The following is a 55,664-nucleotide window of genomic DNA, read 5'->3' as shown; positions in this document are numbered from 1 at the left end:
CGGGGCCCTCGACGACGACGGCGCCACCGGCGCCACCGCAGCCCCTACGCTCATCATCACCGCCCCACACCCTGAGGAGACCAGTGCCCGCTGACGAGAGATCCCGCCACCTGGCCGTCGTGGCCGCCCGCGCCGCCGCCGAGAAGAAGGCCGAGGAGATCGTGGCCCTCGACGTGAGCGAGCGGCTGGTGCTCACCGACGCCTTCGTCGTCGCGTCCGGCGGCACCGACCGGCAGGTCCGGGCCATCGTCGACGCCGTCGACGAGGCGCTGCACCGCGAGGGCGCCAAGGCGGTACGCAAGGAGGGCGTCTCGGAGGCGCACTGGGTGCTGCTCGACTACGGCGACATCATCGTCCACGTGCAGCAGACCGAGGACCGCGAGTTCTACGCCCTCGAGCGGCTGTGGGGGGACTGCCCCGTCATCGAGCTCCCGGCCGACGTGCATGCGCCGGCGGACGGTGACGCCGGCACCTCGGCATGACCGCCGGCACCATCGTTCTCTGGCGGCACGGACAGACCGACTTCAACGCGAGCGGGCGCCTCCAGGGCCAGTCGGACATCGAGCTCAACGCGACGGGCGTGCGCCAGGCCGAGGCGGCCGCCGCGCGGATCGCCGAGCTCGGCCCCACCCGGATCATCAGCTCCGACCTGGTCCGCGCCATGCGGACCGCCCAGGCGCTCGGTGAGCTCGCGGGCGTGCGCGTCGACGCGGAGCCACGGCTGCGGGAGCGGTCCTTCGGCCGGTGGGAGGGACTGACCCAGCGGGAGATCCAGGACGGGTGGCCCGACGCCTACCGGGCGTGGCGCCAGGGGGAGGAGCCGGAGGGGATCGGCGCCGACGGCCGGCAGGAGGTCGGCCGGCGCGTGGCCGCGGCCGTCCTCGAGGCCGTGGCGGACGTGGACGACGACGGCGTGCTCGTGGTCGTCGCGCACGGTGCGGCCATCACCCTGGGCCTCACGCACCTCCTCGACCTCGACGCCGCGGCGTGGTTCGGGATCGGCGGGCTCGACAACTGCGCGTGGGCGCTCGTCGGACCCAACCCGGGCCGCCGCCCGGGCTGGCGGCTGACCGCCCACAACCTCACCGCCTGAGCGGGAGAGACACGGTGTGGTGCGCGCCACCGTCGCGGGATTGGTCAGCACGGTCCGCCGTCGTCTAGACTTATCGACGGATCAAGGGGCTATGGCGCAGTTGGTAGCGCGCTTCCATGGCATGGAAGAGGTCGGGGGTTCGAATCCCCCTAGCTCCACATTTTCTCCCCGCGAGTGACGAGCCCGGACCCCGGCGGTCCGGGCTTCGTCGTTCCCGGCCGACGACCGGCACGGCTCACCGCCCGGCGGGGCACCCAGCGGCCGTGGGAGCACCGGCGAACCGGTCCCGTGTCCAGCCGAGCAGCTCGGGGACGAGCGGTGAGTCCGGCTCGACGAGCGCGAGGTGGTCACGGCCGGGGTACTGCCGGTAGTCGACCGTGACACCAGCCGCGCAGAGTCGGTCGACGAATCCGCGCTGGACGCCGGGCGTGATGAGCCGGTCCGCTCCACCCTGACCGATGAGCAGCGGCACCGGGACGGTGGTGGGTGGCTCGTTCTGTGCCAGGCGGTCGCCGAAGCCTCCCGTCGAGGGGTCCGCCGCGAGGATCGTCGGCTCCCGCGACAGTGCCAGTGCGGTGAGCACCGAGACGAGGACGCCCGGCGGTGCGAGGCACCGCTCGGCCATCTCCCGGACGACCACCTCCGCCCCGGGGCGGACGTACCGGCGGTAGGTGACGTCGTCGTACTCGGCGGTGTAGGCGGACGCCACGAACGAGGCGAGGACGCTGCCGCCCGGGACGTCGTCGAGGCCGCTGACGAGGCCCCGGAGGTCACTGGCCGGTGCCAGCGCGGCGACCCCGGCGACCGCGAGATCGGGGGCGTACTCGTCGAGCAGGGCACCCGTCCACAGCGCCGCCCCACCGCCCTGCGAGTGGCCCCACACGACAGTCTCCTCCGCGAGGTCGGCTCCCTCGAGGGCCTGAGCCGCCCGGACGGCGTCGAGTGAGGCGTGCGCGCTGTCGGGGCCGATGAGGTACGGGTGGGGCCCCTGGGTCCCCAGGCCGATGTAGTCGGTCGCGACGAGCGCCCAGCCCTCGGCGAGGACCTCGGGGAGGATCATGAGCGCACCCGACTCGAACGGCTCGTCGGCGAGGGACGGCGCGCAGTGCTGCGCGACGCCGGTCGTGCCGTGGTTCCAGTCGACGACCGGCCAGGGCCCCTCTCCGGCGGCCGGGACGACGACGAGCCCGCTCGCGACCGCCGGGCTCCCGTCCCCACGCGTCGTCGTGTAGAGGATCCGCCACCCCTGGGCGCCGACCGGCACCCCGCGGGTGGTCCGCTCGGCGCGGACGAGCTCGCCCGGGGAGTCGGGGACGTCGCGGGGAGGGGCGTAGAAGGCGTCCGTCACGGTGGACCCGTCGTTGAGGGCGACGCTCACCGCCGCTGAGGCGGCCGCGAGAGCGACGGAGGCGACCGCGGCGACCGTCCGGGTCCAGCGACGGCGACGGCGCCGGGCCGGTTCTCGTGGACGGCGCAGCGTCATCCACCCGAGGACGAGGCCGGCGGCGACCAGGCGGGCACCGAAGACCACGGCCACGACGAGCGCCGTGATGTCGGGCCAGCCGAGCGCGAGGACCCCGAAGACCACGCTGGCGGCGCCGAAGGCGCCGTCGGCGCCCCTCTCGTCGGCAGGGGCACCTCGGCGCAGCGCCCCCACGAGAAGGCTGCCGCCGTGCACGAGGAGCCCCACCCCGACGACGACCGTCAGCAGGCGCACGGTGAGCCCCGGGAGGAGGAGGACGACCAGCCCCGCGCCGACCCACAGCACCGCCACGAGCCGCCGCCACCGCGCGGCCGCACCACCGACGCGTCCGCCGACGAGATCGACGACGCCGTGGAGCACGAGGCCGGCGCCGATGAGCAGGGCGAGCACCCCGAGCGAGGTCGTCGGACGCACGAGCAGCACGGCTCCGAGCACCACCGTGGGGGCGGCGAGGACCAGCCGCAGCCAGCGCGGTGACCGACCGAGCCACCGCTCCACCCGCGTCGGCGCTCTCATGCGCTCACGGTACCGAGCGTGGCGGACGGCAGGACGTCGCGCGCGCGTGGGGCAGGTGGTGGCAGGGGACCGCCCGGGGCAGGACGTCGGTGGGTCGGTTGCCGGAGTGATCTCGACCACCACTGCCCGTACCGGGCCGACCTAGACGATAGTCTAGGTCGGCCCGCGAAGGAGTCCTTCCTGCGGTGGAGTCGTCGCCCCGGCTCCACCGCGGTCTGGTGCCGTGCACCGGCGGGCAGGGCCGACGCACTCCCCCCGGCGCGTCGCCCGCCTGGCTGTGGGGTCGGCGTCCACCGGCCCCACAGCGGACCTCACAGCGGGGTGTCGCCGGCCAGCGCGGCGACGACCTCCTGGGCCACCGCCGGCGTGTCCTCGAGTCCCACCGCACCCAGGGTGAGGAGGAGGAACCGGCGTCTGCGGTGCCTGCGGTCGGGTGCGGGCATCCGCAGGCTGACGTAGGCCGTGCCCAGGTTCGTCGCGAAGATGTACTCCGCGATCTCGGCCGCGCTCACCGAACGGTCGAGGGCACCGGCGTCCTGGGCCTGGACGATGAGCTCCTCCAGCCGGGCGAGGAAGGTCGCGGCCGCACGGCCCAGGTCGTCGTCGGGCGCGGCTCGGTCGGTGAAGAGATAGGTGGCCGCAGCCACCTGCGGATCGCGCGCCGTCCAGTCCGCCAGGCCCAGCAGGAAGGCAAGAAGCGCGTGCCCGCTCCGGTCGGGGAACAGCCTGCGCGCGAGCTCGGCAGAGGCGTTGACGGCCTCCTCGAGGGCGGCGGCAAGGCTCGCGATGAAGTCACGCTTGGCCGGGAAGTGGTGGGCGAGGGCCCCCTTGGTCTGGCCGAGGCGCGCCGCGATCGACGACATGGACGCCGCGGCATAACCCTGCTGGATCATCTCCGCAGCAGCCGCATCGAGGATCGCGCTGCGCGTGTCCATCCTCGCCTCCCGTGCTCCGTCCTCGGCGCCCGTGCGTGCAAGCCTAGGGCGGCGCGGGCCGGCGCGTACCGCATAATGCGTCCCGTGCGCGTCGTCGTCCTCACCGGTGCCGGCATCTCCGCGGAGTCGGGGGTGCGGACCTTCCGTGACTCCGGTGGCCTGTGGGAGGGGCACGACGTCGAGGCGGTCGCCACGCCCGAGGGCTTCGCGCGGGACCCGGAGCTCGTCCAGCGCTTCTACGACGCCCGCCGCCGCGCCGTCGCGCAGGCGACGCCCAACGCCGCCCACCGGGCCCTGGTGCACCTCGAGGAGGCGCTCGGGGAGGACCTGCTCGTCGTCACCCAGAACGTCGACGACCTCCACGAGCGGGCCGGCTCGCGGCGCGTCGTCCACATGCACGGTGAGCTGCTCCGGGCGTGGTGCCAGGAGTGCGGCCGGCGGCACCGCTGGGACGGTGACCTCGTCGACGTGCCGCCCTGCCCCGCGTGCGGTGAGCGGGCCCTGCGACCGGACGTCGTCTGGTTCGGGGAGGTGCCCTACGAGCTCGAGCGGATCGACCGCGCGGTCACGGCGTGTGACCTGTTCGTCTCCGTGGGCACCTCCGGGTCGGTCTACCCGGCCGCGGGCTACGTCGCGCTGGCCGCGAGCAGCGGTGCGCGGACCCTGGAGCTGAACCTCGAGCCGAGCGAGGTGTCCCGCTTCTTCGACGAGGTCCGCACCGGGCCTGCGGCGCAGCTGGTGCCGCAGTGGGTCGAGCAGCTCGTCCCGGGGTTGCGCGCCTGAGCCCGCCGGCGCCCACCCGGCGCCGTCACCCGAGGACGGCGAGCACCACCGGCATCGTCACCATCCCGACGATGATCGTGACCGACGTCATGAACGTCGAGAGCTCGACGTCGCCGCGCGCCTCGGCCGTGTACCCGGGCGCCATCGCGGCGATCGGCGCGAAGAACACCATGCAGAGCACCACCTTGACCTCCGTGTCGACGGGCAGCAGCAGCCACGTGCCGAGCGCGAAGACGACGGCGTAGCCGTACCTCACGACGAGGTAGGTGAGTGCCTGACGGTACTTGGCCCTGGAGAGCCGCAGCTCCAGGCCGACACCGATCATGAACATGGCGAGGAACGTGTTCGCCGCGCCGATCGTCGCGGTGAGCTCGACGACCGGCCCGGGGAGGCTGAGGTCGAGCAGCCGCAGGGGCACCATGACGAGGTAGGTGACGAAGATCGTCGACCGCAGCATCGTCCTCAGGAAGGTCCCGAACCCCACCCGGCCCTCGCCCGTGACGAGGCCCAGCGCCCACGCGTACCCGATGCCCGCGGCGGCCACCGCGTTACCGACGTCGAACAGGGCGGCGAGCACGAGCGCCTGCGGCCCCATGAAGCCCGCGAGGTAGGGCATCGCGAAGGCGCCCATGTTGTAGCTGCCGATGTTGAGCACCCCGAAGGCCTGGGCCTCACGCCCCCTGCGGCGGCCCATGACCATGCCGGTGCCCTGCTGGACGACGTTCGCGACGAGCCCGACGACGGCCAGGGACAGCAGCGCCCACGTGAGGTCGAAGTCGTTGAAGCCGGTGATGATGGCGGCGGGCAGCGTGATGCGCAGGACGATCGTCGCGAGCACGGGGAAGTGGGCCACGGAGACCCAGCCGATGCGCTTGACCGTGAAGCCCAGCCCGATGATCGCCACCAGCGACACCGCCTGGACGAGGACGTCACCCACCCGACCCTCCTGCCCGGACGGCCCCGCGCCGCCCGCGCCACCCTACGCGGTGGCTGCGGGCACCGTAGGCTCTGCCCGTGCTTCATCAGCCCTCGTCGTTCGCGGACGCCGACACGCCGCGCCGCTTCGCCGTCCTGGGGAAGCAGCTGCCGTTCGCGGCGGTCTTCGGGGCGCTCATCATGGCCCTCGTGCTGTGGGAGGAAGGCTCCGGCGGGCTGCCCGACGCCGCCGTCATCGCGTTCGGCGTCAACTTCCTCGCGACGATGCTCGCCGCCGTCGTCCCGTGGCAGCTGCTGCCCCGCTGGACCGAGGCCGTGGTGCCGCTGCTCGACATGGTCGCCGTGGTGTGGGTGCTGACCATCGGTGCACGCGCCACCGTCCTCATCGTCCTGCCGGTGCTGTGGCTGGCCAGGATGGGTCGCGTGGGAGCCGTGACGGCGATCGTCACCGGGATCTGCGCCTCGGCGGGCGTGGACGTCGCCCGGGCGGTGGACGCGGGGGTGCTGGTGATCACCCCGGACAACGCCGCGCGGCTCTTCATCATCCCCGCGGTCATCATCGCCGTGGCACTCGTCCTGCACGTGTCGGAGCGCAGGTCGGGGGCCCGGCGCGACCTGCTCGCCGGCCAGAGCGCGCTCGTCGAGGAGCTGCTCGAGGAGACGTCCCTCGACCGCGCCCGGCTCGAGGGGGTGCTCAACACGATCGACGCCGGGGTCATCGTGCTCGACCCCGCCGGGACCGTGGCCATCATCAACCGGGCGATGAGGGACGCCACGTCCGGGGACATCGCCGCCGGCACACCGCTCACCGACCTCTCGGCACGGCTCTACGCCCCGGACGGGTCGACGCCCGTGTCCGCGGACCGGCTGGAGCGGGTGGCCAGGGGTGGGCGCGTCGAGCGCGAGGTCGTCTGGTGGGAGCACGGCCCGCAGGACCGCTCCGCCTACCGGGTGTCCGCCGGTCCGCTCCCGGGCCGGGACGGCGCCGGTGAGGGGTCGGTGGTCGCGCTCCACGACATCACCGACGAGCTGCTGGCCCTCGCCCAGCGGGAGGACTTCGTCTCCTCCGTGTCCCACGAGCTGCGCACACCGCTCACCTCCGTCACGGGCTACCTCGACCTCGCGCTGGACGACCCCGAGCTGCCCGAGCGGGTGGCCGGCTACCTCTCGGTCGCCGAGCGCAACGCGGCCCGGCTGCAGATCCTCATCGACAACCTCCTCACGGCGGCCCGCACCCGGGCGGACTCCGGGTCGTGGGAGCCCGTCGACCTGCGCGAGGTGGTCGACGACGTCGTCGAGTCCCAGACGCCCCGCGCCGAGGACCGCCGCATCACCATCGAGGTGACCGGTGGCGGGTCCTGCGTGATCCGCGGTGACGTGGGGCGCGCCACCCAGGTGGTGGACAACGTCGTGTCGAACGCCGTGAAGTACTCCCACGCCGGCGGTCACGTCCACGTCGACGTCAGCGGGCCCGGGCACGGCCCCGGGCAGCGGGCCGACCGCGTGTGCCTCACGGTCACCGACGACGGTCCCGGCATCAGCTCCGAGGCGCAGCAGCAGCTCTTCAGCCGCTTCTACCGCGCGCCCGAGGTCCGGGGCACGGTCGTCCAGGGCACGGGGCTCGGTCTGCACATCAGCCGCCAGATCGTCGAGGCCCTCGGGGGCACCATCACGCTGAGCTCCGAGCCCGGGAAGGGGACCACGGTCGCCGTCCACCTGCCCGTGGGGGAGCCGACGTGAACCTGGACGTCCCCACGCTCTACGTCGCGGCTCTCACGGTCATCACGATCATCACCGGAGCCTTCGTACTCGAGGTCGCCAGCCGCGGCCGCTCCCCGGTCGACCTCATCTGGACCCTTGCCTTCAGCGCGGCGGTGGGCACCGCCGTGTTCTACCTCTGGGGCGAGTCGGTGTGGTGGTTCAACGCCGTCGGCAACGCCGCGTCCGTCGTCACGACCTTCGCCATGTGGAACGGCGTGCGGGCCGACGACGGGCGACGCCCCCTCCTGGGCGTGACCGCAGCGGTGGCGTCGGCCGCTGCCCTCGCCGCGCTCGTGCCGGGCGCCGAGGGCGGGGCATGGGCCGGAGGCTGGGCGGTGCTCGTCGGGACCGCGGCCGGAGCCGGGCTCGGCGGGGTGGCAGGACTCCGCGGACGACTGCGTCACCACCGCCTCGGCAGGGCACTCAGCGGGGTGCTGCTCGCCGTCGCGGTCTACTACGGCATCCGCACCGTCGTCTACCTCACCGCAGGTCCCGAGTCCGCCGAGTTCGTCCGCTACGTCGGCACCGGGCCCACCGCCCTCGCCGTCCTCGTGCTGGTGACGGTCGCGGGGTTCTGCATGGTCGCGATCCGGACCGACGAGGTCCACCTCCGGAGGGCCGAACGGTTCGGGTTCGACCCGAGCACCGGGCTCCGCACCTCACTGACCTTCGAGCCGCGCGCCGAGCAGCTGCTCCGTACCGCGCAGACCGCCGGGGAGCCGGTCGCTCTCATCGTGGTGGAGGTCGAGGGGGCACGTGACCTGACGACCGGTTTCGGGCCCCAGGCAGCCCATGACGCACTGACCCTGGCCGTCGACTCCGCCCGGCTGCTGGCTCCGCCGGTGTCGCTGGCGGGCCGGGAGGGTGCCGACGCCTTCGTCGTCCTGCTCCGGGGGCTCACCGGTGCGCAGGCGCACGTGTGGGCCGACTCCCTGCGCCGCCACGTCATCGCGACGCCGCTCCCGGTCGACGGCACCCGCGTCCGCGTGCGGCTGAGCCTCGGCGCAGCCGGTGACGCCGACTGCGGGTACGACCTCCGCGCCCTGCGCGCGACCGCCCGGCAGCGCCTCGACCGGGCCCTCGCGGAGGGCGGGAACCAGGTGCAGAGCTCGTACTGAGGAATCTTGAGCAAGTCCTGAGGTGACGTCGAGGCAGCCGAGAGATCGCGCTGAGGTCGCGGTTCCAGGATCGGGTCAGCGCCGGAGAGACCGGCCCTGACACCGGAAGGCACGACCATGGCACGCACGACCACCACCGCTTCCCGCTTCACCGCCTGGAAGGCCGTCGCGGCCGTCGGCGCGGGCGTCGTCCTCCTGGGCGCGGGCGGGGCCACCTTCGCCGAGTGGTCCGACGCGGAGCAGTCCGCGACGGCCACCCCGATCGCCGCCGGCGTCCTGGACCTGGCGGCCGGCGAGGGCAGCTGGACGAACGTGGCGGGCACCGACGTGACGGCGGCCGTGGAGAACGGCAGCTACCTCATCGTCCCGGGCGACGCGCTCACCTACCGCGAGACCCTGACGATCGACGCGAAGGGCGACCTCCTCACCGGCGTCGTCTCCCACAACCTCACGGGCCTCACCGGCGACGCCGAGCTCCGCGACCAGCTCACGGCCGGCGCCGAGATGACGCTCAACGGCACGCCCGTCGTCGGGACCTCCGCGCCCGTCACCGCCGCCGACGACCTCCAGCGCCTCGACGTCGCCGTCACGGTCGCCTTCGACGAGAGCACCGCCGGCCTCGTCGGCCAGGGCCAGCACGTCACGCTCGGTGGCCTCGACATCTCGCTCACCCAGGCACCGGTCGTCTCCGCCGGCTGACCGGGCACCAGCACCCACCACCGGAGAGGAGGACCACCGTGCCGAACCGCCTGACCCGCGCCGCCATCGCCGCAGTCGTGGCGGCGGTCCTCCTCTCCGGCAGCGGCACCACCCTCGCCGGGTGGGCCGACGCGGAGCACCGCGACCAGGCCGTGCTCAGCGCCGGCCGGCTCGCGGTCGAGCCCGTCGCGGCCAGCACCGCCGTCCTGCGGCCCGGCACCTCCCAGCCGCTCCCCGCGGACACCGCAATCGTTCCCGGGGACGTCGTGCGGGTGACGTCGACGGTGAGCGTCTCCGCCCGCGGCACGCTCCTCACCGGCACGCTGTCCCTCGACCTCGGTGCACTCGGCGGCCTGGGCGGCCCGACCGTCTCGGCGACCACGGCACTCCCCGCGGCCGGGGCCAACCGGTGGACCGTCACGCCCGATGACGACGGCGCGCAGGTCACCGCCGTCATCGACCTCGCCGTCCCCGCCACCACCGACGGCCGCCCCCCGGCCGCCGACCGCTCGAACTGGTGGGGGGAGCAGCTGCAGCACACGACCCTCGACGCCGGCGCCGTCCGCTGGACCCTCACCCAGGAGATGCCATGACCACCACCAAGCGGCTGACCGCCGTCGTGCTGCTCCTGGCCCTCGTCCTCGCCGGCGTCCTCGTCCTGCGCCCCACCGGCTCGACCCTGGCCGCCTGGAGCGACGAGGTGACCGTCACGGTGCCCACGCTGCGCACCGGCGGCGTCCGCATGGACGTCACGCCCTCGGCCGGGACCACCGCGACCGTGGGGATGAGCGGTGACGTCTCCGGCACCTGGCGGCCCAGCACCGTCCGCGTGAGCGTCGACGGACGAGCGCTCACCGGCGCCGAGCTCACCGGCTCGCGCGTGGAGTACCGCGTCGCCGCGGCCGGGGGGACCTGCCCGACGACGGCCGCCACCTACACCGCGACGCCCAGCGGCACGGCCACCGACGTCCCGGTCACGGGCGGCCAGCCGCTCGCCGGGGCCCGCACGCTGTGTCTGACCTTCGTCCCCACCGACAGGATCCGGATCGAGCTCGGCAGCCGCACCGTGTCCTTCGCGACGACGCTCGACGGCGTCACCGTCGCGCCCGCCACGTGGACGACCACCGGCAGCTGGGCCACCGAACTCCGGGTCACCCCGGGCCCGAGCGTCACGGGCCCGACCTGCTCCAGCATCCACCCCCGCGTGACGCTGGGCTGGGACTGGAACCGGGCCGGCATGAGCGTCGACGTCGCCCGATGGAGCGTGCAGGTCGCGGACGGCGGCACGTGGCGCGAGGTCGCCACGCTGATGCCCGCGCAGCGGACCGTCACCGTCGGACCCTCCGACTTCACCGGGCACGACGCCGGAACCCACACCGTGCGGGTGGTCGCTGTGCTGACCGACGGCACCACCGTCCCCGGCACCACCCACACCGAGATCCGCATCGACGGAACGGTGACCTGCGCATGAGCCCCCACACGTCCACTGCCACTCCGACCCGCCTGGAGACGACCATGAGCCACGACGTCATCACCCCGGGCCGCCACCGCGCCGGGTCCGCGCCCAGGAGCAGCGTCGCCCGTACCGTCCTCACCCGGGTCGTCCCCGGCGGCCTCCTCGTCGTCCTCGTCGTCACGCTCGCTGCCCTCGTCGTCGTGCCGCGGCTGCTCGGGTGGGCGCCGCTCACCGTGCTGAGCGGCTCGATGGAGCCGACGATCCCCACCGGCAGCCAGGTCGTCGTCTCGCGGGTCGACGACGTCACGAGCCTTGAGGTCGGCGACGTCATCACGGTCATGCCCTACCCGGACAACGCCACGCTCGTCACCCACCGGATCATCGAGCGGACCGACTCCATCGGCGGGCCGACCTTCACCACCCAGGGCGACGCCAACGATGTGGCGGACCCGTGGGAGCTCACCGAGACCCAGATCCGCGGCGAGGTCCGCTACTGGGTGCCCGGGGCCGGCTACGTCGCGACCCTGCTCTCCGGCCACACCAAGGCGCTGGGCACGCTCGTCATCGCGCTCTCGCTCTTCGGCTACGCCGCCCTGCAGGTCGTGTCCGCGGTGCGTGAGCGCCGCGAGGGACGGTGACCGAGATGGTCGACCGTTCGAGCGTCACCCAGCTGCTCGGCGAGGTCGGGGCCACTGCGACCGCCGGGATGATCGACCGCTTCCTCGACATGCTCCCCGCCCGGGTCGCGCGGCTGCGCCGGGCGGTCGCCGCCGGTGAGCTGCCCGAGCTGCGCGACGCCACCCTCAGCCTCGGGTGCTCGGCGACGATGCTCGGCGCGCACCCGCTCGCGGCCGCGTGCGAGCGGTGCCGGACGACCGACCGCGCGAGCGCGCAGACGGCACTCGCCGAGGTGGAACGCGTGGCACCGCTGACCTCGCAGGAGCTACTGTCCGCCCTGCCGGGCCTCAGCTCGGGGCGCTGAGCGCCAGGCGGTAGCCGACCCCGCGGACGGTCTCGACGTACCGGGGGCGCGACGCGTCCTCGCCGAGCTTGCGGCGCAGGTTCGCGACGTGCACCTCCACCGAGCGGCGGTCCGCCTCCGTGGCCTCGACCCCCGTGTCGTAGCTGTCCGACCAGACCGCCCGGGCGAGCTGGGCCTTGGTGAGCACCCGCCGGGGGTTCGCCAGCAGCGCGGTGAGGATGTCGAACTCGCTGCGGGTCAGCTCCAGGGGCTGCCCACCGAGCGAGACGACCCGGGCGTCCCGGTCCAGGCGCAGGTCCCCGTGCCCGAGCACGCTCGCGCCGTCGTCGTCCGCCGGCTGCGCCGCCGCGGGAACCGGCACGGTGCTGTCCGGTGCCGCGGCCGCCGCCCGGGGACGGCGGAGCATCGCCTCGATGCGGGCCCGCACCTCGCGGGGCCGGAAGGGCTTGGTCACGTAGTCGTCCGCGCCGGCGTCGAGCCCGAGGAGGGTGTCGATCTCCTCCGCCCGCCCCGTGAGCATGAGGATGTAGGTGTCGGAGAAGGCCCGCACCCGCCGCGCGACCTCGAAGCCGTCGAAGTCGGGCAGTGAGATGTCGAGGGTGGTGATGACCGGCTGGAGCTCCCGGACGGCGTCGACGCCCTCCTGCCCGCTGCCCGCCGTCGTGACCGCGAATCCTGCCTGGCCCAGGGTGACCTCGAGGAGGTAGCGGATGTCCGCGTCGTCCTCGATCACCACTGCAGTACCGCGCGCCCCGATCTCTGCCACGGCCCGACTGTATCCGCACATCGGCGGCGGACGCGCGCCGTTCCGCTCGGCCGCGGCCCCCGGCCGTCTTCGCGGGACGTCTCGCCGCGGCCGTCGCTCGTTGCCACCATGGGCACATGACGACCTTCCACAAGACCGACGACCCGACCGTGCTGCGCTTCGAGACGGCGGGGCTGCGGTGGCTGGCGGACGCGCAGGACGACGGCGGGGCACCCGTCGTCGAGATCCTCGCCGAGGGCGAGGGGTGGGTCGACCTCGTCCGGCTGCCCCACGCGTCGGCCACGGCGGAGGCGGCCGCGGCGTTCGGACGCGGGCTCGCGCGAACCCACGCCGCCGGCGCCCCGTCACTCGGGTGCACGCCGCCGGGATGGAGCGGGGAGGTGGTGCGCAGCTCGGGACCGATGCCGCTGCACGGGCACGACGCCGCGCCGGTCTTCGAGACGTGGGGGGAGTTCTACGCCGAGTACCAGCTCCGCCCGTACATCCCGCGGGCACTGGGCAACGGCTCCGTCGACGACGACGGCGCCCGGGTCCTCGAGCGGGTCGCCGACCGGCTCGCCGCGGGGGACTTCGACCACGACCAGCCGGCGCTCGTCGGTGAGCGTGCCGCACGCCTGCACGGCGACCTGTGGGGCGGCAACGTCGTGTGGACCGGCGGTGGGGGAGCGGCCCGTGGCGTCCTCATCGACCCGGCCGCCCACGGGGGGCACGCCGAGACGGACCTCGCCGCCCTCGACCTGTTCGGCGTCGACCGGCTCCCCGACATCCTCGCCGGGTACGAGGAGGTCTCGCCGCTGGCCGCCGGCTGGCAGGAGAGGGTGGGGCTGCACCAGCTGACGATGCTCGTCATGCACGCCGTCATCTTCGGCGGCTCCTACGGCCCCCAGACCGTCCGCGTCGCCCAGCGCTACACCTGACCACCGCCCGGCCCCCTCCCCTTGACGCCGACAGCGGGATTGTTGTCCGGCCCCGGGCCGACAGCCGGCGCGTCCCGGGCAGACAGCCGGCTCACCCCCCGGTCCAGCGCCCGGCACCACCCCCTGACGCCGACAGCGGGATTGTGTCGGGCCTCCGCCGACGGCCGACTCGTGTGCGGTCCCGCGCGCGTGATGGAGCAGCGGGGTCAGTACCGGCGTTGCGGCAGACGATGCCTGGCACCGGAGGCGATGTCGAGGCCGAGACCGTGCCGGCCGACGACGGCACGGACGTCGTCGAGGTCGAGCGATCCGTACCGCTCGACCACCACGGACGGACGTCGTTCGCACCTCCCGTGCCGGAAGCCGAGGACCGTCGTCGACATCGGAGCGTGCCGTGGATAGGCGAGCGCAGCCGCGTCCTCGTCGGGGTGCTCAAGGACCAGCAGCTGCGTCGCCCCCGAGAACTCGGCCCGGAGCGGGCCCGCACGGTAGTGCGCGGGCTCCTCGGGGGCACCCGTCGCGTGACGTGACCGGTTCGCCGACGTGATGTGGAGGTGGTCGGTCCCGCAGAGGTCCAGGCACGCCGCGAGGAACGCGTTCGACGCGCACCGGTCGCCGGGAACGATGGCCTGCACCCAGCGACCACCTGCCGAGGGGACGGTGAGATGGTCCGGGATGTGTGCAGCGGCTGGTCCGCGGAAGCCGAAGGGTCCGAGGCAGAGCAGCTCGTCGATGAGCCCGAGGACGGTCGAAGCCGTGAGGAGGGCTGGGAGCCGGTCGAGGTCGAACACGCCGCTGAGTCGCACCGGTGTGGTGGTCACGCTGCCGACCTGGTCAGCCGCGCGGCCCTTGAAGATGTTGACCGCCCGGACGGTGCCCGCGTCGGCGCGCGTGGTGAGTGCGTAGAGGTTCGCGAACGCGTGCGCGACGAACATCCCGGCGGCGAGCGCGGCGGCCGCCACCTCGACGTCCCGCTGGTTCGAGAGCCGCATGCCCGGCGACTCGACGACGACCATGGTGTCCCCTGTCCGGGCGGTGTGCCCTCCCGCGATTCTCCGCCTCGCCGCTCCCCAGCGGAAGAGCGTGGCCACGGACGGGGCGGTCCGGCTTCCGGTGAACGAGAGCTGAGACAACCCCGCTGTCGGCGCAGGGGGGGGATCGGCGCGAGGAGGGCTGTCGGCGACGACGGGTCGGGAAGGCCTTGACCGGAGGTGGAGCGCCGCGTAACGTACAACCAAATGGTTGTACGAAGTAGTCAGGACCTCGCCCTCGACGACGACGAGATCGACCGGATCTTCCGGGCACTCGCCGACGCGACCCGGCGTGACATCGTCCGGCGCACCCTCGGTGGGGAGGCGACGGTCACCGCCCTGGCTGCCGAGTACGACATGTCGTTCGCGGCCGTGCAGAAGCACGTCGCCGTCCTGGAGAGAGCCGGTCTGGTGACCAAGCACCCGGAGGGCCGCGAACGCCGAGTGCGGGGCAACCCCGACACGATCCGACGGGCCCAGCTCCTGCTGGACCAGTACGAGCAGCTCTGGCGCGGCCGAGTCGCACGGCTCGACGCGCTCCTCACCGATGAGTGACCGCAGAAAGGTACTGACATGCCCATCACCGCCGTCGAGAAGGACCTCGACGCCCTGACGATGACCGTCGTCGCCGACTTCCCCGTGCCGGTGCGCCGGCTGTGGGACGCCTATGCCGACCCGCGGCAGCTCGAGAAGTTCTGGGGCCCGGAGGGGTGGCCGGCGACCTTCACCCGACACGACATGGCCGTCGGTGGCCGGTCCCAGTACGTCATGACCGGGCCCGACGGCGAGACCCCCGGAGGCTACTGGGAGTTCCTCGCCGTCGACGAGGGGCGCTCGTTCGAGGTGCGCGACGGCTTCGCGCGGCCGGACGGCTCGCCCGACCCGGACCTGCCGGCGACCCGCATGGTCTACACCTTCGAGGAGACCGGCACAGGTGCGCGGGTGACGACGACGTCGTACTTCGGGTCCCTCACCGAGCTCGAGCAGCTGCTCTCGATGGGCATGGAGGAGGGGCTGCGCTCCGCGATGAGCCAGATCGACGCCGTCGTGGCCGACCTCACCTCCTTCGCCGCGGACCGGCGGGCCGAGAGCCAGGTGCTGAGCGACACCCAGGTGCGAATCAGTCGCGTCGTCCGCGGCACCGTCGAGCAGGTGTGGGACGCCCACCACGACGCGGATCTCATGCGGCGCTGGATGCTCGGCCCCGACGGGTGGACCATGCCCGTGTGCGAGCCCGCGACGGCAGTCGGCGACTCCTACCGCAACGAGTGGGAGCAGGAGAACGGTGAGGGGCGGTTCGGCTTCACCGGCGAGGTCCTCGAGTGGGACCCGCCGCGACGCGAGGTGACGACCGAGCGGATGATCGGGATGGAGGGGCCGGCCGCCGTCAACGAGATGACCCTGACGCCGGTCGACGGCGGCACGCTGCTCACCGTCGTCGTCACCTACCCCGACGCCGAGACACGGGACTCGGTCCTGGCGACCGGGATGGTCGACGGCATGGAGGCGAGCTACGCCCGCCTCGAGGCCGTGGCGCTCACGCCCGCCTGACCCGCGCCTCGCCCCGACCCCGCGCCTCGCCCCGACCATCCCGTGCGCCGAGAGCGGGATTGCAACAATCCCGCTCTCGGCGCAGAGGGGGGAGGGGGGCGGGGGCTATTCGGTCGGCTGGCCGGTGTAGAAGGCGGTGGTGTTCCGCTCCGCTGCGCGGGCCTGCTCCTCCGGGGTGCCCGCGGCGACGGACGCGTCCGCCCAGCGCCGGCTGCTGCCGGCGATGAACGCGCGGGCCTCCTCGCTCTGCTCCCACCCCGATCCCTCGGCGGGCTTGTCGGCGCCGGTCGCGAGGTGCAGCGCGAGGCCGAGGAGTGCCAGGTCCCAGCCCACACCCGTGGCGCCCGGGCCGTAGGTCTGCCAGAAGTCGTTCGGCAGCGCCGCCGGGGCCGTGTGCTCGAGGGTGAGACGAGCGGCGTCCTTGCCCGCCGGGTCGACCCGGACGGTCACCCAGGACACGTTGCCGCCGAACTCCCAGCTGATACGGAAGCTCGACGGCGGGTCGCACGCCTCGACCGTGCCGCCGGCGTTGCCCTCCAGCTGGTAGTGGCCACCGAGCTCGAGGTCCCCGGAGACCGGCAGGAACCACCGGGGGAGGCGGTCCGCGGACGTACAGGCGTCCCAGACGTCCGCGACGCTGGTGTCGTAGACCTGGCTCAGCGTGGCGACCGCGGTCATGGCGTCGTCGTGCTCGGTCATGGACAGGGTGCGCTCGACGGCGTCGAGCTGGCCGGCGCTGATGGTGGTGATGTCCTCGGTCATGACTGCTCCTTGTCTCGTGGGGGTCGCATCCGTCGCTCACGCTTGCCGCGAGCGATCTCGGTCTCGAGGGCGGCCAGTCTGGGCGCCCAGAAGCCGCGGAAGTCCGCCAGCCACGCGTCGACCTCCCGCAGTGGCTCGGCGTCGATCGCGTAGAGCCGTCGGCTGCCGTCGGGGCGCACCCTCGCGAAGCCGTTCGTGCGCAGCACCCGCAGGTGCTGGGAGACGGCGGGCTGGCTGATGCCGAACTCGCGCCCGATCTGCTCGGCGAGCTCACCCGCCGACTGCTCGCCGTCCGCGAGCAGCTCGATCAGGCGCCGGCGGACCGGGTCGCCGAGGACGTCGAGTGCGTGCATGACGTGATGGTTTCAGGCGTGGCTTATATAAGTCAAGACTGAAGTTTGACCGACCGCCGAAGGAGGACGACTCGAGCGCGCTACCTCGGCTCGGACCGCGGCCGCGCGAGCCGTGCACCGACGACCGCCAGGACGACGGCGGCGGCCTCGGCGATCGCGCTGACCGTCTTCTCCGGGTGCCAGGTGGGGTCGTACATCGAGGGGATCGGCCCGATCGCCGGCACCTGGACGTAGGTGTAGAGCAGCACGGGCATCAGCGCGCTCAGGGCCGCGAGACCCGCGAGGGCGTACGCGAGCCGGTGGCCGGTGACGAGGAGGACCAGGGCCGCGACGGTGGCGACGGTCGCCTGCGCGTAGAAGAGCGTGCCACCGCCGACGCCGCCGGGTGCCGCGAGCTGCATCGCGTCGGCGAGCCGGACGTGGACGACGGCGTCGACCGCCAGCGCCGCCACGACGAGCACGCGCACCAGGGGCTCGGCGGCCCGGCGTCCCCGAGCGGCACGGCGGCGGGTGGGCGGGGGAGCGGGGGTGCTCATCCCACGACCAGCGTGTCGGTCATGTTCGGGTGGGGGATGCAGAAGAACCCGTACTCCCCGGGCTCGTCCGGTGCCGTGAACGTCACCGTGGCACCCGGCTCGACGGCGACGTCGAACAGGCCCTCGTCGTCGGAGGTCACCGTGTGCCCGACCGTGTCCTCGTTGGTCACGGTGACCTCGGCACCGGGCGCGACGCTCTCGGGTACCTCGTAGCTGAAGTCGGAGATGACGACGACGACGTCGGTCGCGTCGCCGTCGTCCGTGCCCGCCTCGCTCGGCTCGTCCGCCGGCGTCGCGCTCGCCTGCGGGGGCTCGGTGGCCTGTGCGTCGGCGGGCGCGGTCACCGGGTCGCTCGCGGGCTCCTCGCCGTTCCCGCAGGCCGCCACCAGGGCAAGGGCGCAGAGCAGCGTGAGCGTCGTTCGCCGGACGCGTCTCGTCGTCGGTTCCATGGAAGGTGATACGGACGTGTCTGCCGCAGGGATTGCGTCAGAGGTCCGCGGTGGCCCACACGTCGCCCGACTCACCCACGAGCTCCACGCTCCGCACGCCCGGTGACGGCTCGTCGAGGACCCACGCGACTTCGTCGTAGCCCGACACCGGCCACTCGGCGACGTCCTGCCGGCTGCCGTCGGCGAGCGTCACCCGGCAGGTGTAGACCCCGGCGGGTGCGTCGTCGTGCACGACGACGACGAGCCAGTTGCCGCCGTCGTCGTCGTGCGTCCGGGAGACGGCGCCGACGTCCTCGCCGTCCGTGCCGACGAGTGGCGCCGCGGGCGCGGACACCACGGTGGGTGCGTCCGGTGGCGGGTCGTCCGTCAGGGTCCAGGCGCCGGCGGCCCCGACGCCGACGCCGAGGAGCGTGGCCGCCGCCAGGGGCAGCCACCGGGCCGTGCGGCGGGGTGCGCCGGCTGGGTGCCCGGCCTGTGCCTGTGCGGCCGTCAGCCGATCGAGCGTCCTGATCTCGAAGCCGCTCGGGGGCAGTGCCCGTGGCACGGCCGGGAGCGTGAGGTCGACGGCGTCGACCAGCTCGCCGTGCGTGTGCCGGCACCGCGCGCACCCGGCGAGGTGGTCACGCACCTCCTCCAGGGCGTCCGTGCGCGACGTGCCCAGCGCCGCCTCGAGCAGGGCGTCCTCGTCTGGATGCCATCGTTCAGTCATGGTCCACCTCCGCGAGCTCGCGCAGCCGGCGCAACCCGGTCCTGATCCTCGTCTTCGCCGTGCCGACGGGGACGCCCTCGCGCTCGGCCACCTCCGCGGCCGTGCAGCCGCCGAGGACGGCCAGCACGACGGCGCGGGCCTGCTCCGGTGAGACCCGGCGGAGGCGGGCGATCGCCCGCTCGGTCTCCACGCGGTGGACGGCGGTCTCTGCGAGGTCGGGGGCGGTGGCCAGGGTGTCGCGCAGCAGCTCGTCGAGCACGTCGTCGGTCGTCGGGGTGCTGCGCCGTGCGCGGACCGCGTCGATCGCCGCGTTGCGGGTGATGGTCAGCAGCCAGGTGAGGACGGAGGCCCGGCGGACGTCGTAGGTGTCGGCCGCCCGCCAGGCACGCAGGAAGACCTCCTGGCACACGTCCTCCGCGGCTCTCGGGTCACGGGTGATGCTCAGCGCCAGACCCAGGACGGCCCCCTGGAAGCGGCGGATGAACGCGGCGGAGACGACCGCGTCGCCGAGCCGCAGCCCGGCCAGCAGCGCGGCGTCGTCGGCCCGGTCCGCGCGCGAGAAGCCCGCCATGCCTCAGGGTACGGCCGGGGAGCCCGGAGGGATTGCGACCACGGGACCTTCCCGCGCCCCGGGCGCATGTTCGGCTACCCTTAACAAGTGGCTTCGGCTCTGCGAACACCGGTGGGCGTCATCGTCGGCGCGCTCGTCCTCGCGGGGTGCGCGTCCGGCTCGGCCGGGGTTCCGGACGACGGCCGCGTCCGCGTGACGGTCACGACGACGCACGCCGCCGACCTGCTGCGGACCGTCGGGGGAGAGCACGTCGACGTCACCGCGCTCATGGGCCCCGGGGTGGACCCTCACCTGTACCGGGCCGGCCAGGGGGACGTGCGCGCCCTCGTCGACGCCGACCTCGTCGTCTACCACGGGCTGTTTCTCGAGGGGCGGATGATCGACGTGCTCGAGGGCGGGGGGCTCGAGCGGGTCCACGCCCTCACCGGGATGCTGCCCACCGAGGAGCTGCTCGCGTCCCCCGACTACCCCGACCAGTACGACCCGCACGTGTGGTTCGACCCCGAGCTGTGGGTGCGGGTGGTCGACCCCGTCGTCGCCGAGCTGGTGGAGATCGCGCCCGAGCACCGCGGCGACTTCGTCCGCGGCGCCCGGGAGTACGTCGCGGCCGCCCTCGCCGCCCACGCGGACGCCGCGGACGCGCTCGCGGAGATTCCCCCTCGCCGCCGGCTCCTCGTCACCTCCCACGACGCCTTCGGCTACCTCGGCCGCGCCTACGGGCTCGAGGTCCGCGGGGTGCAGGGGCTGTCCACCGAGGACGAGGCGGGCGTGGCCGACATCCGCGCGCTCGTGGACCTCCTCGTCGAGCGGGAGGTCCCGGCGCTGTTCACCGAGTCCAGCGTCTCGCCGGCGAGCATCGACGCCGTCCGGGAGGCCGCCGCGGACCGCGGCTGGGACGTGCACGTGCCCGAGCAGGGGCTGTACTCCGACGCCCTCGGTGACCCCGGGGGCCCGGCCGGCAGCTACGCGGGCACGCTGCGGGCCAACGCGCGGACCATCGCCGCCGCCCTGGGGGCACCGTGAGCCCGCCGCTCGCCGTCCGCGGCGTGAGCGCCGCCTACCGCGACGAGGCGGTGCTCTGGGACGTCTCCTTCACCATCCCCGAGGGCCGGCTCGTGGGGATCGTCGGACCCAACGGCGCCGGCAAGACGACGATGCTCAAGGTCGCCATGGGGCTGCTGCGCCCCGTCGCCGGGTCGGTGGAGATCTTCGGCCGCCCCATCGACCGGGTGCGCCGGTCGGTGGGCTACGTCCCGCAGCGGGGGAGCGTCGACTGGGACTTCCCGACCGACGCCCGCGACGTCGTCGAGATGGGCACCTACGGCCGGCTCGGCTGGCTCCGGCGCCCCGGCACGGCGGAGCGGCGCACGGCCGAGCGCTGCCTCGAGCGGGTCGACATGCTCGGCCTCGCCGACCGGCAGATCGGCGAGCTGTCCGGCGGGCAGCAGCAGCGGGTCTTCATCGCCCGCGCGCTCGCGCAGGACGCCCGCCTCTACCTGGCGGACGAGCCCTTCGCCGGCGTGGACTACGTCACCGAGCGGCTCGTCGTCGACCTCCTGCGCGAGCTGCGCGACGAGGGCCGCACCGTCGTCGTCGTCCACCACGACCTCGCCTCGGTCGCGGACTACTTCGACACCGTCGTGCTCCTCAACCGCGAGCTCGTCGCCGCCGGCCCGACGGCGGAGGTCTTCACCCGCGAGAACATCGCCCGCACCTACGGCGGTGCGGCACGCCGCGCGGAGGAGATGCGCACCGATGGGTGAGCTGCTGGGGCTGCTCGGCGACTACACGCTGCGCACCGTCGCGCTCGGTGCGGCCGTGCTCGGCCTGCTCGGCGGTGCGCTCGGCAGCTTCGCGGTGCTGCGCCGCCAGAGCCTGCTCAGCGACGCCCTCGCGCACGCCACGCTGCCCGGCGTCGTCATCGGCTTCCTCCTCACCGGCACGACCTCCGGCTCCGGGCTCATGACCGGTGCGGCCGCGACCGCGGCGCTCGCCGCGGGGCTCGTGCTCGCCGTCGTGCAGACCACGCGCATCAAGCAGGACGCGGCGCTGGCCCTCGTGCTCTCGGTGTTCTTCGGTGCCGGCACCGTGCTGCTCACCTACGTGGCGGGGACGGGCGCAGCGGGACAGTCCGGGCTCGACCGCTTCGTGCTCGGCCAGGCGGCCAGCCTCGTCGCGGCCGACGTCCGGCTGATGGCCACGCTCACGGCCGTGGCGCTCGTCGTCCTCGCCCTGCTGTTCAAGGAGCTCAAGCTGGTGGCCTTCGACCCGGCGTACGCGCGGTCGGTCGGGTACCCGGTGCGGCGGCTGGAGGCGCTGCTCACGGTGCTGCTCGTCGTCGCGATCGTCGTCGGAATCCAGACGGTGGGCGTCGTGCTCGTCGCCGCACTGCTGATCACACCGGCGGCTGCCGCGCGCCAGTGGACCGACCGCCTCGCCGTCATGGTCGTGCTCGCGGCCACGCTCGGGGCGGTGAGCGGGGGGCTGGGCGCCGTGCTGAGCGCCACGACGACGGACCTGCCCACCGGCCCGCTCGTCGTGCTCGTCGCGACGGCGATCTTCCTGCTGTCCCTGCCGGCGCGACGGCTGCGCACCGCCGTGCGGGAGCGGCTGGGGCCCCGCTCCCGGCGGGGAGGCGCGGGCGGGGGAGCGCCGGTCGAGGGGCGGCTGACGTGAACGTCGACCTCGTCATCATCGTCACGGCGCTGCTCGTCGTGGTGCCGTGCGCGCTGCTCGGCTCGATCCTCGTGCTGCGCCAGACCGTCATGGTCGGTGACGCGATCTCGCACGCGGCACTGCCGGGGATCGTGCTCGCCTTCTTCCTCACCGGCTCACTCGGCCCGCTCGCGGCGGTCGCGGGCGCTGCCGTGTTCGGGCTGCTCACCGTCGTCCTCGTCGACGCCCTGCAGCGCGGTGGCCGGGTCCGCGGTGACGCCGCCACCGGCATCGTCTTCACCGGGCTGTTCGCCCTCGGTGTGCTGCTCATCGCCCGCTACGGCGGCAACGTCCACCTCGACCTCGAGCACGTCCTGTTCGGCGAGATCGCCTTCTCGCCGCTGACCGTGCTCACCGTGGGCGGCGTCGACCTCGGGCCGCGCTCCTGGTGGACGACGGGGGTGGTCGCCGTCGTCGTCGTGGCCGCCGTCGTGCTGCTGTACAAGGAGCTCAAGCTCACGACCTTCGACCCGGCGCTCGCCGCCGTCGTCGGCCTGTCGCCGGTGGTCGTCCACCAGGTCCTCATGGCGCTGGTCTCGGTGACCGTCGTCGGGGCCTTCGACTCGGTGGGTGCCATCCTCGTCGTCGCGTTCCTCGCCGGTCCCGCCGCGACCGCCTACCTGCTCACCGAGCGGCTCACGGCGATGCTGACCGCCGCGCTCGCCGTCGGTGCGCTCGCCGCGGCCGGCGGGTACGGCCTCGCCGTCGTGTGGGACGTGTCGATCGCCGGGATGATGGCGAGCGCCGTCGGTGTGCTCTTCGTCATCGCGCTGCTCCTCGCCCCTCGCCACGGGCTCGTGGCGGCGGCGGTCGCCCGGGAGCGCCGCAGCCGGCAACTTCGCCGGGAGCTCGTGGCCCACGCGCGCCGGTCGCTGGGCGGGCAGCCGACGACGGCGGAGCTCGCCGCCCGGCTCCACTGGCCTCCCGCCGAGGTCGAGCGGGTGACCGCTCGGCTAGACTGAAGGCCTCAGGGTTCGCAGCGCTTCCGGGGTGGGAGGAGCGCAACCCTGTCACCCCGTGGAGATGTGTTGTCCGTCCTGTCCTCCTACCGGCGGCTGTTCGCGCTGACCGGTCGCCTGTACGTCGCCGTCGCGTTCATCGCCCGGCTTCCCCTCGCCATGGCCCAGATGGGCGTGCTGCTGCTCGTCGCGGAGGTCAGCGGCAGCTACGGCGGCGGCGGTGCCGCCGCCGGGGCATTCGCGGTCGTCAACGCCGTCGCCTCACCGGTCGCCGGCGTGCTCACCGACCGGATCGGGCAGCGGCCCGTCCTGCTCGTCCAGTCCGTCGGCGGGGCCGCGACGCTGCTCACGATCGTCGTGCTGTCCTGGCAGCAGGTGCCCTGGCAGGTGCTGGCCGTGATCAGCGGGGTCGCCGGGGTCTTCGTCCCACAGATCGGCACCCTCGCCCGGGTGCGCTGGCGGGAGCTCGTCCGCTCCCGCGGCACCGAGCGCTTCAAGCTGCTGTCGACGGCCTTCTCCTACGAGGGCGCCGCCGACGAGGCCTCCTTCGTCCTCGGCCCCGCCCTCGTCGGCACCATCGCCGCCCTCGTCTCCCCGGCCGGGGCGCTGCTGCTCGCCTCCGCCGGCCTCGCCGTGTTCGCGACCTGGTTCGCGCTGCACCCCACCGTGGCGCTCGTGCCCGGGCACCGTGGGGAGAGCGGGGTCGCCGCCCCGCGGCTCGGTGCCCTGCTCCTGGGCCTCGGCCTCGGGCAGCTCATCGTCGGCACCATCTTCGGCTCGGTCCAGGCCGGCACGACGGCGCTGGCCACCGAGGCGGGGGAGCCCGGTCTGGCCGGGCTGCTCCACGCCGTCCTGGGCGTCGGCAGCGTGATCGCCGGCCTGTCGATCGTCGTCCTCCCGGAGCGTTTCCGGCTCGCGGACCGGCTGCCGGTGTTCGCCGCGGGACTGGCCGTGCTCACGGTGCCGCTGCTGGCCGTCGACTCCCTGCTGAGCCTGGCCGGCGTCCTCATCGTCCTCGGACTGGCCGTGGCGCCGTACATGATCACTCTTTTCTCGGCGTGTGAACGGGTGGTCGACCCCAGCCGGCTGGGTGCCGCGATGATGGTGCTCGCCGCGGCGACGTCCCTCGGGTACGCGCTCGGCTCGAGCACCGCCGGGCGTCTGGCGGACGTCGGCGGCTACTCCGCCGCCTACGGCGTGACCGTCGCCGCCGGCACGGCCGCCCTGCTCCTGTCCCTCGTCCTGCGCGTGGCGCTGCACCGCAAGCGGCGGAGCATGGGTAGGACGTCCTAGTCGCGGCGACGATGACGTGACTACCGTCACAGTGTGGGCCGCGGAGCGCGACCCCCGCTCGACGAGGAGGTCTGCATCATGAAGGCACTGGTCTACCACGGTCCTGGGAACAAGGCGTGGGAGGAGGTGCCGGACCCGACGATCGTCGACGCCACCGACGTCGTCGTCCAGGTCGATACGACGACCATCTGCGGCACCGACCTGCACATCCTCAAGGGTGACGTCCCCGCGGTCACCGAGGGCCGGATCCTCGGCCACGAGGGCGTCGGGACGATCGTCGAGGTCGGCTCGGCGGTCAACCGTCTCGCGGTCGGCGACCGCGTCATCATCTCGTGCATCTCCAGCTGCGGCTCCTGCTCGTACTGTCAGCAGCGGCTGCCCTCCCACTGCCTCCACGACGAGGGGGCCTCGGGGGTGGGGTGGATCTTCGGCCACCTCATCAACGGCACCCAGGCGGAGTACGTGCGGGTGCCCTTCGCCGAGAACTCGCTGCACAAGCTGCCCGAGGGCGTGAGCGACGAGGCCGGGATCATGCTCTCGGACATCATGCCGACGGGCTTCGAGATCGGGGTGCGCAACGGGCGGGTCAAGCCGGGTGACGTCGTCGCCGTCATCGGAGCCGGCCCGGTGGGGCTGTCGGCGATGATGACCGCGGGGCTCTACGGCGCCTCCCGCGTCATCGCCATCGACCTCGACGACAACCGCCTGGAGCTGGCGAGGCGCTTCGGTGCCACCGACGCCGTCAACAACGGCACGGAGGGCTGGCGGGACACGGTCATGGCGATGACCGACGGCCTGGGCGTGGACACCGCGATGGAGGCGGTCGGCGTCCCGGCGACCTTCGCCGCAGCGGTCGACATCATCCGTCCCGGCGGGACCGTCGCCAACCTCGGTGTCCACGGCACCGCCGTGGAGCTGCCGATCCAGGACCTGTGGATCAAGGACATCGCGATCACCACCGGTCTGGTCTCCGCGACGACGACGCCGATGCTGCTCAAGCTCGTGGCCCAGGGCAAGCTCACCCCGGAGCAGTTCGTCACCCACCGGTTCACGCTCGACCAGTTCATGGAGGCCTACGACACCTTCGGCCGGGCCGCCGAGACGAAGGCGATGAAGATGGCGATCTCCCGCTGACCGTCACCGCGCCGCGACGACGTGAAGGGTTCGTCCTCCTCGGAGGACGAACCCTTCACGCTGTGACCGGCGCAGGTCGGTGGGTCAGTGGACCGGGGCGGGAGCGACGACCTCGCGCCACTGCTCGGGGGCGAGCTGCTCGCGTCGGGCCTGCTCGCGGCCGGCGAGGTGCTCGCACAGCATGATGGCGTCGCTGAGCAGCGTCCGGAGCATGCCCGAGGGGTCCGGGACACAGGCCGTGGCCAGGCCGACGGTGGCGATCTCGACGACGGCGGCGCCGGGGTGGTGCGCGCCCACCATCCCGACCTGCTCGACGAAGGCCTTGGCCCAGCGCTCGGCCAGGGGCACCTCGTCCAGCGCCCGCCGGCTCGCCGGGTGGAACCGCAGCTCCTCCCAGCCGTTGCGCTCGGCGCGGCGCCGCTCGCAGCTGAGGATGCCCACCGCCAGTGACCGCTGGTGGTGCTCGCTCACCACGGGCAGGGCGCGGGAGGCGGCGAGCAGGGTGAGCTCGTCGTCCCACAGCGGGTCCTCGCTGCGCAGCCCGATGACCGCGGGGATGAGCACCGCCAGCCGCGGACGCTCGGCGTCCTCGGTGAGGTCGTTGACCAGCCGGGCCAGGTGCGCGAGCAGCGGGTGCGTGCACGCCGGCTTGTCGCTCCACCGTTCGCCGGCGAGGTAGGAGGCCAGCTCCATGAAGCACGCCCCGCGTCTGGGGCTGCGGTGCTTGCCGCGGGACAGCAGGGGCAGGATCGCGATGTCGGCGTCCACGTCGTCACCTCACACACTAGGCACTGGTCAAGTGTGGCCCCAGTCACACGAGGGGCGCAATCGGTAAACCGCCCGCGGCCGCCGCGCGGCGGTCAGGCCCCCGCGCGGTCACCGCTGCCGATGAGGTCGCGCACCACCTCGGCCCGCTCGCGGAGGTCGTCCCGTGCGGTCTCGCTCAGCGTGTCCGGTCGCCTCGAGTGGTCCAGGTGCCGGATGAAGCGGTCCATCGCCCGGACGGCCGGGACGTCCCGGCCGCCGTCGAGGTGCCACCGTGCCTGCTCCACCGCGTTGGTCAGCTGGCTCGCGATCGGTCCGGCGACGTCACCGGAGGCCACGTAGCCCGCGAGCGACTCCGCGAGCTCCTCGACCGCGGCCACCGGGTCGGTCGGTGCCTGCTCGAGCACGACGTCGGTGACCTGCCCGGCGGTCACGGTGGCACGTGCCGACCGTGCGCCGTCGGCCGCGAGGACGTAGCTGCCCGGGGCGAGGTCGACGGCGGCGAACCATCCGCTGCCGTCGGTCCGCACCGTCGTCACCCCGTCGGGGCCGGTGAGGGTGACCTCCACGCCGTCGGTACGAACGCCGTCGGGCAGGTCGAGCGTCCCCGCGAGCAGTCCGGTGGTCGGCTGCGTCTTCCACGTCATCTCCGGGACCGCCGCCTCCTCGGTGAACACCTCCGCGCGGAGCACGGCCGCCAGCTCGGCGCGCTCGGCGTCCTTGACCGCGCGGTCGCTCGTGCCGTTCGCGGTGAGGGAGGCGTTGGCGTAGGAGTAGCCGGACCACCCGTCGAAGCCGGCGTCGCGGGTCTCCCGCGCCTGCGCCACCGAGTCCGCGATCTCGTTGAGGTACAGGGCGGGTCCGTTGACGACGTGCCGGTCGGCGCGGTAGTCGATGAGGGCGTCGTTCCACTCGGAGAACATCCGCGCCTGGTCGGGGTTCCAGTTCCGCTTGTAGTTCATCGCGGTGACGGTGTCGACGATGCCCTCGTCGAGCCAGGACCTCCAGTCCTGCGCGACGTTGGCGTAGGTCCGGGTGCCCTCGAAGCCCTCCTCGTGGCTCGCCGGACCGAAGCCGTAGGTGATGCCGTCGATGCTCAGCCGGGCCTGCGGGTCGATCTCGTACATGCGCACGTACACCTTGCGCACGAGCGCCGAGACCTGGTCGCGGCGCCAGTCGGAGAACTGCTCGTCGTCCGGCTCCGGCACGTCGGTGCGTCCGGTCTGCGCGGCGAAGCGTGCCAGCGAGACCTCGGAGTAGCCCCAGTCGTTCTGCGTCTCGACCGAGCTATGGTCGGGGTAGCGGATGTAGTCCAGGTTCACGCCGTCGACGTCGTAGTTCTCCACGATCGAGGCGACGGCGTCGGTGAAGTAGTCCACGGCGTCGGGGTGCGCGGGGTCGATCCACACGTTGGCGCCGATCTGCTCGACGCCGTCGACGCGCTTGTTCAGCCAGCGGTCCCGTCCCTCGGCGCCCGGCCCGTGCTGGTTGTAGGCGTGGTCCGGCGAGCGCGGCGGGGTGGCCGAGTTCCACAGCGTCGTCGCGTTCACCCAGGCGTGCACCTCGATCCCGACGGCGTGCGCCTGGGCGATGACCTCGGCGAGCGGGTCGTAGGGCGCGGGGGCGATCGACGCGTCGGTGCGGGGGAGCAGGGCGTCGTTGCAGAAGCAGTCGTAGCGGCGTCCGACCTGGACGATGAGCGCGTTCGCGCCCACCTCCTGCGCGTCGGCGACGAGCGCGCTGACCTGCGCGGGGTCGTAGATGCCCGGGTTGAAGGCGTCCACCCAGTAGCCCCGCCACTCCTCGACGGGCTCCGGCGCGTCCGCCCCGTCGGCGGTCACCCGAGTCCAGCCCTCGGTGCCGATGAGGTCACGGTCCGCGAGGTCCCAGTCGTCGAACGCCACGGCGCCACCGTCGGTCACCTGGATGCGGTCGAGGTACACGCCGCGTCCGGAGTAGTAGGTGTCGGTGGCGTACCGCAGCCGCAGCTCGACGTCGCCGGTGCGCTCGCCGAGGTCGAAGCGGCCCTCCCACCAGCGGCCGAGCCCGTCACCGGACACCGTCCCCGGCGACTGGCGGACGTCGTCGCCGGCGGTGAGGGTGCCCTCCAGGGGCTCCCACGTCGCGCCGTCGTCGGTCGAGGCCTCGACGTGGAGCAGGTCGGTCGGCTCGGTGTGGAACCACAGGTCCACCGCGAGCTCGCCGTCCCCGGTGAGGGACACCGGGACGGTGAGCGTGTGCTCCAGGAGGTCGCCGATCCCGGAGTACCAGGCGGCGCCCCGGGTGAAGCCGGTCATCGGGTGGGCCAGGCCGGCGGCGCGGGCGACGGCCCGGCGGACCGGGTTGATGTTGCCCCACTCGCGGCTCGGGTGGACGCGGTTCGTGAGCAGGACGGCGATCGTCTCGGTGTGCGGGTCGATGACGAGCGACGTGCCGGTGAAGCCGGTGTGCCCCGCGGACTCCGCGCTGGTGAGGACGTCGTGGTAGTACCAGGCCTCGAGCTCGGGCCCGAGGCCGCGGTGCGAGCCGGAGACGTGGCCGGTGTAGTCCTGCATCATCTCCTCGACGGTGGCCGGCTCGAGCACCTGCGCGCCGGCGTAGCTGCCGCCGTTGAGGAGCATCTGGGCGAAGGTCGCGACGTCGTCGGCGGTGGAGAAGACACCCGCGTGCCCGGCGACCCCGCCGAGGGACCAGGCGTTCTCGTCGTGGACCTCGCCGTGGACGAGGCCACGGCCGGCCAGCGGCTGGTACTCGGTGGCCGCGATGCGCCCGAGGAGCTCGGCCGGCGGGTTGTACATCGTGTCCGCCATCCCGAGCGGGCCGGTGATGTTCGCGGCGACGTACTCGTCGAGCGGCAGGCCGGAGACCTTCTCGACGATCTTGCCCAGGACGATGAGCCCGAGGTCGCTGTAGACGTACCCGGTGCCGGGCTCCGCCGTCGGCGCGACCGAGTAGACCGCGGCCAGTCGGGACTCGACGTCGTCGTAGGCGCTGTAGAGGTTGATCCACGCCGGCAGGCCACCGGTGTGGGTGAGCAGGTGCTCGACAGTGACGTCGTCCTTGCCCTCGGCCGCGAAGGCGGGGATGTGGGCCGCCGCCGGGTCCGCCAGCGTCAGCGCGCCGTCCTCGACCAGCTGCATGACGGCGACGGCGGTGAAGAGCTTGGAGATGGACGCGAGGTCGACGATCGTGTCGGTCTGCATGGCCACCTGCTCGGCGGCGGGCAGCTCGGTGTCCGGGTCCGCCCAGCGCACCGCGTGACCGACGGCCGTGCGCTCGGCGACGACGCCCCGGGAGGCGACGAGCGCGACGGCGCCCGGGTAGAACGGGGTCGGCTCCGTGGTCAGGCCCGCGGTCAGCGCGGGCTCGATGGTGGCGAGCTCGTGGGCCAGCAGCCCGGCCTCCTCGGGAGTGCCGTCCTCCAGCACCCGTTGCGGGGCCGCCGACCGGTCCCAGCCGACGCGGTCGTCCGCGCCGGCCGCGGGCACCGCCGCCCCGAGAACCGCAACGCTGAGCGCTGCCCCCACCGCAAGAATCCTCCGCATGACCTACCCCTCCCGTGGTCCCCGGCGTCCTCGCCGATACGGGCCACTGTGGCGAACACGGAGCGGTCAGTCAAGGGTTGACGTGCGAGCGACTCGCGAGGAAAGGACTTACCCAGCGCGGATCATGAGTCAGTTCAGTGAGGGATGTATGGTCAGCGTGTGCTGACCATTGACCGTCTCGACGTGATGAACCGGCTCGGCCGCGCGATGGCCGACCCGACCCGTTCGCGCATCCTCATGACCCTGCTCGACGCGCCCAGCTACCCGGCCGTCCTGGCCCGCGACCTGGGCCTGAGCCGGTCCAACGTGTCCAACCACCTCACCTGCCTGCGGGACTGCGGCATCGTCGTCGCCGAGCCCGAGGGCCGCCAGACACGGTACGAGATCGCCGACCCGCACCTGGCGCGTGCGCTGACGGCTCTCGTGGACGTCACGCTCGCCGTCGACGAGGACGCACCCTGCCTCGACGCCGCGTGCCCGGTGCCCGGCTGCTGCGAGAGCGCGTCGTGACCGCCGCGCTCAGCGCCGAGCGGCGCGCGGTGCTCCACCGCCGGGTGCGCCTCATCGTCGGCCTCACGATCACCTACAACGTGGTCGAGGCCGTGGTCGCCATCTGGGCGGGAGCACTGGCCTCGTCGGCCGCGCTCATCGGCTTCGGCCTCGACTCGGTCATCGAGGTGCTCTCCGCCCTCGCCGTGGCCTGGCAGTTCACCCGCGCGGACCCCGAGCGCTGGGAGAGGATCACGGTGCGGGCGATCGGGATCGCGTTCTTCGCCCTCGCCGCGTACGTCGTCACCGACTCCGTCCTGTCGCTCGCCGGTGCGCAGGACGTGGGGTCCAGCCCGGTGGGCATCGGCATCGCCACGCTCAGCGTGCTCGTCATGCCGGCACTCGCCTGGGTCGAGATCCGCACCGGACGTGAGCTGGGCTCGCGCAGCGTGCTGGCCGACGCCCGGCAGCTCCTGCTGTGCGTCTACCTCTCGGGAACCGTGCTCATCGGGCTGCTGCTCAACACGCTGCTCGGCTGGGACTGGGCGGACTCGGTGGCCGCGCTCGTCGTCGCGGCCCTCGCCGTCCGGGAGGGGATCGAGGCGTGGGGCGGGGAGGTCGAGTCGCCGTTCGAGGTCCTCGAGGAGCTGGGCGAGGACAGCGAGCAGGCGGTGTGAGGGCTCCGGCGACGACGGTCGCGTGCTGGCTGGGGTGCCCGCGCGGGCGACCCTCACCACCGAGCCCCACGGGCGCCTCCCCGGCGGCCGGGCTGCGCGTCCCGAGACGTCACTCTGACTCACCTGCTGGATCAGTCTGACGTCCGCGCGCGACGTCGCCTCGTCCCCGCCCCGCCCACGGCCGGAGCGCCGTCGTCGTCCTCAGGGACGGGGGATGTTGCGGAGGTTGGACCGGGCCATCGCCATGACCTCACCGGAGCCACCGCCGAAGATCTGCTTGGTCATCGACGTCGCGAAGCCGCGGACCTGCCCTGCGGAGATGGTGGGCGGGATGGACAGCGCGTTCGGGTCGGTGACGACGTCGACGAGCACCGGACCCCGGCGGCCGAGGGCGTCGGCGAAGGCGCCGCGGAGCTCGCGCGGGTCCTCGACGCGGATCGCGGGGATGTCGAGGGACTCGGCGAGACGCCGGTAGTCGACGGCGGGGCTGTCGGTCGCGTGGGCGGGCATCCCCTCGACGAGCATCTCGAGCTTGACCATGCCGAGCGAGGCGTTGTTGAACACGACGACGGTGACCGGGAGGTCGTAGGTGCGCAGCGTGATGAGCTCGCCGAGCAGCATCGACAGGCCGCCGTCACCGGCCAGGGCGACCACCTGGCGGCCGGGGTCGGCGAACGCGGCTCCGATCGCGTGCGGCAGCGCGTTGGCCATCGAGCCGTGCAGGAAGGACCCGATGACCCGCCGTCGGCCGTTCGGGGTGAGGTAGCGGGCGGCCCACACGTTGTTCATGCCGGTGTCGACGGTGAAGACGGCGTCCGGGCCGGCCGTCTCGTCGAGCTGGACGGCGGCGTACTCGGGGTGGATCGGCCGGTGCTTCTCGACCTTGCGCGTGTAGGCACCCACGACCTTGCTCATCGTCTTGTCGTGCTTCTTGAGCATGGCCTTGAGGAAGGTGCGCGACCGCTTGCGCTTGACGAGTGGGAGCAGCATCCGGATGGTGGCGCCGACGTCGCCGTGGACGGGCACGTCGAGACGGGTGCGACGGCCCAGGTGCCGGGCGTCGATGTCGATCTGGGCGGTGCGGACGTCGTCGGGAAGGAAGTCGGGGTAGGGGAAGTCGGTGCCGACGAGGACCAGGAGGTCCGCCTCCTCCATCGCCTCCTGACAGGCGCCGTAGCCGAGCAGGCCGGACATCCCGACGTCGAAGGGGTTGTCGTACTGGATGACCTCCTTGCCGCGCAGCGAGTGCCCCACCGGCGCACCGAGCTCCTCGGCGAGCGCGAGGACCTCGGAGTGCGCGCCGCGGGCGCCGGCACCGACGAAGAGGGTGACCTTCTTCGCGTCGTTGACGGCGGCGGCGAGGGCGGCGACGTCCTGCTCGTCGGGGACGAGGGTGGCGGGCCGGGTGGCGGGGTTGAGCGCCTGCCCCTCGTCGTCGAGCTCGAGGTCGGCGACGTCGCCGGGCAGGGTGAGGACGGCGACACCCGGCGTGCCGAGGGCGTGCTGGATCGCGCTGCGGGTGACCCGGGGGAGCTGGGCCGGGGTGGAGATCATCTCGGAGAAGACCGAGGCCTCGGTGAAGAGGCGGTCGGGGTGGGTCTCCTGGAAGAACTGCGTGCCGATCTGGTTGCTCGGGATGTGCGAGGCGATCGCGAGCACCGGCAGGCGGGACCGGTTGGCGTCGTAGAGACCGTTGATGAGGTGGAGGTTGCCCGGCCCGCACGAGCCCGCGCACACGGCGAGCCTGCCGGTGAGCTCGGCCTCGCCGGCGGCGGCGAAGGCGGCGGCCTCCTCGTGGCGGACGTGCACCCAGTCGATGCCGTCGGTTCGGCGGACCGCGTCGACCACCGGGTTCAGGGAGTCGCCGACGATGCCGTAGATGCGGCTGACGCCGGCTGCCACGAGCTGGTTGACGAGGTGCTCGGCGACGCTGATGGCCATGGGGTGCTCCTTCGCGGTGACGGACGGGCCAGTCGATCGTCGCGCGGGAGCGCCCACGGCGCAGGTCGAGGGCGCGGCGGCCGGCGCGCCGGCGGGGCCCGGGGTCCCCTGACCGCATGCCGAGGCACGCCGGCGGGGCCCGTGACCGCGTGCCGAGGCACCGGCTGGTGAGATCGCAGTCGAGGTGCCACATCGCAGTGGGCCACTGCGATCTGGGAACCGAACTGCGATCTCGGTGCGGGCGGAGGGCTGGAGAGACGACCGGCTGAGACTAGGGTCGACGGCGTGCCTGTTCCGCCGTTCATCACCGAGCTCCGCTCACACGTGGGTCACCACCTGCTCTGGCTGCCGGGCGTCACCGGCGCCGTCTTCGACGACGAGGACCGCCTGCTCCTGGCCCGCCGCGCCGACAACGGACGGTGGGCGATGGTGTCGGGGATCCTCGAGCCCGGTGAGCAGCCCGCGGTCGGTATCGCCCGGGAGATCACCGAGGAGACGGGCGTGCACGCCGAGGTGCTGGCCCTCACCAGCGTCCGGGCGGGTCAGCCCATCTCCTACCCGAACGGCGACGTCGCGCAGTACCTCGACCTCACCTTCTGGTGCCGCCACGTCGACGGCGAGGCGCGGGTAACCGACGACGAGTCCACCGACGTCGGCTGGTTCTCCCCGGACGCGCTGCCCGACGACGTCACGCCGAGCACCCGGCAGCGGCTGCGGGACACGCTCGCCTTCAGGCGCGACCCCGGGGCCGGCCCGGCGTTCGCCCGCTGAGGGACCCGGCGCCCTCTGCCGGCGCCCGACCGCCGCTTCCCGCCCTGGCGCCGAGATCGCAGTCGGCGTCCGAGGTCGCAGTGCGCCACTGCGATCTCGGCCCTGGACTGCGATCTGGGCAGTGACCGGCGGTGAGCGGCGGCGACCGGCGGTGAGCGGCGGTGAGCGGCGGCGACCGACGGTGAGCGGCGGCGACCGACGGTGAGCCTGATGGGCTACCGCTGGTAGGACGGCGGCAGGTACAGCCCGGGGACCGGCCGTGCTTGCTCGACGAGTGCCGCGGGCAGCCGGGCGCACATTCGTGCAAAGGTCTCGCGGACCCGCACGAGGTCCTTCGCCACGGTCCGCATGATGGGGTACCCCTCCTCCCGGATGGCGTCCTCGCGCTCCTTCTCCTGCTCGACGACGACGGCCGCATCGGCTCCGTCGCCGCCGTACTTCACGGCTCCGTCATGCTCCAGGCCGAGCTTCCAGCCGTCTCCGTGCCACGCGCCGTCGAGGTAGAACAGCCCGAGACGGGTGCGGACGGGCACCTGCAGGTCCGGCTCGGGGAGCCCGTGACTGACCGCGATCCACCGCTGGACCGTCTCTCCCGGTGACTCCGCAAGCCCGTTCGCCGCCGCGACGACGGCGCGCGCCTGCACCACTCCTCGCGCCGGCCCGAGCGCCTCCAGCCGCTCGAGGAGCAGCGCCCGCACATCGGCCATGCGGTCCAGTGAGCCGTCGCGGTCATTGCGCTTGACCTGAGCGAGCCGTCGCAGTGCGGCGTCGGTGACGACGAGGGCGTCACGCGGGTGGAGTACGCGGGCACAGTCCGTGACGGTCCGCTCGAGCGACGTGACGGGGAGGCCCTGCACAGTCTCGCGGTCCGTGTCGGCCAAGTGTCCCGAGCGGCGCACGAGGTCGGGATCACCCTCACCACTCCAGCCGTAGGGCTGGTGGACGAAGGTCTTGTTCCCGTAGGACCACAGCGGCAGGCCGTGCAGCAGTGCGGCGGACTCGTGGCTGAACGTGAGGTCGGCGCGTAGCTGCGCGCCGTACGCGACGCAGCGCGCGAACGCGAGGAAGCGCTCCTCCTGCCACCCGGTCAGGTCGGCGGGCACCCACACGTACGCGCCGGGCCGAACGCGCCTCAGGTGGTCTCGCTCCGCCCGACGTCCTGCGTCCTTGCCGATGTGCTTCGCCAGGTGGACGGTCGGCAGGACGACCTCATCCGTCTGCATACCCCCGAGCATCCGCCGAGCCGCCACGTTCTCGTTGCAGCTCGGCAGCCGTCGGGGGTGCCACCCGCGCCGCCCGGCGGTGTGGAGCACCATGCGCGGGTCCTCGCTCCCACCGCTCCTCCGCACTCGCCGAGCGCCGAGATCGCAGTCGACGGCCGAAATCGCAGTGCGTCACTGCGATCTCGGCCCCGGACTGCGATCTGGGGCGCTTGGGTGGGGCGCTCGAGTTGGGGCGCTCGAGCCGGGGCGCTCGGGTGGGGCGCTCGAGCTGGGGCGCTCGGGTGGGGCGCTCGAGCTGGGGCGCTCGAGCTGGGGCGCTTGGGTGGGGCGCTTGGGTGGGGCGCTCGGGGTGGGCGCTCGGGGTGGGCGCTCGAGGTGGGGCGGCAGTCGACCCCGGCGGTGCTCCGGCGAGCCGGCGTCAGTCGGACAGCGCTGCCGCCACCGCGAGCGACAGGGCGCCCTGGAACGTCGTCTCGCGGTCCTCGGCGCTCATGTCCTGCGAGCCGTCGAGCAGGTGGTCGGAGACGGTGAGCACGGTCAGCGCCTGGCGCCCGAACTCGGCGGCGACGCCGTACAGGGCCGCGGCCTCCATCTCCACGCCCAGCACGCCGTACTTCCCCAGCGCCTCGGTCTGACCGGGCACCGTGAGGTAGAAGTGGTCGCGGGAGATGATCGTGCCGACGTGGTAGCGCTCGACGCCCTGATCCCGCGCGGCGCGCACGGCGGCCTCGGCCAGCTCGAAGGACGCGACGGCGGAGAAGTTCACGCCCGGGATGCGGTGCTGGTTCATCGCCGAGTCGGTGTGGGCCCCCAGCCCGACGAGGACGTCGCCGACGCGGACCTTGGCGGAGATGCCCCCGGCCGTGCCGACCCGGATGATCCGCTGGACGTCGTACTCGCGGAAGAGCTCGGTCGCGTAGATGGTCGCCGACGGCTGCCCCATGCCCGACCCCATGACGCTGAGCGGCCGGCCGTCCACGGTCCCGGTGAAGCCGAGCATGCCGCGCACGTCGTTGACGAGGCGGGCGTCGGGCATGAGCTGCTCGGCGATGCGCTGGGCGCGGCGCGGGTCGCCCGGCATGAGGACGGCGGGGGCGAAGTCACCAGGAGCGGCGGCGATGTGGGGGGTGGGCACGGGACCTCCAGAGCGGGACGGACAGCGGGAGGCCCATGCTGCCACTTCCCTCCCGCTGCGGCGCAGGACCTGGTGGCTAGGCTCGAGACGATCCCGCCATCGACCGAAGGGGCCGACCATGTCCGACCAGCCCACCGACTCCCAGGACTCGGAGCACCCAGCCCCACCACCCCCGCCCGCCTCGGCCGAGGGGGCGCAGGCAGGTGACCCGCAGCCGGGATACCCGCAGCAGCCGGGCGGCTACCCCCAGCAGCAGGGCGGCTACCCGCAGCAGCAGACCCCCTACCCGCAGCAGCAGGGCGGTTACCCGCAGCAGCCGCCCCAAGGGCAGCAGGGCGGTTATCCGCAGCAGTCGGGCTACCCGCAGGGCGGCGGCTACCCCCAGCAACCCGGCTACCCGCAGCAGGGTTTCGCGCTGGCACCCCGTCAGCCCTCGGCGCTCGCAGGTCTGGGCGACCTCCGCTTCACCCGCCGCATCACGCCCGAGCTCGCCAGGACGGTGTACCTCGCCGTCATCGTCCTCGCCGTGGTCATCACGATCATGTCGATCCTCGCCGCCATCGGCTCCTTCACGCAGGCCGCCGACAGGTACCTCGGGGGAGGCGGCTTCGTCGTCACCGGGCTCGTCTCCCTCCTCGCCGGCCCGTTGGCAAGCTTCGTCTTCGTGGCCTTCGCCCGCTTCTGGCTCGAGTACTTCCTCGACCGCGCCGACGCCGGTCGCAGCTCCTGAGCCCACGACGGCGGACGCACCCGGGAGCTGCCGGTGTGCGCCCGCCGTCGGGCTCCCGTTAAAGTCATCAAGTGACTCCCGCTGGTAACGCGACCTTCCGCTACTCGAACGCGGCCCTCCTCGCTGTCACGCACATCGAGGCCCCGGTGCGGGTGCCGTCGTCGCGCTTCGAGGAGGAGCTCGCTCCCACCCGGCGGCGGCTGCACCTTCCCGACAACCTGCTCGAGCGGGTCTCCGGCGTCGTCGAGCGCCGCTGGTGGGAGCCGGGCACCCGCTTCGACGACCCGGCCATCGAGGCCGGGGCCAAGGCCCTCGCGGAGTCCGGTGTGGACCCCGCCCGCGTGGGGCTGCTCATCAACACCTCGGTGACGCGCACCCACTTGGAGCCGTCCGTGGCCGTGCGGATCCACCACGGGCTGTCGCTGCCGTCGTCGGCGGTGAACTTCGACATCGCCAACGCCTGCCTCGGCTTCGTCAACGGCATGATGCTGGCGGCGACGATGATCGACGCCGGCCAGATCGACTACGCCGTCATCGTCAACAGCGAGGACTCCCGCGGCACCCAGGAGACCACCCTGCGGCGCCTCGCCCGCGCGGAGGCCACCCGGGAGGACTACCACCGCGAGTTCGCCTCGCTCACCCTGGGCAGCGGCGCGGCCGCCGCCGTCATCGGCCGCAGCGACCTCCACCCCGGCGGGCACCGCATCGTCGGCGGCGTCTCCCGCGCGGGCACCGAGCACCACGAGCTGTGCGTCGGCGGCCTGGACGGCATGTTCACCGACACGAAGGGGCTGCTCGAGGGCGGCCTGCCGCTCGTCACCGCGGCCTTCGGCGAGGCGAACAACGGCGCCGGTTTCCGATGGGGCGACATGGCCCGCTACGTGACGCACCAGATCTCCACGCCGTACACCAAGGCCGTCATCGACGCGATCGACCTGCCGTCGGACCGGGTGCCGATCACCTTCGCCCACTGGGGCAACGTCGGGCCCGCCTCGCTGCCGATGACGATGGCGGCGCAGGCCGACTCGCTGGAGCCGGGGGACCGGGTGCTGTGCATGGGGGTGGGTTCGGGCCTCAACACGGCGATGCTCGAGCTCCAGTGGTAGGCCCCGCGCTTCCCGACCTTCCCGGCCTCGACCCGCGCTGGAGCCGGTACGTCACCGTCCCGGGCACGGGCGAGGACCCGCCGGTCACCTGGCACCTGCTCGACAACGCCCCCGACGTCCCGGACGCGCGCGGCACCCTGCTCGCCGTCCACGGCAACCCGACCTGGTCCTACCTGTGGCGCTCGCTGCTCCCGGCCGCTGTCGAGGCCGGGTGGCGCGTCGTCGCCGTCGACCAGCTCGGCATGGGCTACTCCCAGCGCGACGGACGCTTCCGCCGGCTCGCCGAGCGGGTCGCCGACCTTGGCGCCCTCACCGACGAGCTCGGCCTCACCGGCCCGGTCGTCACGGTGGGGCATGACTGGGGCGGGGTCGTCTCCCTTGGCTGGGCCGTCGAGCACCCCGGTCTCCTCGCGGGGGTCGTGCTCACCAACACCGCCGTCCACCACGACGACGGAGGAGCCATCCCGGCGCTGCTGCGCCTGGCGGGCCACCCGAGCGTCCACGGCTGGGCGACCAACGGGACCCGCACCTTCCTGCGGGCCACGCTCGCGCTCGCGCACCCGCCGCTGAGCCGCGAGGTGCGCGCCGCCTACCTCGCCCCGTACGACGAGGACCGTCGCGCGGTCGCGGAGTTCGTCGCCGACATCCCCGCCGAGCCGGACCACCCGAGCCGTCCCACCCTGGAAGCGATCGCCGACGGCGTCACGCGGCTCACGGTCCCGGCCCTGGTGCTGTGGGGCCCGCGCGACCCGGTCTTCCAGGGCCGCTACCTCGAGGACCTGCTGCGCCGCCTCCCGCACGCCGACGTCCACCGCTTCGAGGGCGCGGGCCACCTGCTGCCCGAGGACGTCGACGTCGCCGGCACCGTCGTCCGCTGGCTCCACACCCGCCGCCCCGCCGCCCCCACCCCCACCCCCACCCCCTTCGCCGAGAGCGGAGTTCTTGCCGCCGCGGACGAGTCCGGCACCCCCACCCCCTTCGCCGAGAGCGGAGTTCTCGCGGCCGCGGACGACGCCGCCGCCCCCGCGCCCCGTCCGCTGACCGCCGTCCTCGACGAGCACCGCGACGACGAGGCCCCCGCCGTCATTGCCCTGCACCCTGACGGCCTCGACACGGTCACCTGGCGCGAGCTCGCGGCCCGCGTGCGCCGCCTCGCGCTCGGCCTGCACGACGCCGGGCTGCGCCCCGGCCAGCGCGTCAGCCTGCTCGTCACCCCCGGTGTCGACCTCACGACCGCCCTGTTCGCGTGCCTGCGCCTCGGAGCCGTCGCCGTCATCGCCGACCAGGGCCTGGGCCTGCGCGGCATGAGCCGTGCGATCCGCGGAGCCGGCCCCGACGTCGTCATCGGTATCGAGCGAGGCCTCGCCGGCGCACGCGTGCTCTCGTGGCCCGGGACCCGCATCGCCGTGAGCGAGCTGCCTCCCGCCACGGCGCGCGCGCTCGGCGTCACCGACACGCTGCCCGGGCTCATCGCGCGCGGCGCCGACCTCGAGCGCGCCGGCGCCGACCTCCCGCCCGTCCCCGCTCCCGACGACGACGCCGCCATCCTCTTCACCTCCGGCTCCACCGGTCCCGCGAAGGGCGTGCTGTACAGCCACCGCGGCCTGGCCGGCATGCGCGACACCCTCGCGGCCACCTACGGCCTGGGGTCGGGCTCGGCCTTCGTCGTCGGCTTCGCGCCCTTCGCCCTGCTCGGCACGGCGCTCGGCTCGCTCGCCGTCGTCCCCGACATGGAGGTCACGGCCCCCGCGACGCTCACCGCCACGGCGCTCGCCGACGCCGTCGCCGCGAGCAGCGCAACGGCGGTCTTCACCTCGCCGTCAGCCCTGCGCAACGTCCTGGGGACGGCCGGCGCTCTCACCACGGACCACCGGCAGGCCCTCGCCGGCGTCGAGGTCTTCCTCTCCGCGGGCGCGCCGATCCGGCCGGAGCTGCTCGCCCGCGTCCCGGAGGTCATGCCCAACGCGAGCGCCCGCACGCCCTACGGCATGACCGAGGTGCTTCCGGTCACCGACATCGACCTCGTCGAGATCCGTCGTGCGCTCGACGACGTCGGCACCGTCCCCGGCGCTGGCGGCGGCACCTGCGTGGGCCGTCCCGTCCCCGGCACCGAGGTCCTCGTCGTCCCGCTCGACGACGACGGTGCAGCCACGGGGGAGCCGACGAGCGAGCCCGGCGTCACCGGCGAGATCCTCGTCGCCGCCCCGCACCTCAAGCGCACCTACGACCGGCTGTGGCTCACCCAGAGCGCGAGCGCCGACCACGCCGGCCGGCACCGCACCGGCGACGTCGGGCACCTCGACGCCGAGGGCCGGGTCTGGGTCGAGGGACGCATCTCCCACGTCATCAGTGCTCCCGGGTGGGTCATCACCCCTGTGGCCGTGGAGCACGCCGCCGAGCGGGTGCGCGGCGTTGAGCGGGCCGCGGCGGTCGGGGTGGGGCCCGCCGGGACCCAGCAGCTCGTCGTCGTCGTCGAGACGGACCCGGCCGTGGACCGGCGTGCCCGGTCCGCACCGTCGCTCGCCACCCCGGGACTGACCAGGGCCGTCCGGCGCGCGGTTGCCGAGCAGTGCGGGGCGCAGGTGGCCGCCGTGCTGCGGGTGCCGGAGCTGCCCACCGACGTGCGGCACAACGCGAAGATCGAGCGGGCCTGGATCGCGCGGTGGGCGGAGGGTGCCCTCGCCGGTGGGCGGATGGGCACGCCGTGAGCCGGCAGCGTCCGAGAAGCGCGGAGCACGCGCTCGGCGGCGGACGGGCGGCCGCGCGGTGAGCGAGCGGCGCCGGTCCCGGCGCGCGACGGCGACACCCGCCTCGGAGCCGTCCCCGACGCTGCGCGTGCTGGTCACCGGAGCGAGCGGGATGCTCGGCCGACGGACCGCCGAGCGGCTCGTCGCCGCCGGCCACGACGTCCGCACCTTCCAGCGCCGCACGGCAGGCGTGCCGGGTGCCACCGACTCGCTCGGCTCGCTCACCGACCCCGCTGCCGTGACGCGTGCCGTCGAGGGGCGCGACGCCGTCGTCCACCTCGCCGCGAAGGTCTCGGTGAGCGGGCCGCGTTCGGAGTACGAGCAGGTCAACGTCGAGGGCACGCGTGCGCTGCTGGCCGCGGCCCGGGACGCGGGCGTGAGCCGGTTCGTCCAGGTCTCCTCGCCGTCGGTGGCGCACACGGGCGGCTCGCTCGTCGGCGTCGGCGCAGGACCCGCGGAGCCCGAGCACGCCCGTGGCAACTACGCCCGGACCAAGGCGGCCGCCGAGCGGCTCGCGCTGGACGCGGACGGTGAGGGCTTCGCCGTCGTCGCGGTGCGTCCGCACCTCGTGTGGGGGCCGGGGGACACCCAGCTCGTGGCACGGATCGCCGAGCGGGCGCGCGCCGGGCGGCTGCCGCTGCTGGACCACGGCGCGGTCCTCGTCGACTCCGTGTACGTCGACAACGCCGCGGACGCGCTGGTCGCGGCGCTCGATCGCGCTCCCGAGGGGCATGGACAGGCCTTCGTCGTCACCAACGGCGAGCCGCGGCCGATCGGCGACCTCATCGCCGGCATCTGCCGCGCAGCGGGTGCACCCGTGCCGGGCTGGCGCGTCCCCGCCGGGCTCGCGCGGCTGGCCGGTGGCCTGGTCGAGGCCGTCTGGGCCGTGCGCCCGGGCAGCGACGAGCCGCCGATGACGCGCTTCCTCGCCGAGCAGCTGTCCACCGCCCACTGGTTCGACCAGCGCCGCACCCGCGAGGTGCTCGGCTGGGAGCCGGCCGTGAGCATCGACGAGGGCCTCGCCCGCCTCGCGGAGCACTACCGCAGCGCGCGCTGAGCGCGTCCCGGCCGACCCACGATGCGCTCCGGTGCGAGGCGCCGTCACAATGGGGCACATGATCCCCACCCTGGCGCTCAACGACGGCAACCGGATCCCCGCGATCGGCCTCGGCACGTGGCCGATGAACGAGGAGGCCCCCGGCGCGGTACGGACGGCACTGGAGCTTGGCTACCGGCTCATCGACACGGCCGCGAAGTACGAGAACGAGGAGGCCGTCGGTCAGGGCATCGTCGAGTCCGGCGTCCCGCGCGAGCAGATCGTCGTCACCACCAAGCTCCGCGGCGCGGACCAGGGGTACGAGTCGACGCTGCGTGCCTTCGAGACCTCGCGTAGGAAGCTCGGCCTGGAGTACATCGACCTCTACCTCATCCACTGGCCGCTGCCGCGGGTGGACAAGTACGTCGACTCGTGGCGGGCGATGGTCAAGCTCCGCGAGGACGGCGTCGTGCGCTCGATCGGGGTCTCCAACTTCACCGCCGCGCACCTGGACCGGATCATCGCCGAGACCGACGTCGCGCCGGCCGTGAACCAGATCGAGCTCCACCCGTACTTCACCCAGGCCGAGCAACGGGCGGCGGACACCGAGCGCACCGTGCTCACCGAGTCGTGGAGCCCGCTGGCACGCAACGCCCAGCTGCTCAGCGAGCCCGCGGTCGAGCAGATCGCGGCTCGGCACGAGGTGGAGAACAGCCAGGTCGTGCTCCGGTGGCATATCCAGCTCGGGGTCGTGCCGATCCCCAAGTCCGCCAGCCCGGACCGGCAGAGCTCGAACCTCGACGTGTTCGGCTTCGAGCTGAGCGACTCGGAGATGCGCCAGATCAGCGCCCTCGACCGCGGCCGGCACCGTCTGGACCCGGACACCCACGAGGAGTTCTGAGGACCCCGCGACGGCGCCGGGGGAGTCGCGGCGGGAGGTTCACGGCCCGCGGCTATCCTGGCCCGATGCCGACCCGCCTCGTCGCCTTCGACCTCGATGACACCCTGACCCCCTCGAAGTCCCCGATCTCGCCGGAGATGGCCGACGCGCTCTCCGAGCTGCTCGCCGTCGTGCCGGTGTGCATCATCTCCGGCGGGCAGCTCGAGCAGTTCACCAGCCAGGTCACCGAGCGCCTCGACCTCGACGACGACGCCCGCACCCGTCTGCACCTCATGCCGACGTGCGGCACGCGCTACTACCGGTACGACGACGACGGCGAGCTGGGCCAGGTCTACGCCCACGACCTCACCGGGGAGGAGCGGGCCGAGGCGACGGCGGCCCTCGAGCGGGAGGCCCGCCGGCTGGGCCTGTGGGAGGAGGAGACCTGGGGTCCGGTCCTGGAGGACCGCGGCTCGCAGATCACGTTCTCCGCGCTAGGGCAGCGGGCTCCGCTCGCGGCGAAGCGCGCGTGGGACCCCACGGGGGAGAAGAAGGAGCAGCTGCGCGCAGCGGTCGCGCCGATCCTGCCCGAGCTGGAGGTCAGGTCGGGCGGCTCCACGTCGGTCGACATCACCCGCCGGGGCGTCGACAAGGCCTACGGGATGACCCGCCTCGCGGAGCACACGGGCATCGACCTCGCGGACATGCTGTTCGTCGGGGACCGTCTCGACGAGGGCGGCAACGACTACCCGGTCAAGGCCCTCGGCGTGCCGTGCGTCGAGGTGGCCGGCGCGGAAGAGACAGCCGGCGTGGTTCGCGGACTTATCGCCGACCTGGTGCCGGCCGCGCGATAGCGCAGCCACGCCTTCGGGGTCGCGCGTCTCCGGAGCAACATCGGTCGCCGATGCGGCCTGTGTAGCGTCCCTGCCTCCTCGACCGGGCCCTCCGAGGATGGTGCGTGGAGGGCCGGCGGTCCACGCTGGGCGTCCTCCGGTGGCATGCGCCTACCTGGCGGCGGCAGATGGATCCCTTTCGTTGACTGCGAACAATCCAGCTGTCGGCGCTGAGAGGCACGGAGGGGTGCCGAGGGCTGGTGGTTCCATGGGGCGGCCTGGAGGCTGCAGCAGAACTACGGCACCAGCGCAGGCGCGCGCTCGGCGCCCGCGACCAGCGCGGCGTAGCGCTCACCACGCGCGAGCAGCTCCTCGTGGTCGCCGACCTCGACGAGGCGCCCGCCGTCGATGACGGCGATGACGTCGGCATTCCGCACCGTCGAGAGGCGGTGGGCGATGGTGATCGTCGTGCGACCGCGGCTGAGCACGTCCAGGGCGTCCTGCACGGCCTGCTCCGTGCGGGTGTCCAGAGCACTCGTGGCCTCGTCCAGGACGAGCACGCGCGGGTCGCGCAGCAGCGTGCGGGCGATGGCGAGGCGCTGCTTCTCCCCGCCGGAGAAGCGGTGCCCGCGCGCGCCGACGAGGGTGTCGTATCCGTCGGGGAGCGCGAGGATGACGTCGTGCACCTGGGCGGCCTTCGCGGCCGCCTCGATCTCCTCGTCGGTCGCGTCGGGGCGCGCGTAGCGCAGGTTCTCCCGGACGGTCGTGTGGAGGAGGTAGGTCTCCTGGGAGACGACGCCCACGTTGCTCGCGAGGTCGGTGAGGCTGAGGTCGCGGAGGTCGACGCCGTCGAGCAGCACCCGCCCGGACGTCGGGTCCTGCAGGCGGGCCACGAGCCCCGCGATGGTCGTCTTGCCGGCCCCGGACTCACCGACGAGGGCCAGCCGGGTGCCCGGCTCCACGTGCAGGTCGAGGTGGGAGACGGCGTCGTCGGCGGCGTCGGGGTAGCGGAAGGAGACGTCCTCGAAGGTGACCGCGCCGGTGTCGCTGCCGCCGGGCAGGGCGGCGGGACGCGCGGGGTCGGCGATGTCGACCGGCAGGTCGAGGTACTCGAAGATCCGGCTGAACAGCGCGAGCGAGGCGGTGACCTGCACGCCGGTGGTGAGCACCCCCATGAGCGGGCGGAACAGGCCCGACTGGAGGGTGATGAATGCGACGAGCGTGCCGATGCTGATGGTGCCGGAGCCGGGCAGGCCCGCGGCCAGGTAGATGAGGGCCGGGATCGCGGAGAAAATGACGCTCATCGTGGCCATCCGCCAGCGGCCGGCGAGCTCGGAGCGCAGCTCGAGGTCCACGAGCTCCTCGGAGGAGTCGGCGAACCGGCGGCTGAGCATCGGCCCGGCGCCGAGCGTCTTGGCCAGCAGCGCGCCGCTCACCGACAGCGACTCCTCGACCTGCCCGTGCAGGGCGGCCAGGGCGCGCTGGCGGCGCGAGGTCATCTCGCGGCGCATGGTGGCGACCTTGCGGGTGAGCCAGATCGACGGCGGGATGACGACGAGCGAGAGCAGCGACAGCTGCCAGCTGAGCGCCACCATGGCGATGACCGTGCCGACCGCCGTCGTGACGTTCGCGGTGATCGCCGTGGCGGTGCCGGTGACGACCGACTGCATCGCACCGATGTCGTTGGTGAGCCGTGACTGGACCTCACCGCCGCGGGTGCGGGTGAAGAAGGACATCGGCTGCTTCTGGAGGTGGACGAAGACGTCGGTGCGCAGCCGGTGCATCACGGTCTGCCCCACCTTGGTGGAGATCCACGTCTGCAGGACGCCGAGCGTCGCGGTGAGGACCGTGACGGCGAGCATGGCGCCGACCAGCACGACGAGCAGCCGCAGGTCCTGCTGGGGGAGTGCGACGTCGATGATGTGGCGGGTGAGGAACGGGGTGGCCAGGCCGAAGGCCGAGCTGGCCGCGATGAGCCCGACGACCAGGAGCAGCTTGTGGCGGTGGGGCGCGAAGAGGGCCGCGATGCGGCGCAGGCGCACCGGGTGGGACTCGAGCTGGGCCGTGTCGGCGGGGTCGCGCCGCGTGGGGCCGTGGGGACGGAAGGAGGGGCTGGACATGAGCACCGCCTCGCTTTCTGCAGGACGGCGGCGGATCGCGCCGTCGTGGGTGCTGTGCCGGCGCGGACCGGTCGCGGAGCCGGCTGGGCCGGTCGGACCGTCGCGTCGCGGACGATAGCGAGGTTACCTCACTATGTGGTGATGACGCTAGGGTTGAGGTCATGCGCGACAGTGACAGTGACCTCAGCGAGGCCCTCATGCACGCCAGCCGCGCACTGCGGCGCCGGTGGTGGGCAGCCCTCGAGGACTGGGACATCTCCCCGCACCAGGCACGCGCCCTGCGCACCGTGTGCGCCCAGGAGCACGCCCGCCTGAGCGAGATCGCCGGCCGGCTGCGCATCGCGCCGCGCTCGGCCACCGAGGTGGTCGACTCGCTCGAGGCCCGGGGGCTGGTCGTGCGCCGACCTGACCCGGCCGACCGGCGCGCCGTCCTCGTCGTCGCGACCGAGGAGGGCCACAAGGTCCACACCGCCACCGACAACCTGCGCGGAGAGGCCGCGACGCAGTTCTTCGACCGCCTCGACGCCCACGAGCGCGAGGAGCTCGCCCGCCTGCTGCGGCGGCTCCTCGACTAGCCTGCGGGCATGCCGCTCACCTGGGCTCGCGCCCTGGCCTGGCGCCTGGAGCAGCAGCTGCTCGCGCCGGTCGGCGACCTGCCGGTCGAGGGCGTCGTCGCGCGCCTCGGCGCGCTTCCCGCGCGCAGCAGCGAGGCGGCCGAGCTGGCCGTGCGGCTGCGCCGCGTGAGCTCGGCGCCCGGTGAGGTCACGGACGCCCTGAACGACGGCCGCCTGCTGAAGACCTACGCGTTCCGCGGTGCCACCCACCTCATGACGCCCGAGGATGCCGGCACCTACCTCGCACTGCGGGCGGCGAGCCGGATGTGGGAGCTGCCGAGTTGGCAGGAGTACTACGGGCTCGCGCCGTCCGACTGGCCCGACCTGTGCGCCGTCGTCCGGGAGGCGCTCGCCGACGGTCCGCTCACCCGCCGGCAGCTTGCCGACACCGTCGCCGCCGTCCCGCGGTTCCAACAGCTCCGCACCCCCGTCGTCGAGGGGAACGACACCCTGCTCAAGCCGCTCGCATGGCAGGGCGTCATGTCCTTCGGGCCGACGCGGCAGGGACGGTCCACCTTCGCCCGTCTCGAGGACAACCCGCGCTGGGCAGGGATCCCTGACGTCGACGACGCCGGCCCGCGCGCCGTCCGCGCCTACCTCCACGCGTACGGGCCGGCGTCCGTCGACAGGCTCGGCTACTGGCTCGCCGACGGTCTGGGTGCGGGGCGCCGGCGGGTCCGGTCCTGGGTCGCGGCACTGGGCGACGAGCTCACCGAGGTGGACGTCGACGGCGAGGACGTGTTCGTCCTGAGCGAGGACCTGGACGCGTTGCGCGCCACGGACGCGAACGCCGTCGTGCGTCTCCTGCCCGGCCACGACCAGTGGGTGCTCGGGCCCGGCACGGCCGACCCGCACGTCGTCCCGCCCGCCCGCCGGGCGCTCGTCACCGGAGGGGCGAACCTCGTCGTCGTCGGGGGAGTGGTCTCCGGCACGTGGAGGCTCATCGGCGACGACATCACCCTCAGCTGGTTCGGCGAGGCCGGGCCGGTGCCGTGGGGTGCGCTCGAGGAGGACGTGGTGCGGCTCGGTGCCGTCCTCGGACGCAGGCTCCGGCCGGAGGTGGTGGAGCAGTAGGCCCACGGGTGCGGGCGACGGGGCCTCGTCGCCGACGCCGGCGTGGCTATGCCCCCGTGGGCGCGAGCCGGTCGAGCAGCTCGCGCACCGCGGCCAGCCGCGGCACGCCCTCGTGGCGGGCGAGCACCGTCCCGTCCGGCCCCAGCAGCAGGACGGTCGGTGTCTGCCTGATGATGAGCTGCTCGGCGAGCGCGGCGTGGTGGGCGACGTCGATGTCCACGTGCCGGACCCCCGCCGTCGTCTCGGCGACGCGCGCGAGCAGCCCGCGCGCGGCGCGGCACGGGGCGCAGAAACCCGAGGAGATCTGCAGGAGCGTGGCCCGCTCGCCGAGCGGGCCGTTCAGCCCCAGCGTGTCCGCGGTCAGGGAGTTGGCCATCTGCTCGATTCTAGGCGGCCGGGCCTGCCCCGCGGATGGCACGTAGTGTGTCCGTGGCCCTGCGTTCCCGATCCCTGGAGGCCTCACGTGAGCGGTCGTCACACGCGCGTCGTCGCGCTCGCCGGCGCGGTGTCCCTCGCGCTCGCCGCGTGCACCGGGAGCGACGGTGACGGGGACGGTGAGGCGACGCCCTCGCCCACGGTCGGGGCGCCCGAGCGCGGGGCCGTCCAGCAACCGGCGGAGCCGACGACCGTCCTGACCGGCGCCGACGGCTCCCTCGCGCTCGAGGCCAGCCGGACGTTCTTCGCCGAGGCACCCGTCGTCGTGCTCGCCGACGACGCGGACCCCACCACCCACCTGCGGGCGAGCAGCGCCGCCCTCGCCCTCGGTGCGCCCGTCCTGCTCGACGACGACGGCGCAGCGCTCGCCGAGGAGCTCGCTCGCCTCGGCGCGGGGTGGGTGCTCACGGTCGGAGACGCCGCACTGCCCGACGGGACCGCGGGGCCGACGGCGGACGCGGAGGACGTCGTCGTGGTTCCCGCCCCGCAGGACGACGATGCCCTGGCCGAGATGCTCGACCGCCCGGCCGATGCTGCAGTCGAGGTGGGTGAGGGGCGGGAGGTGGCCACCGTCGTCGGGCTCGAGCGGGGGGCGTTCACACCGCTCGTCACGGCACCGTCGGACGAGGCCGCGACCGACGGCACGACGGCCCCGTCGGACGACGCCGCGACCGACGGCGCGACGGCCGGGGCGGAGGACGCCGAGACTGCCGGCGGTGCCACAGCGGACCCGGAGCCAACCGAAACGGGCACCGACGGCGGTGCCGCCGACGGTCCTGACGCTCGTACCGCGGACGACGAGACCGCCGAGCTGCCGGAGACGGAGCTGCCCGACCCGGTGACCGGGACGCTGGCCCTGGCCACCGGGGCGCCGCAGGAGCTGCTCGCCACCGCGACGGCCGGTGCCGCCGGCGCCGAGCTCCTCATCGTGCCCGGCGGCGACCCGCGGGCGACGAGCGAGACCGTCGCCGCGGTGAGCGGTGCGGGCGCGGAGCACGTCGTCGGGCTGGGCGACGGTTTCGGGGACGCCGAGACCCTCGGCTGGCGTGCCGCCACCGCCGCCACGGGGGTCGAGCTGCCCGGGGGAGGCCAGCTCGTCTTCCCGGGCAAGCGCTACGTCGCGCTCTACGGCAGTCCGGTGACCAGCACGATGGGCGTGCTCGGTGAGCAGGGGACGGACGCGACGATCGCCCGCGCCGCGGAGCACGCGCAGCCCTACGTCGACCTCACCGACGACACGGTCGTCCCGGCGCTGGAGGTCATCGTGACGGTGGCCTCCTCCAGCGCCGGGAGCGACGGCAACTACTCCAACGAGTGGCCTGCCGAGGACTTCCGCGAGCTCGTCGAGGCGGCGGGGGAGGCGGGGCAGTACGTCGTGCTCGACCTCCAGCCCGGCAGGTCGTCCTTCCTCGAGCAGGCACAGCTCTATGCCGAGCTGCTCGAGCTGCCCCACGTCGGCCTGGCGCTGGACCCGGAGTGGAACCTGGGTCCCGACGAGAGGCACATGGTGCGCATCGGCTCGGTGACCGCGGCCGAGGTCAACGAGGTGGTCCACTGGCTCGCCGACTTCACCCGCGAGCGGAACCTGCCTCAGAAGCTGCTCGTGCTCCACCAGTTCCAGGTGCGGATGATCCAGACGGTGCCGGAGGTGGACCTGTCCCGGTCCGAGCTCGCGGTGCTCGTCCACGCCGACGGCCAGGGTGGGCAGGGAGCCAAGCAGGACACGTGGCGCACGCTCCTGTCGCACGGGCCGGACGTCCAGTGGTGGGGCTGGAAGAACTTCTACGACGAGGACCAGCCGATGCTCACCCCCGAGCAGACCGCCCAGGTCGAGCCCTTCCCCCACTTCATCAGCTACCAGTAGCCGCGCCCCTGCGGTCCCTCGGTCGAGGTCAGGGCTGCAACAATCCCGCTATCGGCGAGGGGAGTCGGGCTTGGTCGAGGTGAGGGCTGCAACAACCCCGCTCTCGGCGACGGGGGTGAGTCCCCTGTCGCCGAGAGCGGGATTGTTGCGGGCGCTGGGGTCTAGGCGAGCACCCAGGCGACGGCGGAGAGCACGACGTAGCCGACGGGGATGAGGGCGGACGGCAGGAGGGCGACCAGCCGACGTCGGTCGCCTGTCGCCGGCGCCTGCGGCGCGGGCAGGGGTGAGGTGACGAGGTCGCTGTCGGCGTCGCGGGCCAGCTCCCGGAACTCCGCCACGGCCAACGCCACGACGACGACGAACAGGACGACCGTCACCGCCGCCGGAGCGAGGGTCAGCAGGGCGGGCAGGTCGAGCCGGCCGGCGACGGCCGTCCCCGCACCCGTCGCAGCCCCGAGCCCGAGGACGGGGAGCCCGACGGCCCAGGGCCGCTGCACGATGGGGCGCAGCAGCGCGGGCATGGCCAGCAGGATGGCGACGAGCAGGGCGATCGCACCGACCTGGACGGCGTTGTAGGACAGCTCCTCACCCCGCGCCCAGGCGCCCGCGGCCGTGGTGCCGACGAGCAGCGCCAGCACCTGGGCCGCCGAGTTGACCACGACCTTCCACACGCCCGAGACGAGGTCCGGCTCGCTCTGCTCGTCCAGCTGCATGGCGTAGTCCGTCGGGTCCCCGAACGCCTCGGCCGGGCTCTCGCCGGTGTCGGCGCAGTGGGCCTCCACCTCCGCGAGACGGTCGCCGATCACCGGACCGGGAACGTCTCGCAGGCGCAGCTCGAGGACGAAGTCGTCGCACCAGTCCTGGTGCGCCTTGACGAACGGACGCTGCCAGACCTCGTGCGACGCGGACCGGTTGCTCGGTGTGGTGGTCACGGTTTCTCCTCGGACGGGACCGCCTCGGTGAGGCGGAGCATGGGTGGGGTCAGTGTCAGTGGGCGGCCGCAGCCGACCCGGCCAGGTGCGCCGCCACGGTGGCCGCGAAGGCGTGCCACTGGGCGGTGCCCTGGTCGAGGGCAGCCCGGCCCGCATCGGTGAGAGCGAAGTACTTCCGGCCCGGACCGCCGTCTCCGGCGCGCCACTCGACGGTGACGAGCTCGTTCTTCTCCAGCCGGCCCAGGAGCGGGTAGAGCGTGCCGCCCTTGATGTCGCCGAAACCGGACTCGGCCAGCTCGGCGGCGATCGCGTACCCGTACGTCGGCCCGTCGGCCAGGGCACGCAGGACGCACAGCTCGAGGACTCCGCGGAGCCACTCACTGCGCTGGGGTGTCACGCTCATGGGTAGATGGTGACACTAACTAGTCAGATTGTCTAGTTAGACAGTCGATACACCCGCGGCGGGGTGGTGGAGCGTCAGCAGCAGGTCCCGGAGCCGGCGCTGCGGTGTGCTGTGCGGAGCACGTCGCCGAGCGCGTCGAGGGCCTGCGGGACGACGGAGTAGTGGGCCCACTTGCCGCGCTGCTCGCGGGTGAGGAGGCCGGCGTCGGTGAGGACCTTGAGGTGGTGGGAGACGGTGGGCTGGGAGAGCTCGACCGGCTCGGTGAGGTCGCAGACGCACGCCTCCCCGCCCTGGTGGGAGGCGATGAGGGAGAGCAGCCGCAGGCGCGCCGGGTCGGCGAGGGCCTTGAACGACGCCGCCAGCCTGCGCGCCTCGTCGGCGGCGAGCGGCTCGCGGACGAGCGGGGAGCAGCAGGCGGTCGCGGGTGTGGAGGTGTCCTGGGTCGCCGTCATGGCACCATCATCGCCCATTGATTGACGTATGTCGATACGTTCTGGCATGCTGCACCCGTCCCATCGAGAACCATCAATGCGAGAGACGCGGACAGCGTCTCCGGAGAGGGGTCACCATGTCCTCAGCCACGGCAACATCCTCGCTGCCCGTCGTCGTCATCGGTGCCGGACCGGTGGGCCTGGCAGCCGCCGCCCACCTGGTGGAACGCGGCCTCGAACCGCTGGTGCTCGAAGCCGGGGAGGAGGTCGGTGCGGCGGTCTCGCAGTGGTCGCACGTCCGGCTGTTCTCGCCGTGGCGGTACAACATCGACGCCGCGGCGCGCCGGCTGCTGACGGCGGAGGGCTGGACCGAGCCCGCGCCCAAGCGCCTCCCGACCGGCGGCGAGCTCGTCGAGGAGTACCTGGCCCCGCTCGCACAGACGCGGGCGCTCGCGGGTCGGATCGTGACCGGGGCGCGCGTCGTGGCGGTGAGTCGCGAGGGTCTGGACAAGACCCACAGCCGGGGCCGGGGCGACCACCCCTTCCTCGTACGCGCCGTGGTCGCGGGCCGGGCCGTGGACCACGGCGCCCGCGCGGTCGTCGACACGTCCGGGACGTGGACGCAGACCAACCCGCTCGGCACAGCCGGTCTGCCCGCCCCGGGGGAGGTCGAGGCCGCTCCGTTCCTGCTCGGCCCCCTGCCCGACGTCCTCGGGCGGGAGCGGCAGCGGGTGGCGGGCAAGCACGTCGTCGTCGTCGGTGCGGGACACTCGGCGGCCAACACGCTCCTGTCCCTGGTCCGGCTCCGCCGCAGCGAGCCCGCCACCCGGGTCACCTGGCTCGTGCGAGGCGCCTCCGTCGCGCGGACCTACGGCGGCGGAGATGCCGACGGGCTGCCCGCCCGCGGCATGCTCGGGTCCGAGGTGCGCCAGGCCGTGGAGGCCGGCGAGGTGGAGCTCTGGCTGTCCTCCGCCGTCACGGCACTGCAGCCGGCCGGTGACCGTGTCGAGCTGGTCGTTGCTACTCCCGACGGCGAGCGGCGGGTCACGGTGGACGCGGTCGCCGGGGCGACCGGGTTCCGACCGGACCTGGCGATGCTGCGCGAGCTGCGGCTGGACCTCGACCCGGGCGTGGAGGCGCCGAGCCGACTCGCCCCGCTCATCGATCCCGAGCTGCACTCCTGTGGCACGGTCCCCGCCCACGGGACGGACGTGCTGTCCCACCCCGAGCAGGACTTCTACATCGCCGGGATGAAGTCCTACGGCCGGGCGCCGACGTTCCTGCTGGCCACCGGGTACGAGCAGGTGCGCTCGATCGCCGCCCACCTCGCGGGCGACGCGGCCGCCGCGAGCACGGTGCAGCTCGAGCTGCCGGAGACCGGTGTGTGCTCCACCGCCGAGCCCGTCATCGACGCCGACGGCAGTGCGATCCTCAACCCCGAGACGGGCGGTGGCTGCTGCGGCGCCCCCGAGCCCCAGCTCATCGGCATCCCCACGGGCCTCGCCCACGGACGATCCGCCCTCTGACGACACCACGAGGTCGAGCCCTGTCCTCCGCGCGAGGACAGGGCTCGGCCATGCAGCGCGACGAAAGGACACGAGACGGTGACACCGCGACTTGACCCGCCACCCGAGGCCCACGGAGGGCGGCCACGCGGGACTGCCTGCTACCGGGACGGAGGCGCGACGTGCTGCTAGCGGTCGGGATCTTCCTCGCCACCCTCGTCCTGGTCATCTGGCAGCCGAGAGGACTCGGGATCGGCTGGAGCGCACTGGGCGGCGCGGCCGTCGCGCTCGGCGCCGGGGTGGTGCACGTCAGTGACATCCCGGTGGTCTGGGACATCGTGTGGAACGCGACGCTCACCTTCGTCGCGGTCATCATCATCTGCTCGATCCTCGACGAGGCCGGCTTCTTCGAGTGGGCCGCCCTGCACGTGGCCCGCTGGGCGCGGGGGAGTGGCAGCGCGCTGTTCAACCTCATCGTCGTCCTCGGTGCGGCTGTCGCGGCCCTGTTCGCCAACGACGGCGCGGCCCTCGTCATGACCCCCATCGTCTTCCAGATGATCCTGGCCCTGAGGTTCACACCCGCGGTGGCCTTCGGCCTGGTCGTCGCCACCGGCTTCATCGCCGACACGACCAGCCTGCCGTTCGTCGTGTCCAACCTCGTCAACATCGTGATCGCCGACTTCTTCGGCATCGGGTTCGCGCGATATGCGCTGGTCATGGTGCCGGTCGCCCTGGTGTCCCTGGTCGCGAGCCTGGTGGTGCTGCGGCTGTTCTTCCGCACGTCCATCCCGGGCCGGTACGACGTGACGGCGTTGCGCAGGCCGGCCGAGGCGGTGGCCGACCCGACGACGTTCCGTGCGGGCGCCGTCATCCTCGTCGTGCTGCTTGTCGGCTACTTCGCGGCCGACGCGATCGGGGTGCCGGTCGCGCTGGTGGCCTCCCTGTGTGCCGTCGTCCTGGCGCTCGTCGCTGCCCGCCGTCCACGCGTGCTCTTCGGGCGCCGTGGTGGCGAGGTCCGACCCGCCGCAGCGGACGGCGAGCTGGTGGCAGCGACGGTCAACGGTGCCGGCCGACCGGCGCCCGGCAGTGCACCCGCACGGGGCGCCGGTGCCACGCCCGCAGCGGGAACCGTCGCCACGGCCGAGCCGACGATCGCCGTGTGGTCGGTTGTCAGATCCGCGCCGTGGCAGGTCGTGCTGTTCAGCCTGGGGATGTACCTCGTCGTCTACGGCCTGCGGAACGAGGGTCTGACCGACCATCTGGGCGTGCTGCTCGGCGGCATCGCTGAGCACGGCGGCCTGGCGACCGCGACCGGTACCGGCTTCCTCGTGGCCGTGATGTCCTCGGTGATGAACAACATGCCGACCACCCTCATCGCCGCGCTGGGGATCGAGGCGGCGGGGACGAGTGGGCTCACCGAGCAGATGATGGCCTATGCCGCCGTCATCGGTGCCGACCTGGGCCCGAAGATCACCCCCATCGGTTCCCTCGCCACCCTGCTCTGGCTCTCGGTGCTGGACCGCAAGGGCATGCACATCGGGTGGGGCACGTACTTCAAGGTCGGCATCGTCCTCACGGTCCCGGTCCTCGCCGTGACACTGCTGGCGCTCGCGGGCTGGCTCACGGTCCTCGGTGCATGAGACGTTGACAGGGGTACGGTCGCTCAATCATCATTGACTCAATGAACATTGACTGGAGCGACGTCGAGGCGCGGGTGCGACGGCACGCCGCCCTGGCCGACCCGGCCCGGCTGCGGATGGTCGACGTGCTCGCCCTCGGCGACGCCTCCCCGTCCGAGCTCGCGGAGATCCTCGGTGCGCCGTCGAACCTCGTCGCCCACCACCTCGGCGTGCTCGAGCGTGAGGGCATCGTCGGGCGCAAGCGGTCGGAGGCCGACCGTCGCCGCAACTACGTCCAGCTCGTCCCCGGCGCCCTCGACGGGCTGACCCCGCGCGACCAGCGCGAGGTGGCGCGGGTCGTGTTCGTCTGCACCCGCAACTCCGCCCGTTCCCACCTGGCCGCCGCGCTGTGGCGCTGCGCGAGCGCGGTGCCGGCCACCTCGGCAGGCACCCACCCCGCCGACGCCATCCATCCCGTGGCGCTCGACGTCGCTCGCCGGCACCGCCTCGACCTGCCGCGGGTTGCGCCGCAGCACGTGAGCGACGTGCTCGGCGACGGAGACCTCGTCATCAGCGTCTGCGACCGCGCCCACGAGGAGCTCGCCACGCCCATCGACATCCACTGGTCCGTGCCCGACCCCGTCCCCGCGGGTGACGCCGCGGCCTTCGACGACGCCCTGGACGACCTGGCCCGCCGCGTCCGGGCGCTCGCCCCCCGACTGACCCCCATCCGCTGAAGGAGACATCCATGTCCGACCGTCCCAGTGTCATGTTCGTCTGCGTCCACAACGCCGGCCGTTCCCAGATGGCAGCCGGCTACCTCACTGCGCTGTCCGGAGGGCAGGTCGAGGTCCGCTCCGCCGGCTCCGCGCCGGGCGAGCACATCAATCCCGTCGCCGTCGAGGCCATGCGCGAGGTCGGCATCGACATCTCCGCCAACCGGCCCAAGATCCTCACCCCGGAGGCCGTCCAGTCCTCCGACGTCGTCATCACCATGGGCTGCGGCGACGCCTGCCCGTTCTTCCCCGGCGTGCGCTACGAGGACTGGAAGCTCGACGACCCGGCCGGTCAGGGCATCGAGATGGTCCGCCGCGTGCGGGACGACATCCGCGGCCGCGTCGAGACGCTGCTGGCCGAGCTCATCCCCGCGAAGGCCTGAGCGCGATGATCGAGCTGAGCAGCCTCTCGTCCACGACCGAGCAGAGCGATGCGGGTCTCGTGCACGAGGTGGTGGTCGTGGGGTCGGGTCCGGCGGGGTATACGGCGGGGATCTATGCGGCG

Annotated in this window: 57 protein-coding genes and 1 tRNA gene (1 of these 58 running past the window's edge); 37 read left to right on the top strand and 21 right to left on the bottom strand. The window is 73.4% G+C overall.

What is annotated here, in order from left to right:
* From VR894_RS17250 to VR894_RS17235, 4 genes are all read left to right on the top strand, one after another.
* Positions 1-94, top strand: the final stretch of a protein-coding gene (locus VR894_RS17250; protein ID WP_324653531.1) for a hypothetical protein. Its footprint begins 1,040 nt before the window's first position; only the last 94 of its 1,134 coding nucleotides appear in the window; its start codon lies off the left edge, out of view; it ends in the stop codon at positions 92-94.
* Positions 84-482: a ribosome silencing factor gene (rsfS, locus tag VR894_RS17245; protein WP_324653529.1), complete on the top strand. Its 399-nt coding sequence runs from the start codon at positions 84-86 to the stop codon at positions 480-482. The genes VR894_RS17250 and rsfS overlap by 11 nt, the downstream gene beginning before the upstream one ends.
* Positions 479-1,093: a histidine phosphatase family protein gene (locus VR894_RS17240; protein WP_324653528.1), complete on the top strand. Its 615-nt coding sequence runs from the start codon at positions 479-481 to the stop codon at positions 1,091-1,093. The genes rsfS and VR894_RS17240 overlap by 4 nt, the downstream gene beginning before the upstream one ends.
* Before the next feature lie 85 nt (positions 1,094-1,178).
* A tRNA-Ala gene (locus tag VR894_RS17235) sits at positions 1,179-1,251 on the top strand.
* A gap of 77 nt (positions 1,252-1,328) precedes the next feature.
* Here VR894_RS17235 and VR894_RS17230 read toward each other — a convergent pair.
* On the bottom strand, positions 1,329-3,092 hold the full coding sequence (locus VR894_RS17230) for a lipase family protein (RefSeq protein ID WP_324653527.1): 1,764 nt from the start codon (positions 3,090-3,092) through the stop codon (positions 1,329-1,331).
* A gap of 311 nt (positions 3,093-3,403) precedes the next feature.
* Complete coding sequence (locus VR894_RS17225; protein ID WP_324653526.1) at positions 3,404-4,027, bottom strand: TetR/AcrR family transcriptional regulator; 624 nt, start codon at positions 4,025-4,027, stop codon at positions 3,404-3,406.
* Positions 4,028-4,102: 75 nt separating this feature from the next.
* Here VR894_RS17225 and VR894_RS17220 point away from each other — a divergent pair, with 75 nt between their 5' ends.
* Entirely contained in the window at positions 4,103-4,810 is a 708-nt protein-coding gene (locus VR894_RS17220; RefSeq protein WP_324653525.1) for an NAD-dependent deacylase, read from the top strand.
* 25 nt (positions 4,811-4,835) lie between these two features.
* On the opposite strand, the gene VR894_RS17215 is transcribed toward VR894_RS17220, so the two are convergent.
* A complete protein-coding gene (locus tag VR894_RS17215) occupies positions 4,836-5,747 on the bottom strand; it encodes a hypothetical protein (RefSeq protein ID WP_324653523.1) in 912 nt (303 codons plus the stop codon).
* Positions 5,748-5,824: 77 nt separating this feature from the next.
* Between VR894_RS17215 and VR894_RS17210 the strand changes: the two genes are divergently transcribed.
* The 7 genes from VR894_RS17210 (at position 5,825) to VR894_RS17180 (ending at position 11,762) form a co-directional block, all read left to right on the top strand.
* Positions 5,825-7,486, top strand: coding sequence for a sensor histidine kinase (locus tag VR894_RS17210; RefSeq protein ID WP_324653521.1), 1,662 nt, complete (start codon positions 5,825-5,827; stop codon positions 7,484-7,486).
* On the top strand, positions 7,483-8,625 hold the full coding sequence (locus tag VR894_RS17205; protein ID WP_324653519.1) for a GGDEF domain-containing protein: 1,143 nt from the start codon (positions 7,483-7,485) through the stop codon (positions 8,623-8,625). The genes VR894_RS17210 and VR894_RS17205 overlap by 4 nt, the downstream gene beginning before the upstream one ends.
* Positions 8,626-8,742: 117 nt before the next feature.
* Positions 8,743-9,324, top strand: coding sequence for an alternate-type signal peptide domain-containing protein (locus VR894_RS17200; protein ID WP_324653518.1), 582 nt, complete (start codon positions 8,743-8,745; stop codon positions 9,322-9,324).
* A gap of 38 nt (positions 9,325-9,362) precedes the next feature.
* Positions 9,363-9,917 (top strand): alternate-type signal peptide domain-containing protein, encoded by a 555-nt coding sequence (locus tag VR894_RS17195; protein ID WP_324653517.1) that lies wholly within the window; start codon positions 9,363-9,365, stop codon positions 9,915-9,917.
* On the top strand, positions 9,914-10,795 hold the full coding sequence (locus tag VR894_RS17190; protein ID WP_324653515.1) for a hypothetical protein: 882 nt from the start codon (positions 9,914-9,916) through the stop codon (positions 10,793-10,795). The genes VR894_RS17195 and VR894_RS17190 overlap by 4 nt, the downstream gene beginning before the upstream one ends.
* 44 nt (positions 10,796-10,839) lie before the next feature.
* On the top strand, positions 10,840-11,418 hold the full coding sequence (locus VR894_RS17185) for a signal peptidase I (protein WP_324653513.1): 579 nt from the start codon (positions 10,840-10,842) through the stop codon (positions 11,416-11,418).
* Positions 11,419-11,423: 5 nt separating this feature from the next.
* Positions 11,424-11,762, top strand: coding sequence for an Hpt domain-containing protein (locus VR894_RS17180; RefSeq protein ID WP_324653511.1), 339 nt, complete (start codon positions 11,424-11,426; stop codon positions 11,760-11,762).
* Here VR894_RS17180 and VR894_RS17175 read toward each other — a convergent pair.
* Positions 11,746-12,528 (bottom strand): response regulator transcription factor, encoded by a 783-nt coding sequence (locus tag VR894_RS17175; protein ID WP_416380865.1) that lies wholly within the window; start codon positions 12,526-12,528, stop codon positions 11,746-11,748. The genes VR894_RS17180 and VR894_RS17175 overlap by 17 nt on opposite strands.
* A gap of 116 nt (positions 12,529-12,644) precedes the next feature.
* On the opposite strand from VR894_RS17175, the gene VR894_RS17170 reads away from it, so the two are divergent.
* Positions 12,645-13,445: a fructosamine kinase family protein gene (locus VR894_RS17170; RefSeq protein WP_324653510.1), complete on the top strand. Its 801-nt coding sequence runs from the start codon at positions 12,645-12,647 to the stop codon at positions 13,443-13,445.
* Between the two features lie 206 nt (positions 13,446-13,651).
* Here the strand turns inward: VR894_RS17170 and VR894_RS17165 are convergent, their stop codons facing one another.
* Positions 13,652-14,461, bottom strand: coding sequence for a hypothetical protein (locus tag VR894_RS17165; protein WP_324653509.1), 810 nt, complete (start codon positions 14,459-14,461; stop codon positions 13,652-13,654).
* Between the two features lie 222 nt (positions 14,462-14,683).
* Here VR894_RS17165 and VR894_RS17160 point away from each other — a divergent pair, with 222 nt between their 5' ends.
* Positions 14,684-15,031 carry a metalloregulator ArsR/SmtB family transcription factor gene (locus VR894_RS17160; protein WP_324653508.1) on the top strand — a complete coding sequence of 116 codons (348 nt, stop codon included), beginning with the start codon at positions 14,684-14,686 and terminating at the stop codon, positions 15,029-15,031.
* An 18-nt stretch (positions 15,032-15,049) separates the two neighbouring features.
* The gene (locus VR894_RS17155; protein WP_324653507.1) at positions 15,050-16,027 is read left to right on the top strand and encodes an SRPBCC family protein; all 978 of its coding nucleotides are present in this window, start codon (positions 15,050-15,052) and stop codon (positions 16,025-16,027) included.
* A gap of 105 nt (positions 16,028-16,132) precedes the next feature.
* Here the strand turns inward: VR894_RS17155 and VR894_RS17150 are convergent, their stop codons facing one another.
* The 6 genes from VR894_RS17150 to VR894_RS17125 all read right to left on the bottom strand — a co-directional run bounded on the left by VR894_RS17150 (position 16,133) and on the right by VR894_RS17125 (position 19,407).
* Positions 16,133-16,789 carry an SRPBCC family protein gene (locus tag VR894_RS17150; protein ID WP_324653506.1) on the bottom strand — a complete coding sequence of 219 codons (657 nt, stop codon included), beginning with the start codon at positions 16,787-16,789 and terminating at the stop codon, positions 16,133-16,135.
* Entirely contained in the window at positions 16,786-17,142 is a 357-nt protein-coding gene (locus VR894_RS17145) for a metalloregulator ArsR/SmtB family transcription factor (RefSeq protein ID WP_324653504.1), read from the bottom strand. Before VR894_RS17145 ends, VR894_RS17150 begins: the two co-directional genes overlap by 4 nt.
* 80 nt (positions 17,143-17,222) lie before the next feature.
* Positions 17,223-17,678, bottom strand: a complete 456-nt coding sequence (locus VR894_RS17140) for a hypothetical protein (protein WP_324653502.1) — start codon at positions 17,676-17,678, stop codon at positions 17,223-17,225.
* Entirely contained in the window at positions 17,675-18,127 is a 453-nt protein-coding gene (locus VR894_RS17135) for a cupredoxin domain-containing protein (RefSeq protein ID WP_324653500.1), read from the bottom strand. Before VR894_RS17135 ends, VR894_RS17140 begins: the two co-directional genes overlap by 4 nt.
* 37 nt (positions 18,128-18,164) lie before the next feature.
* Complete coding sequence (locus VR894_RS17130; protein WP_324653498.1) at positions 18,165-18,836, bottom strand: hypothetical protein; 672 nt, start codon at positions 18,834-18,836, stop codon at positions 18,165-18,167.
* The gene (locus tag VR894_RS17125) at positions 18,829-19,407 is read right to left on the bottom strand and encodes an RNA polymerase sigma factor (RefSeq protein ID WP_324653496.1); all 579 of its coding nucleotides are present in this window, start codon (positions 19,405-19,407) and stop codon (positions 18,829-18,831) included. The genes VR894_RS17130 and VR894_RS17125 overlap by 8 nt, the downstream gene beginning before the upstream one ends.
* An 87-nt stretch (positions 19,408-19,494) precedes the next feature.
* Between VR894_RS17125 and VR894_RS17120 the strand changes: the two genes are divergently transcribed.
* The 6 genes from VR894_RS17120 (at position 19,495) to VR894_RS17095 (ending at position 25,508) form a co-directional block, all read left to right on the top strand.
* Positions 19,495-20,430: a metal ABC transporter solute-binding protein, Zn/Mn family gene (locus VR894_RS17120; RefSeq protein WP_324653494.1), complete on the top strand. Its 936-nt coding sequence runs from the start codon at positions 19,495-19,497 to the stop codon at positions 20,428-20,430.
* The gene (locus VR894_RS17115) at positions 20,427-21,170 is read left to right on the top strand and encodes a metal ABC transporter ATP-binding protein (protein ID WP_324653492.1); all 744 of its coding nucleotides are present in this window, start codon (positions 20,427-20,429) and stop codon (positions 21,168-21,170) included. Before VR894_RS17120 ends, VR894_RS17115 begins: the two co-directional genes overlap by 4 nt.
* On the top strand, positions 21,163-22,083 hold the full coding sequence (locus tag VR894_RS17110; RefSeq protein ID WP_324653490.1) for a metal ABC transporter permease: 921 nt from the start codon (positions 21,163-21,165) through the stop codon (positions 22,081-22,083). The genes VR894_RS17115 and VR894_RS17110 overlap by 8 nt, the downstream gene beginning before the upstream one ends.
* Positions 22,080-23,084, top strand: coding sequence for a metal ABC transporter permease (locus VR894_RS17105; RefSeq protein WP_324653488.1), 1,005 nt, complete (start codon positions 22,080-22,082; stop codon positions 23,082-23,084). Before VR894_RS17110 ends, VR894_RS17105 begins: the two co-directional genes overlap by 4 nt.
* A gap of 66 nt (positions 23,085-23,150) precedes the next feature.
* A complete protein-coding gene (locus VR894_RS17100) occupies positions 23,151-24,374 on the top strand; it encodes an MFS transporter (RefSeq protein ID WP_324653486.1) in 1,224 nt (407 codons plus the stop codon).
* 78 nt (positions 24,375-24,452) lie between these two features.
* Positions 24,453-25,508: a zinc-dependent alcohol dehydrogenase family protein gene (locus tag VR894_RS17095; RefSeq protein ID WP_324653484.1), complete on the top strand. Its 1,056-nt coding sequence runs from the start codon at positions 24,453-24,455 to the stop codon at positions 25,506-25,508.
* 84 nt (positions 25,509-25,592) lie between these two features.
* On the opposite strand, the gene VR894_RS17090 is transcribed toward VR894_RS17095, so the two are convergent.
* Positions 25,593-26,276: a hypothetical protein gene (locus VR894_RS17090; RefSeq protein ID WP_324653483.1), complete on the bottom strand. Its 684-nt coding sequence runs from the start codon at positions 26,274-26,276 to the stop codon at positions 25,593-25,595.
* A gap of 92 nt (positions 26,277-26,368) precedes the next feature.
* Positions 26,369-29,818 (bottom strand): serine hydrolase, encoded by a 3,450-nt coding sequence (locus tag VR894_RS17085; RefSeq protein ID WP_324653482.1) that lies wholly within the window; start codon positions 29,816-29,818, stop codon positions 26,369-26,371.
* Positions 29,819-29,977: 159 nt separating this feature from the next.
* Between VR894_RS17085 and cmtR the strand changes: the two genes are divergently transcribed.
* Both cmtR and VR894_RS17075 read left to right on the top strand, forming a co-directional pair.
* Positions 29,978-30,328, top strand: a complete 351-nt coding sequence (gene cmtR / locus VR894_RS17080; protein ID WP_324653480.1) for a Cd(II)/Pb(II)-sensing metalloregulatory transcriptional regulator CmtR — start codon at positions 29,978-29,980, stop codon at positions 30,326-30,328.
* Positions 30,325-30,984, top strand: a complete 660-nt coding sequence (locus tag VR894_RS17075; RefSeq protein ID WP_324653479.1) for a cation transporter — start codon at positions 30,325-30,327, stop codon at positions 30,982-30,984. The genes cmtR and VR894_RS17075 overlap by 4 nt, the downstream gene beginning before the upstream one ends.
* 201 nt (positions 30,985-31,185) lie before the next feature.
* Here VR894_RS17075 and VR894_RS17070 read toward each other — a convergent pair whose 3' ends face one another.
* Positions 31,186-32,925, bottom strand: a complete 1,740-nt coding sequence (locus tag VR894_RS17070) for a pyruvate dehydrogenase (protein WP_324653477.1) — start codon at positions 32,923-32,925, stop codon at positions 31,186-31,188.
* Positions 32,926-33,210: 285 nt separating this feature from the next.
* Here VR894_RS17070 and VR894_RS17065 point away from each other — a divergent pair, with 285 nt between their 5' ends.
* Positions 33,211-33,696, top strand: coding sequence for an NUDIX domain-containing protein (locus VR894_RS17065; protein ID WP_324653475.1), 486 nt, complete (start codon positions 33,211-33,213; stop codon positions 33,694-33,696).
* Between the two features lie 215 nt (positions 33,697-33,911).
* Here the strand turns inward: VR894_RS17065 and VR894_RS17060 are convergent, their stop codons facing one another.
* Both VR894_RS17060 and deoD read right to left on the bottom strand, forming a co-directional pair.
* Positions 33,912-35,012, bottom strand: coding sequence for a hypothetical protein (locus tag VR894_RS17060; protein ID WP_324653473.1), 1,101 nt, complete (start codon positions 35,010-35,012; stop codon positions 33,912-33,914).
* Positions 35,013-35,337: 325 nt separating this feature from the next.
* A complete protein-coding gene (gene deoD, locus VR894_RS17055; protein WP_324653471.1) occupies positions 35,338-36,054 on the bottom strand; it encodes a purine-nucleoside phosphorylase in 717 nt (238 codons plus the stop codon).
* Positions 36,055-36,172: 118 nt separating this feature from the next.
* Here deoD and VR894_RS17050 point away from each other — a divergent pair, with 118 nt between their 5' ends.
* The 6 genes from VR894_RS17050 to VR894_RS17025 all read left to right on the top strand — a co-directional run bounded on the left by VR894_RS17050 (position 36,173) and on the right by VR894_RS17025 (position 43,407).
* Positions 36,173-36,784, top strand: a complete 612-nt coding sequence (locus VR894_RS17050) for a DUF4282 domain-containing protein (protein ID WP_324653469.1) — start codon at positions 36,173-36,175, stop codon at positions 36,782-36,784.
* A gap of 71 nt (positions 36,785-36,855) precedes the next feature.
* Positions 36,856-37,890: a 3-oxoacyl-ACP synthase III gene (locus tag VR894_RS17045; protein WP_324653467.1), complete on the top strand. Its 1,035-nt coding sequence runs from the start codon at positions 36,856-36,858 to the stop codon at positions 37,888-37,890.
* The gene (locus tag VR894_RS17040) at positions 37,884-40,598 is read left to right on the top strand and encodes an alpha/beta fold hydrolase (RefSeq protein WP_324653466.1); all 2,715 of its coding nucleotides are present in this window, start codon (positions 37,884-37,886) and stop codon (positions 40,596-40,598) included. The genes VR894_RS17045 and VR894_RS17040 overlap by 7 nt, the downstream gene beginning before the upstream one ends.
* Positions 40,599-40,719: 121 nt before the next feature.
* Positions 40,720-41,694, top strand: coding sequence for an NAD-dependent epimerase/dehydratase family protein (locus tag VR894_RS17035; protein WP_324653563.1), 975 nt, complete (start codon positions 40,720-40,722; stop codon positions 41,692-41,694).
* Between the two features lie 58 nt (positions 41,695-41,752).
* Entirely contained in the window at positions 41,753-42,574 is an 822-nt protein-coding gene (locus VR894_RS17030; protein ID WP_324653464.1) for an aldo/keto reductase, read from the top strand.
* A gap of 65 nt (positions 42,575-42,639) precedes the next feature.
* A complete protein-coding gene (locus VR894_RS17025; protein WP_324653462.1) occupies positions 42,640-43,407 on the top strand; it encodes an HAD-IIB family hydrolase in 768 nt (255 codons plus the stop codon).
* A 275-nt stretch (positions 43,408-43,682) separates the two neighbouring features.
* Here VR894_RS17025 and VR894_RS17020 read toward each other — a convergent pair whose 3' ends face one another.
* Positions 43,683-45,506 (bottom strand): ABC transporter ATP-binding protein, encoded by a 1,824-nt coding sequence (locus VR894_RS17020; RefSeq protein WP_324653460.1) that lies wholly within the window; start codon positions 45,504-45,506, stop codon positions 43,683-43,685.
* 161 nt (positions 45,507-45,667) lie between these two features.
* On the opposite strand from VR894_RS17020, the gene VR894_RS17015 reads away from it, so the two are divergent.
* The gene (locus tag VR894_RS17015; RefSeq protein ID WP_324653458.1) at positions 45,668-46,081 is read left to right on the top strand and encodes a MarR family winged helix-turn-helix transcriptional regulator; all 414 of its coding nucleotides are present in this window, start codon (positions 45,668-45,670) and stop codon (positions 46,079-46,081) included.
* Positions 46,082-46,090: 9 nt separating this feature from the next.
* Positions 46,091-47,194, top strand: coding sequence for a DNA glycosylase AlkZ-like family protein (locus VR894_RS17010; protein WP_324653457.1), 1,104 nt, complete (start codon positions 46,091-46,093; stop codon positions 47,192-47,194).
* Between the two features lie 46 nt (positions 47,195-47,240).
* Here VR894_RS17010 and VR894_RS17005 read toward each other — a convergent pair whose 3' ends face one another.
* Complete coding sequence (locus VR894_RS17005; RefSeq protein ID WP_324653455.1) at positions 47,241-47,570, bottom strand: thioredoxin family protein; 330 nt, start codon at positions 47,568-47,570, stop codon at positions 47,241-47,243.
* A gap of 87 nt (positions 47,571-47,657) precedes the next feature.
* On the opposite strand from VR894_RS17005, the gene VR894_RS17000 reads away from it, so the two are divergent.
* A complete protein-coding gene (locus VR894_RS17000) occupies positions 47,658-49,493 on the top strand; it encodes a hypothetical protein (protein ID WP_324653453.1) in 1,836 nt (611 codons plus the stop codon).
* 161 nt (positions 49,494-49,654) lie between these two features.
* On the opposite strand, the gene VR894_RS16995 is transcribed toward VR894_RS17000, so the two are convergent.
* The 3 genes from VR894_RS16995 to VR894_RS16985 all read right to left on the bottom strand — a co-directional run bounded on the left by VR894_RS16995 (position 49,655) and on the right by VR894_RS16985 (position 51,280).
* Entirely contained in the window at positions 49,655-50,425 is a 771-nt protein-coding gene (locus VR894_RS16995; protein WP_324653451.1) for a hypothetical protein, read from the bottom strand.
* A 55-nt stretch (positions 50,426-50,480) separates the two neighbouring features.
* Positions 50,481-50,828 carry a PadR family transcriptional regulator gene (locus tag VR894_RS16990; RefSeq protein WP_324653449.1) on the bottom strand — a complete coding sequence of 116 codons (348 nt, stop codon included), beginning with the start codon at positions 50,826-50,828 and terminating at the stop codon, positions 50,481-50,483.
* Between the two features lie 74 nt (positions 50,829-50,902).
* On the bottom strand, positions 50,903-51,280 hold the full coding sequence (locus tag VR894_RS16985) for a metalloregulator ArsR/SmtB family transcription factor (RefSeq protein WP_324653447.1): 378 nt from the start codon (positions 51,278-51,280) through the stop codon (positions 50,903-50,905).
* A 116-nt stretch (positions 51,281-51,396) separates the two neighbouring features.
* On the opposite strand from VR894_RS16985, the gene VR894_RS16980 reads away from it, so the two are divergent.
* The 4 genes from VR894_RS16980 (at position 51,397) to VR894_RS16965 (ending at position 55,542) form a co-directional block, all read left to right on the top strand.
* On the top strand, positions 51,397-52,785 hold the full coding sequence (locus VR894_RS16980; protein ID WP_324653445.1) for an FAD-dependent oxidoreductase: 1,389 nt from the start codon (positions 51,397-51,399) through the stop codon (positions 52,783-52,785).
* A gap of 161 nt (positions 52,786-52,946) precedes the next feature.
* Entirely contained in the window at positions 52,947-54,404 is a 1,458-nt protein-coding gene (locus tag VR894_RS16975; RefSeq protein WP_324653443.1) for an arsenic transporter, read from the top strand.
* A 41-nt stretch (positions 54,405-54,445) separates the two neighbouring features.
* Entirely contained in the window at positions 54,446-55,120 is a 675-nt protein-coding gene (locus VR894_RS16970) for a helix-turn-helix domain-containing protein (RefSeq protein ID WP_324653442.1), read from the top strand.
* An 11-nt stretch (positions 55,121-55,131) separates the two neighbouring features.
* Positions 55,132-55,542 (top strand): arsenate reductase ArsC, encoded by a 411-nt coding sequence (locus tag VR894_RS16965; RefSeq protein ID WP_324653440.1) that lies wholly within the window; start codon positions 55,132-55,134, stop codon positions 55,540-55,542.
* Positions 55,543-55,664: the final 122 nt, after the last annotated feature.

Source organism: Georgenia sp. H159 (assembly GCF_035607575.1).
Classification (GTDB): Bacteria; Actinomycetota; Actinomycetes; order Actinomycetales; family Actinomycetaceae; genus Oceanitalea.
This window is presented reverse-complemented; position numbering and strand designations above follow the sequence as displayed.

Bases quoted from the DNA above. Each gene is read 5' to 3' on its own strand.
- VR894_RS17240 (WP_324653528.1), top strand. From the start codon at position 479: ATGACCGCCGGCACCATCGTTCTCTGGCGGCACGGACAGACCGACTTC.
- VR894_RS17230 (WP_324653527.1), bottom strand. From the start codon at position 3,092: ATGAGAGCGCCGACGCGGGTGGAGCGGTGGCTCGGTCGGTCACCGCGC.
- VR894_RS17225 (WP_324653526.1), bottom strand. From the start codon at position 4,027: ATGGACACGCGCAGCGCGATCCTCGATGCGGCTGCTGCGGAGATGATC.
- VR894_RS17220 (WP_324653525.1), top strand. From the start codon at position 4,103: ATGCGTCCCGTGCGCGTCGTCGTCCTCACCGGTGCCGGCATCTCCGCG.
- VR894_RS17200 (WP_324653518.1), top strand. From the start codon at position 8,743: ATGGCACGCACGACCACCACCGCTTCCCGCTTCACCGCCTGGAAGGCC.
- VR894_RS17190 (WP_324653515.1), top strand. From the start codon at position 9,914: ATGACCACCACCAAGCGGCTGACCGCCGTCGTGCTGCTCCTGGCCCTC.
- VR894_RS17185 (WP_324653513.1), top strand. From the start codon at position 10,840: ATGAGCCACGACGTCATCACCCCGGGCCGCCACCGCGCCGGGTCCGCG.
- VR894_RS17180 (WP_324653511.1), top strand. From the start codon at position 11,424: ATGGTCGACCGTTCGAGCGTCACCCAGCTGCTCGGCGAGGTCGGGGCC.
- VR894_RS17170 (WP_324653510.1), top strand. From the start codon at position 12,645: ATGACGACCTTCCACAAGACCGACGACCCGACCGTGCTGCGCTTCGAG.
- VR894_RS17165 (WP_324653509.1), bottom strand. From the start codon at position 14,461: ATGGTCGTCGTCGAGTCGCCGGGCATGCGGCTCTCGAACCAGCGGGAC.
- VR894_RS17160 (WP_324653508.1), top strand. From the start codon at position 14,684: ATGGTTGTACGAAGTAGTCAGGACCTCGCCCTCGACGACGACGAGATC.
- VR894_RS17155 (WP_324653507.1), top strand. From the start codon at position 15,050: ATGCCCATCACCGCCGTCGAGAAGGACCTCGACGCCCTGACGATGACC.
- VR894_RS17150 (WP_324653506.1), bottom strand. From the start codon at position 16,789: ATGACCGAGGACATCACCACCATCAGCGCCGGCCAGCTCGACGCCGTC.
- VR894_RS17145 (WP_324653504.1), bottom strand. From the start codon at position 17,142: ATGCACGCACTCGACGTCCTCGGCGACCCGGTCCGCCGGCGCCTGATC.
- VR894_RS17140 (WP_324653502.1), bottom strand. From the start codon at position 17,678: ATGAGCACCCCCGCTCCCCCGCCCACCCGCCGCCGTGCCGCTCGGGGA.
- VR894_RS17135 (WP_324653500.1), bottom strand. From the start codon at position 18,127: ATGGAACCGACGACGAGACGCGTCCGGCGAACGACGCTCACGCTGCTC.
- VR894_RS17130 (WP_324653498.1), bottom strand. From the start codon at position 18,836: ATGACTGAACGATGGCATCCAGACGAGGACGCCCTGCTCGAGGCGGCG.
- VR894_RS17125 (WP_324653496.1), bottom strand. From the start codon at position 19,407: ATGGCGGGCTTCTCGCGCGCGGACCGGGCCGACGACGCCGCGCTGCTG.
- VR894_RS17110 (WP_324653490.1), top strand. From the start codon at position 21,163: ATGGGTGAGCTGCTGGGGCTGCTCGGCGACTACACGCTGCGCACCGTC.
- VR894_RS17095 (WP_324653484.1), top strand. From the start codon at position 24,453: ATGAAGGCACTGGTCTACCACGGTCCTGGGAACAAGGCGTGGGAGGAG.
- VR894_RS17085 (WP_324653482.1), bottom strand. From the start codon at position 29,818: ATGCGGAGGATTCTTGCGGTGGGGGCAGCGCTCAGCGTTGCGGTTCTC.
- VR894_RS17070 (WP_324653477.1), bottom strand. From the start codon at position 32,925: ATGGCCATCAGCGTCGCCGAGCACCTCGTCAACCAGCTCGTGGCAGCC.
- VR894_RS17060 (WP_324653473.1), bottom strand. From the start codon at position 35,012: ATGGTGCTCCACACCGCCGGGCGGCGCGGGTGGCACCCCCGACGGCTG.
- VR894_RS17050 (WP_324653469.1), top strand. From the start codon at position 36,173: ATGTCCGACCAGCCCACCGACTCCCAGGACTCGGAGCACCCAGCCCCA.
- VR894_RS17030 (WP_324653464.1), top strand. From the start codon at position 41,753: ATGATCCCCACCCTGGCGCTCAACGACGGCAACCGGATCCCCGCGATC.
- VR894_RS17025 (WP_324653462.1), top strand. From the start codon at position 42,640: ATGCCGACCCGCCTCGTCGCCTTCGACCTCGATGACACCCTGACCCCC.
- VR894_RS17020 (WP_324653460.1), bottom strand. From the start codon at position 45,506: ATGTCCAGCCCCTCCTTCCGTCCCCACGGCCCCACGCGGCGCGACCCC.
- VR894_RS17015 (WP_324653458.1), top strand. From the start codon at position 45,668: ATGCGCGACAGTGACAGTGACCTCAGCGAGGCCCTCATGCACGCCAGC.
- VR894_RS17010 (WP_324653457.1), top strand. From the start codon at position 46,091: ATGCCGCTCACCTGGGCTCGCGCCCTGGCCTGGCGCCTGGAGCAGCAG.
- VR894_RS17005 (WP_324653455.1), bottom strand. From the start codon at position 47,570: ATGGCCAACTCCCTGACCGCGGACACGCTGGGGCTGAACGGCCCGCTC.
- VR894_RS16990 (WP_324653449.1), bottom strand. From the start codon at position 50,828: ATGAGCGTGACACCCCAGCGCAGTGAGTGGCTCCGCGGAGTCCTCGAG.
- VR894_RS16985 (WP_324653447.1), bottom strand. From the start codon at position 51,280: ATGACGGCGACCCAGGACACCTCCACACCCGCGACCGCCTGCTGCTCC.
- VR894_RS16980 (WP_324653445.1), top strand. From the start codon at position 51,397: ATGTCCTCAGCCACGGCAACATCCTCGCTGCCCGTCGTCGTCATCGGT.
- VR894_RS16970 (WP_324653442.1), top strand. From the start codon at position 54,446: ATGAACATTGACTGGAGCGACGTCGAGGCGCGGGTGCGACGGCACGCC.
- VR894_RS16965 (WP_324653440.1), top strand. From the start codon at position 55,132: ATGTCCGACCGTCCCAGTGTCATGTTCGTCTGCGTCCACAACGCCGGC.